This window comes from Saccharothrix sp. DSM 118769 (genome assembly GCF_052936295.1).
Map to the genome: position 1 here is coordinate 2,271,073 of NZ_CP193627.1, position 55,440 is coordinate 2,326,512.

Genomic DNA, 55,440 nt, shown 5'->3' on the forward strand with positions numbered 1-55,440 from the left:
CGTCATGAACTTCGCCGCGATGGCGTCCGGCAGCAGCCCCACCGCCTGGTGGGCGAGCTTCGCGACCGGCGCGCCGTGCGCCTCCATGCCCACCGCGTCGACCACGGCCTCCGGGCCGCGCCCGTCGGTCAGCTCGCGGATGTGGTCGACCAGGTTGCTGTCGCGCACGTTCAGCACGGTCACGCCGTGCTTGCGGGCCCGCTCCATCCGCTCGGGCACCAGGTCGACGCCGATGACGGTGCCGACGCCCCGGTGCTGGGCGATGCGGGTGGCCATGTCGCCGATCGGCCCGAGGCCGAGCACGACCAGGGAGTCGCGGGCGTCCGCGTACTCGACGGCCTGCCACGCGGTGGGCAGCACGTCGGACAGGAACACGAACCGGTCGTCCGGCGGGCCGTCCGGCACCTTGATCGGCAGCGTGTTGCCGAACGGCACCCGCAGGTACTCGGCCTGCCCGCCCGGCACCTGCCCGTACAGCTTGGTGTAGCCGAACAGCGCCGCGCCCGACCCCTGCTCGCGCACCTGCGTCGTCTCGCACTGCGACTGCAACCCCTGCGAGCACATGAAGCACGTGCCGCAGGAGACGTTGAACGGGATCACCACCCGGTCGCCGGGCTTGACCGCGGTGACCTCCGGGCCCACCTGCTCGACCACGCCCATCGGCTCGTGCCCCAGGATGTCGCCCACGTCCAGGAAGGGACCCATCACCTCGTACAGGTGCAGGTCTGACCCGCACAACCCGGTCGAGGTGATCCGCACGACCACGTCGGTGGGCTCCTTCAGCTCCGGGTCGGGCACGGTGTCCACGCGCACGTCCCGCTTGCCGTGCCAGGTGACGGCCTTCATCGGTGCTCCTCTCGGCCCGCTGCGGTCCCCCGAGGCGTTCCCCCGGCGGCGTGTGGCAAACACGGACGGGGGTACCCGCGCGGCCATGGAGGCACCTCTTCCCCAGGACCGCGCCGGCACGCCGCTGCGAGCGGTGGTGACCGGCGCCGACTCCGGCATCGGCAAGGCGATCGCGGTGGCCCTCGCGGGCGGCGGCGTGGACGTCGGCATCACGTTCCACCAGGACGCCGAGGGCGCCGAGGACACGGCGGCGCAGGTGCGCGACCGCGGCGCGCGGGCGGCCGTGCGACAGGTCGACCTGGCCGACCTGCCCGCCGCCGCCGACGTCGTGGACGAACTCGCCGACGAGCTGGGCGGCGTCGACGTGCTGGTGAACTGCGCGGGGACCGGCAGCGCGCAGAAGGCACTGGACATGGACCTCGCCACGTGGCGCTCGGTGCTGGCCGTCGACCTCGACGCCGCGTTCCTGTGCGCCCAGCGCGCCGCCCGGCGCATGATCGCCGCGGGCAACGGCGGCCGGATCATCAACATCACGTCGGTGCACGAGCACCAGCCGCGGGTGGGCGCGGCGCCGTACTGCGCGGCGAAGGCCGGCCTGGGCGCGCTGACGAAGGTGCTGGCGCTGGAGCTGTCCGAGCACGCCATCACGGTGAACTCGGTGGCGCCGGGCGAGATCTCCACGCCGATGACCGGCCAGGAGGACGTGGACCCGCGTGAGCAGTCGCGGCCCGGTGTGCCGCTGGGCCGCCCCGGCCACGCGGCCGAGGTCGCGGCGGTGGTGGCCTTCCTGGCCACCCCGGCGGCCGGCTACGTGACCGGGGCGTCGTTCGTGGTCGACGGCGGCATGACGCTGATGGGCCCGCAGGCCAGCCCGCTGCTCGGCGACCACGGGTGGCGCGAGCCCTAGGCGGGCGGGTGGCCCGTCCCCGGGACGGGCCACCCGACGCGCCGCCTAGGAGCGGGCCTTCGCCGTCTTGCGGTCGTTGGCCTTCCGGAGCGCCTCGACCAGCTCCTGCTTCGTCATGGTCGAGCGGCCCGGCACGCCCAGCTCCTTGGCCAGGTCGTAGAGGTGGGCCTTGCCGGCGTTGGCGTCCACGCCGCCCGCGGTCTTCCCCCGCTTCGGGGTGCTGCGGGCGGCCTGCTTGTCCGACGGGCCCTTCTCGTCCTTCGGTTCCCAGTGGTCGCCGACCTTCTCGAAGGAGTGCTTGAGCGCGGAGAACGCGGTGCGGTGGGAGCGCTCGCCCTCGCCGTAGGTCTCCACCGCCGAGTCGTGCGCCTTGATCCAGGTCCGCTGCGCCTTCTTCGACGAGCGGGCGACGGTGCTGGGCAGCTCCTGGCGTCCGGGCATGGCTCCTCCTCGCACGTGGTTTCCCCTGCGCCGCACGGGTACCCAGCCCGCATGACGGACATGCGCGTGCCGACCCTCGACGTCCACAGCCCGCTCGACGGCCGGTTGGTCGGCCGCCCGCTCACCGCCACGCAGGAGGACGCGGCCGGTGCCGTCCTGACCGCCCGCGCCGCGCAGCCCGGGTGGGCCGCCACGCCCGCCGCCGAGCGGGGCGCCGCGCTCCGGGCCGCAGCCCGCGCGGTCCGCGACGCCGCCGACGACCTGGCCGCCGCCGTGCGGGCCGAGACCGGCCGGCCGCTCGCCTCCGCGCGCGAGGGCGTGCTGGCCGGCGCGTCCACCCTGGAGCAGTACGCCGAGCTGGGCCCGGTCCACCGTGGACGGTCGCTGCTGGGCTCGGCCGACGCCACCGACCTGATGGTGCCCGAGCCGCGCGGCGTGGTGGTGGCGTTGACGCCGTGGAACGACCCGGTCGCGGTGGCGTGCGGCCTGCTCGGCGCGGCCCTGGTGACCGGCAACGCCGTCGTGCACAAGCCCAGCGAGCGCTGCCCGCACACCGGCGCGCTGCTCGCGGAGCTGATGGTGGAGCACTTCCCGCCGGGCGTGCTCCAGGGCCTCACCGGCGCGGGCGACGTGGGCGCCGCGCTGGCCGCCTCGCCGCACGTCGACGTCGTCGCGCACGTCGGCGGCACCGCGACCGGCCGGTCCATCGCCGCCGCGTGCGCCCGGACCGGTGCGAAGGCGCTGCTGGAGAACGGCGGCAACGACCCGCTGCTCGTGGACGCGGACGTGGACCCGGTGTGGGCGGCGGGGCAGGCGGCGCTCGGCGGGTTCACCAACGCGGGCCAGCTGTGCACGTCCGTGGAGCGCGTGTTCGTGCACCGGGACGTCGCGGACGAGTTCCTGGCGGCGCTGTGCGAGGAGGCGCGCCGGTGGAACGCCGACCCGCAGCCCTTGGTTGACCGCGTGCACCGCGAGCACGTGCACGCGCACGTCGTCGAGGCCCTCGCCGACGGCGCGGAGCCGCTGGTGGGCGGCGAGGTGCCCGACGGCGAGGGCGCGTTCTACCCGGCGACCGTGCTGGCCCGCTGCACGCCGGACATGCGGGTGATGCGGGAGGAGACGTTCGGGCCGGTGGTCCCGGTGCGCGTGGTGCCGTCGTTCGAGCAGGGCCTGGCCGAGGCGTGCGTGGACGAGCACGGCCTGGCCGCGACCGTGCTGACCGGGTCGATGGCCAACGCGCAGCGGGCGTGGCGGGCGCTGCCCGTGGGCACGGTGAAGGTCAACGCGGTGTTCGGCGGCGCGCCCGGCGGCGCCGCGCAGCCGCGCCGGGCCTCGGGCAGCGGTTTCGGCTACGGGCCCGAGCTGCTCGACGAGATGACCGCGGTGAAGGTCGTCCACGTCGAGCCGGCCCGGCCGAGGGGCTAACGCCCCTGGGGTCCCGTCAGCCTCCGGAGTCCCGTCAGCCCCCGGAGTCCCGTCAGCCCCCGGAGTCCCGTCAGCCCCGGGGTCCCGTCAGTCGCCGTGCCCGACGACGGCGGTGACGCGGATCTCGACGCGCATCCCCGGGAGGCCGAGGGCGGCCACGCCGAGCTGGGTCCAGATGGGCGCGCGGTCGCCCGTGCGCGCGCGGAACTGCTCCACCATGACGCGGTTGTGGTCCTCGCCGATGGAGTCGGGGGAGGCGGGGACGTGGTACGAGTCCACGGCCACGACGTCGCGCCAGGTGGCCCCCGCCTCGGCGAGGGTCCGCTCGACGTTGTCGAAGGCGAGGGCGATCTCGTCGGCCAGGGCCTCGGGGAAGACCAGGTCGTCGTCGCAGCCGGCCTGGCCGGAGGTCTCGACCCGGTCACCGATCCGGACGGCCTGGTGGTAGTGCATCCGCGCCAGCTGGGTGTCGCCGTAGCCGGGGGTGGCGAAGAACGTCGGCCCGCTCATGGGGGTCCTCTCGGTTGACTTCACGTGTGAAGTAAACGTAGCACGCTTTCGCTTCACGCGTGAAGTCATGGCCGCTCGGTATCGTGCCGCCATGGCCACCACCGCAACCCCGGAGCCCGGCGGGGACGCCCCGGACGAGCAGCTGTGGCTGGACGCGGCCGAGAAGGAGGCGTGGACCGGGCTGGTCTCGCTGGTCCTGCTGCTGCCGGGACGGCTGGAGGCGCCGCTGCACCGCGCGGCCGGGCTGACCCTCTTCGAGTACCTGACCCTCAGCCACATCTCCGAGGCCCCGCGGCGGCGGCTGCGCATGAGCGAACTGGCCTACCTGGCCAACGGCTCCCTGTCGCGGCTGTCCAACGTGGTCAAGCGGTTCGAGCAGCGGGGCTGGGTGGAGCGCTCGCCCGACCCCGACGACGGCCGGTACACCCTCGCCGCCCTCACCGACGCCGGCTACGAGGTGGTCGTGGCCGCCGCGCCCGAGCACGTGCGCTCGGTGCGGCGGTTCGTCCTCGACCCGCTCACCGCCGCCGACCAGCAGGCGCTGGCCCGCATCGCCGCCAAGCTGCGGGTGCGCCCGGTCGACCTGGCCTGAGACCGGGCCCGGGACCCGGCCCGAGACCGGGACCCGGCCCGGGACCGGGCCCGCGCGGTCAGATCCAGCCCTCGTCCCAGGCCAGCCGCGCCGCCTCGTAGCGGGTGCTCACGCCGAGCTTCGTCATCGCCGACGACAGGTAGTTGCGCACCGTCCCGGCCGCCAGGTGCGCCTCCGCGGCGATGGCCGCGACCGTGCCGCCGCCCAGGGCGTGCCGCAGCACGTCCAGCTCGCGCGCGGTCAGCGGGCACGTGCCCTCGGTCAGCGCGGCGGCGGCGATCTCCGAGTCCACGTACCGGCGGCCCGCGTGCACGTCCCGCAGGATCGACGCGAGCTGCGCGGCGGGCGTGGTCTTCGGCACGAACCCGCGCACGCCCGCGCTCAGCGCCCGCCGCAGCACGCCGGGCCGGGCGTGCCGGGTCACGATCACCACCGCCACCCCGTCCAGCGACCGCACCGCCTCGGCGGCGAGCACCCCGTCCCGGCGCGGCATCTCCAGGTCGAACACCGCGATGTCCGGCCGGTGCTCGCGCACCGCGGCCACCGCCGCCTCGCCGTCGCTGACCTGCGCCACGACCGAGATGTCGTCCTCCAGCTCCAGCAGCGCCACGAGCGCGCCCCGGATCAGGTCCTCGTCGTCGGCCAGCACCACCCGGATCACCGGCCCACCGCCGCCGTGCCGACCAGCTCGAACCCGTCGCCCGCGCGGTCGGTGCCGACCCGCCCGCCGACCGCGGCGAACCGCTCCCGCAGGCCCGCGAGCCCGGAGCCCTGCCCGCCCGGACCCGTGCCCCCGGACCCCGCCTCCTCCGGGCCGACCCCGTCGTTGCGCAGCCGCACGCACGCTCGGCCGTCCACCACGGTGATCACCACGTCGCAGCGCCGCGCCCGGCTGTGCCGCAGCACGTTCGTCGTGCCCTCCCGCACCAGCGCGCCGAACAGCGGCTGCAACGGCGGCGGCACGTCGACCGCGTCCCCGGTCACGGCCGTCTCGATGCCCGCCGCGCGCAGCACGCCCACCGCGTTCGCGATCTCCAGCCCGAGGCTGGCCCGCCGGTAGCCCTGCACCACGTCGCGCGTCTCGCGCAGCGCCGTGCGCGCCAGCTCGGCCACCTCGCCCGCGTGCTGCCGCGCCAACCCGTCGTCGCGGCCGATCAGCCGCTGCGCCAGCTCGCCCTTGAGCGCGATGGCCTGGAGGTGGTGGCCCTGGATGTCGTGCAGGTCGGCGGCGAACCGCAGCCGCTCCTCGGCCACCGCCAGCGCCTCGGCCGTGCTGCGGGCCCGCTCCAGCTGCTGCGCGAGGTCCCAGATCCACAGCTGCGCCAGGTCGGCGGCCACCAGCGTGACGATCATGATGACGGCCAGCACCACCGCCGCGCCGCGCTCGGCGCCGCCGAACACCGCGCCCGCGGCCACCGTCAGGGCGCCGGCGAGGACCACGACCGGCCACCGCGCCCGGGCCGGGAGCGTCGCCGCGACGTGCGCGATCACCAGGCCGGGCAGCATCGCCCAGCCCACCAGGAACCCGCCCTCGTTCGCCATCACCGACCACGCGGCCAGCGCCACCGCGAACGTCGCCGCGTGCTCCCACAGCCGCCCCTCGCCCCGGCCCAGACCGCCCATCGCCTGGTGCAGGTAGCGGGTGTGCTGCACCACCACGACCACCACGGCCAGCGCCAGCAGCGCGGACCTCACCGGCCCGTAGCCGTTGACCACGAGGTCGAGCCCGGTGCCGACGGCGACGACCACGCCGCCCGTCACCACCGTCCACCACGTGTAGTGCCGCAAGCGGCGCAGACCGGTCACGGGGCGAATGTACGAGCCGGGGCGCACGGCTGTCTGCTGACATCTGTCACGAGCACCGGTGCGCCGCGGCACTACCGGGCGCGCGGGGGGCCGCCGAGCATGGTCACCATGAGGGACACGGTGATCGAGGTGATCGGCCTGAGGTGCCGCTACGGCGCCTTCGAAGCCGTCCGGGGGGTCGACTTCGAGGTCGCCGGGGGCGAGCTGTTCGCGCTCCTGGGGACGAACGGCGCGGGCAAGACCACGACCATGGAGGTGCTGGAGGGGCTGCGGGCGCCCTCGGCAGGCACCGTGCGGGTGCTGGGCGGCGACCCGGTGCGCGACCGCGCGGCGCTGCGGCCCCGCACCGGGATCATGCTCCAGGACAGCGGCTTCCCGGCCGACCTGACCCCGGCGGAGCTGGTCGCCCTGTGGGGCGGCGTCAGCGGTCGCCGCGCGGTGCGCGACGTGCTGGAGCGGCTCGACCTGGGCCACCGGCGCGACGTGCGGGTCAAGCAGCTCTCCGGCGGCGAGCGCCGCAGGCTCGACCTGGCCCTCGCCGTCCTCGGCCGGCCCGAGCTGCTGTTCCTGGACGAGCCCACCACCGGCCTGGACCCCGAGTCGCGCAAGCGCACGTGGGACGTGGTGCGCGAACTGCTCGCCGACGGCACGACCGTCGTGCTGACCACGCACTACCTGGAGGAGGCCGAGACCCTCGCCCACCGGCTGGCGATCATGCACGAGGGCGTGGTCGCGGTGTCCGGCACGGTCGAGGAGGTGCTGGCCGCGCACCCCGCGCGCATCGCGTTCGACATGCCCGAGGGGCTCGACGTGAGCGCCCTGCCCATGCTGACCGGCGACGTGCTGCACCGGCCGCACGGCCGCGTCGAGGTGCGCACCGCCGAACTCCAGGACGACCTGGCCTCGCTGCTCGCGTGGGCCTCGTCGGCCGGCCTCCGCCTGGGCCGCGTCCGCGCCCACCACGCGTCCCTCGAAGACGTCTTCCACGCCGCCCGCACGACCGCAGGAGCCGCCGCGTGACCACCACGACCTCACCCCTGGGCATGGTCACCGCCCTGGGCACCGCGGAGCTGAAGCTCCTGCTGCGCAACCGCACCGCCGCCACCCTGGCGTTCCTGCTGCCCCTGGCCGGTGGCGCCTACTTCGCCCTGGTGAAGCCCGGTGACGGCGGCTGGGCGGCGGCCATCGCGTTCCAGCTCCTGTTCACCCTCGGGTTCACCGTCTACCTCACGGCGACCACGGCCCTGACCGCCCGCCGCCAGGACCTGTACCTCAAGCGGCTGCGCACCAGCGCCGCGTCGGACGCCGTCGTGCTCGCCGGCCTCCTGCTGCCGGTCGTCCTGCTGGCCGTGGCGCAGACCGCCCTGCTGCTGGGCGTCAGCTTCGCGGCGGGCGCGCCGTGGCCCGAGCGGCCCGGCCTGTTCCTGCTCGCGGTCGTCGGCGGCGCGGCGATGTCGTGCGCGGTCGCCGTGCTGACCAGCGGCGTGACGTCCACGGCGGAGATGGCCCAGATCACCACGGGCCCCTACTTCGTCGCCCTGGTGTTCGGCAGCGTGGTCGCCACGGCGGGCGAGGTGGACGACTGGGTCGCCTTCGTGCCGGGCGGGGCCGTCGGCCTCCTGGTCCGCGCCGCCTGGGGAGGCCCGACCGGCCAGGTCGTCCTCGCCCTCGTCTCCCTGGTCCTCTGGACCGCCGCCGCCCACGCGGCCTCGACCCGCCTCTTCCGCTGGGACCCCAGGACCTGACCCGGGACGCCCGGTGGCGCGGCGCCGCCCGGCACCGCGCCACCGGTCGCTCAGGCGGCCTGCCGCCCCAGGGTGACCAGGCGGAACCCGGCCTCCGCCACCTTGTCCGCCGGCAGCAGGTTGCGGGTGTCCACGATGACCCGGCCGGGCATCGCGGCGGCCAGGTCGGACCAGTCCAGCTCGGCGAACTCCGGCCACTCGGTCAGCACCACGACCCCGTCCGCGGCCTCGGCGGCGGCCTCGGCGGAACCGGTCACCCGCACCGGGCCGCAGTCCCGCGCCACGCACGGGTCGAAACCGGTCAGCACGGCGCCCTCGGCGGCCAGCAGCTCCGCCACGGCCAGGGCGGGGGAGTCCCGCAGGTCGTCGGTCCCGGCCTTGAACGTCAACCCCAGCAGCGCCAGCCGCGCACCGCGCAACGGCCCCACCGCGTCGCGGACCAGCCCGACGACGCGCTCCGCCTGCCGGCGGTTGGTGCCGATGGTGGCGCGCAGCAGGGAGAAGTCGACACCCACCGCGTCCGCCGTGGACAGCAGCGCGCTGGTGTCCTTGGGGAAGCACGACCCGCCCCACCCCGGACCGGGTTCGAGGAACGCCGACCCGATCCGGTCGTCGAGCGACATGCCCTCGGTGACGTCGGAGATGTCCGCGCCGACCCGCTCGCACAGCTCGGCCAGGCTGTTCACGTAGGACAAGCGCATCGCCAGGAAGCAGTTGCTGGCGTACTTCACCATCTCGGCGCTCGCGCTGTCGGTGACGATCGCGGGCGCGCCCGTCCCCTCGTACAGCTCGGCCACCCGCACCGCCGCGTCGCGCGCGCCGCCGTCGCGCGGTCCCGGCGCGCCGACCACGACCCGTTGCGGGCGCAGGAAGTCGTCGACGGCGTGCCCCTCGCGCAGGAACTCCGGGTTGGACACCACGGGCTGGTCGACGACCGCCGCCACCCGCTCGGTGGTCCCCGCCGGCACGGTCGACTTGATCACGATCACGCAGTCCGGCCCGACCTCCTCCCGCGCCTCCTCCAGCACCGCGTGCACGAACGACAGGTCCGCCTCGCCGTCCGGCCCGGTGGGCGTCGGCACGCACACGAACACGAAGTCCACACCGGACAGCGCGGGCCGGTTGCCGAGCACGAACCGCAGCCGCCCCGACGCCAGCCCGTCGGCGACCAGCTCGGCCAACCGGGGCTCGTGCGCGCCCACCTCCGCCCGCGACAGCGCGGACACCTTCGCCTCGTCGACGTCGGCGCACACCACGGTGTGCCCGAGCCGCGCGAAGCACGCCGCCGTGGTCAGCCCGACATAGCCGGCGCCGACGACTCCGATCCTGGCCACGGTCCACCTCCCAGCAGTGCGCGTGCCGCCGCCAGCACGTCTCCCACACCGATCTTCAGCAGCCCGGGGTCGGGCCGGTCGGCGAACGTGTCGCCGGTCGTGCCGTGCCACAGCACGTGGTGCGGACCCGACCGGGGCCCCCACAGGGCGGGCGGCACGGGCCCGAACAGCACGACCGACGGGGTGCGGTAGGCGGTGGCGACGTGCGCCACGCCCGTGTCGCCGCACACCACGAGCCGCGCGCCCGCCACGAGGTCCAGCAGGCCGCCGAGGTCGCCGACCCGGGTCCGGCCCCGCCCGACCGCCCGCACCAGGGCCGCCTCGGACGGGCTCCCGGTGACGACGACGTTCGGCCCCAGCTCCCGCACGACGGCCGCGTACCGGGCGGCGGGCCACCGGCGCGACCCGTGCGACGCGCCGGGGTGCACGACGATCGCGCCGGTGCGCGGGCGCGGCGGCAGGTGCAGGTCGGCGGGGTCGCACGCGATGCCGAACTGCGCGAGCAGCCGGCACCACCGCACCACCTCGTGCTGCCGCTCGGCCCACGGCACGTGCGCGCCGTGCGTGATGAGCCGCTGCGGCCGGGTGGCGCGCAGCAGCTCGGTGCTCTCCGGTCCGCGCCCGTGCAGGTTCACCGCCAGGTCGGGCGACTCGTACTCGATCGGCACGAGCCCCTCGGTGGGCAGCAGCACGTCGACCGCGTCGATCCGCGCCACCGCGTCGGCCAGCCAGCCCGGCGCGGCCAGCGTGATCTCCGCGTCCGGGTGCGCCCGCCGCAGCCCGCGCAGCGCCGGCACGGCCGTCAGCAGGTCGCCGAGGCCGAGGGCGCGCAGCACGAGGATCCTCATCGCGACACCGCCCGGGGTCGGGGCGCCGTCGCGAGCGCGTCCGGCCGCACGGGCTCGGCGCCGCGGTGGCGCAGCTCGCCGCGCAGCCGGTGCAGGCAGGCCGCGGGCGGGATGGCCGCGCTGGTCACCACCATCCGGGCCACCTCGTCGGCGGTGCGCGGTCCGGGCGCGATGCGCTCGACGGCGAACTTCGCGGTGAGCCCCGCCCACGCGCCGCCCAGCGCGAGGGCCGCCCCGCGCCACCCGAGCAGCCCGCACGCGACGGCCAGCACACCGGCCCCGGTGGTGACCGCGTGCCGGCGCAGCAACCCGGGGGCGCCGCCGATCGCCTCCCGCCAGCCGGGGCCGAGCAGCCGCCGCATCAGGGCGTCGTCGGCGTTGCCGCGCTGCTGGCGCAGGCTGGCGAGGAAGTCCGACCCGCGCACCGGGTGCACGGTCACCCGCTCGCCGGTGACGATGCGGTAGCCGTGCCGCTGCACGCGCAGCGCCAGTTCGGCGTCCTCCCGGTAGGCGCGCGGGAACCGCTCGTCGAAGCCGCCCGCGTGGGTGAGCGCCGCCCGCCGGTAGGCCATGTCCGCGGTGATCCAGCGGGCGTCGGCCAGCCCGGCGGTGCCGCGCTCCCAGTCGGTGGGCCTGCGGTCCTCCGGCAGCGGCACGGTGATCCGCGCCTGCGACGCGCCGACGTCGAGCCCCAGGTCCTCCAGGTCGGCGACCAGGCGCGCCTTCCAGTCGCGCGGCGGCAGCACGTCGTCGTCCAGGAACGCCACCCACTCGCAGCACGCCGCGCGCCACCCGGCGTTGCGCGCGGCGGCCGGGCCGCGCCCGCCGGTGCGCAGCAGCCGCGCGCCGTGCGTGGGCGGCAGCGGGCCGGGTTCGGGCCGGTCGTCCACCACGATCACCTCGCGCGGCGGCGGGCCGGAGCCGTGCTCCAGCGCGTCGAGCACCCGGGTCAGGCTCTCCCGGCCCATCGTCGGGATGACGACCGCGTAGTCGACGCTCATCGCCGCACCACGAACGGTCCGATGGCCAGCAGGTCGACCGGCGCGGAGCCGAAGCACTCCAGCGCGTCGCGCGGGTCGTCGACCATGGGCCGCCCCGCCGTGTTCAGGCTGGTGTTCACCACCACCGGCACGCCGGTGAGCCGGTCGAACTCGGTGAGCACGCGCGCCATCAGCGGCTCGGTCGCCGGGTCCACGGTCTGCACGCGCGCCGTGCCGTCCACGTGCACGACGGCCGGGATGCGGTCCTTCCACCCCTCCGCCACGTCGTGCACGAACAGCATGTACGGGCTGGGGAACGGCCCGCGCGAGAACAGCTCCCGCGCCCGGTCGGCGAGCACCATCGGCGCGATCGGCCGGAACTGCTCGCGCCCCTTGACCTCGTTGAGCCGGGCCAGGTTCTCCGCCCGCCCGGGGTGCGCGAGCAGCGAGCGGCGGCCCAGCGCGCGCGGCCCGTACTCGCTGCGGCCCTGGAACCAGGCGACCACCTGGTCGTCGGCCAGCGCCTCGGCGACGGCGACCGCCACGTCCTCCGGCTCCTCGTACCCGATCTTGGCGTTGTCGAGGTACTCGCGGATCTCGTCGTCGGTCCACGAGCGGCCCAGGTCCGCGCCCGGCATCGGGGCGGCCGGCTCGCCGGAGTCCGCCACGACCGACAGGGCGGCGCCCAGCGCCGTGCCCGAGTCGCCGGCGGCGGGCTGCACCCACACCTCGTCGAACGGCCCCTCGGCGAAGATCCGGGTGTTGGCCACGCAGTTCAGCGCCACGCCGCCCGCCATCGCCAGCCGCTTCTGCCCGGTGCGCTCGTGCAGCCAGCGCACCTGGTCCAGCAGCACCTCCTCGACCCGCACCTGCACGCTCGCCGCCAGCTCGGCGTGCTCGCGCGTCATCTCCTCGTGCGGCTCGCGCTTCTTGGCCAGCGTCGACCAGTTCAGCGGCATCACGGCGAACCCGCCGTCGTCGGTCGCGTACACGTGCTCGCGCAGCAGGTCCAGGTGCACCGGCTTCGCGTAGGAGGCCAGCGCCATCACCTTGTACTCGTCGCTGGAGCGCAGGAAGCCCAGGTGCTCGGTCAGGTCCTCGTAGAACAGGCCCAGCGAGTGCGGCAGGTGCTGCGCGGCCAGCGTCTCCAGCCGGTGCCCCCGGTAGCTGCCCGCCAGGTGCGAGCGGCACTCGCCGCGGCCGTCGTTGACCAGCACCGCGCAGTCGCCCGCGAACGGCGCGGCCAGCGCCGCCGACGCGGCGTGCGCCACGTGGTGCGGCACGAACCGCACGATCGCCGGGTCGAGGCCGGGCAGCGCGGTGGCCAGGAAGCGCGGCGCGCGCCGGGCGTACTCGGTGCGCAGGTCCTCCCAGGGCACGTCGCTGGGCTCCACCAGGTCCGGGTCGTAGGAGTAGGCGACCGCGTCCAGGTCGGCGGGGGTGAGCCCCGCGCGTTCCAGGCACCACCGGGCCGCTTGTTCGGGCTGCTCCCACGCGGAGAACGGCACCGGGCGCTTGCCGTGCTTGCGCCGCGAGAACCGCTCCTCCTCCGCTGCGGCGACCACCTCCCCGTCGACCACGAGGGCCGCGGCGGGGTCGTGGAAGACCGCGTTGATGCCGAGCACGCGCACGGCGTTCCCCTTTCGTTGCTGTCCGGAGTCGTGGTGGGGTGGGTCGCTACCCGACGAGGTGCCGGTCGAACGACCGCCGCAAACCCTCGTCCAGCGGGATCTCGGGCTGCCAGCCGAGCAGGTCGCGGGCCAGCGAGATGTCCGGGCGGCGGCGGCGCGGGTCGTCGACCATCGGCTCGACGTGCCGCACCCCGGAGTCGCTGCCGGTGATCTCGACGACCCGGCGCGCCACCTCCAGCACGGTGACCTCCTCCGGGTTGCCCAGGTTGACCGGTCCCGCGTGGTCGCTGTCGGCCATCGAGAGCAGGCCGCGCACCAGGTCGTCCACGTGGCACAGCGACCGGGTCTGGGTGCCGTCGCCGTGCACGGTCAGCGGCTCGCCCGCCAGGGCCTGCCGGAAGAACGTCGGCACCATCCGGCCGTCGTCCGGGCGCATCCGCGACCCGTAGGTGTTGAAGATCCGCACGATGCCCGCGTCGATGTCGTGCTGGCGGCGGAACGCGCTGGTCAGCGCCTCACCGAAGCGCTTGGCCTCGTCGTAGGTGCTGCGCGGGCCGATCGGGTTGACGTTGCCCCAGTACGTCTCGCGCTGCGGGTGCTCCAGCGGGTCGCCGTAGACCTCGCTGGTGGAGGCGATCACGATCCGCGCGTCCTTGCGCCGCGCCAGTTCGAGGGCGTGCAGCGTGCCGAAGCCGCCGGTCTTGAGCGTGCCGACGGGGTCGCGCAGGTAGTCCGCGGGCGACGCCGGGCACGCCAGGTGCAGGACCAGGTCGACGTCGCCGAGCAGGTCCAGCGGCCGGGTCACGTCCATCGCCACGACACCCAGCCGCGCGTCGTCGGGCAGGTTGTCCGGGGAACCGGTCGAGAAGTCGTCCACGCAGACGACACGCGTGCCGCGCTTGAGCAGCGCCTCGCACACGTGCGACCCGAGGAACCCGGCCCCGCCCGTCACCACCGCGCGTTCGAATGCCATGCGGTTGGCCTACCCGGCAGGAGCCGGTGTAACCACCGGGTTCGCGGGTGACACCCGCCGGTGTCGGCGACGGCGCAGGTGGACGCGGTGCGTGACCGCTCCGCGTCACCGCCCCGCACGGCCGCCCCGCATGGCCGCTCCGCATGGCCGCTCCGCGTGACCGGGGGCCGCGGCGGGGTCAGCCCGCCAGGGCGTCGCGCTCCACCACGACGTCGCCCACGTCGTCCACGCGGTAGCCGACGCCGCGCACGGTCGTGATCACCGAGGCGACGTCGCCGAGCTTGCGCCGGATGCGCCGCACGTGCACGTCCACCGTGCGGGTGTCCGCGAAGCTCGTCGTGCCCCACACGCGCGCCATGAGCGCCGTGCGCCGGTGCACCTGCCTCGGGTGCGCGCACAGGTGGTGCAGCAGGTCGAACTCCAGCCTGGTCAGCTCCACCTGCGCGCCGCGGACCAGCACGCGCCGCGAGTCGGCCAGGACGCGCAGCCGCGGCTCGACCCGCTTCACCGGCAGGTCCACCACCACCGTGGCGTCGGGTCGCGCCGGGCCGGTCGCGCCGTCGAACACGGCGTCGAACGCGGACCGGATCGCCTCCGCCAGCCGTCCCGCCGCGTCCGCCGCCCCGGTCGCGGGCGCGGACAGGCGCAGGACGACCGTCACCTCGACGTCCGTCACATCAGGGGATGCCCTCACGGGGTGATCGGACCAGTGCGGGGTGACGCGGGTCAACGCCGTCCGGTGCGTGGGAGCCGTTGACAACGGGCATCATGGTGGTCCATGAGGACCATCACCCTGAACAACGGCGTCGGTATGCCGCAGCTCGGCTTCGGCGTCTTCCAGGTGTCCACTCAGGACACCCACGACGCGGTCACCGAGGCGCTGCGGGTCGGCTACCGCAGCGTCGACACCGCGGCGGTCTACGGCAACGAGGAGCCCGTGGGCCGCGCGCTGGCCGACTCGGGGATCGCCCGCGACGAGCTGTTCGTCACCACCAAGCTGTGGAACTCCGAGCAGGGCTACGACGAGGCGCTGCGCGCGTTCGACGTGAGCATGGGCAAGCTGGGCCTGGAGCGGCTGGACCTGTACCTGGTCCACTGGCCCGCGCCCGCGCAGGACCGCTACGTCGACAGCTGGCGCGCGCTGGGCAAGCTGCTCGCCGACGGCCGCGTCCGCGCGATCGGCGTGTCCAACTTCCAGCCCGCGCACCTGGAGCGCGTGGTCGAGGCCACCGGCCAGGTGCCCTCGGTGAACCAGGTGGAGCTGCACCCCTACCTCCAGCAGGCCGAGCTGCGCGCCTTCCACGCGGAGCACGGCATCGTCACCGAGGCGTGGAGCCCGCTCGCCAAGGGCGGGCAGCTGCTGGACGAGCGGGTGGTCGCCGACATCGCCGGGAAGCACGGGAAGACGCCCGCGCAGGTGGTCCTGCGGTGGCACGTGCAGCTCGGCAACGTCGTCATCCCCAAGTCGGTCACGCCGAGCCGCATCGCGGAGAACTTCGCCGTGTTCGACTTCGAACTGGACGGTGACGACCTGGACCGGATCTCCACCCTGGACCGCGGCGAGCGCACCGGCCCGGACCCCGACACGTTCGGCTGACGCGTGGGGCGGGCCCCGGGGACCACCCCCGGGGCCCCGGGGATCACACCTCGACCGGGCCGCCGGAACGCCAGTACACGCCGTCGGCCCGGCTCAGCAGCCCTTCGTCCACCAGGTACCGGCGCACGGTCACGTGGTCGACCTCGCCGCCGTCGCACCAGCGCCTGAGCACCTCCACCACGTCGCGTTCGGGGTAACGTCTACCCGGCTCGAACGCGGCGCTCACCTGTTCGAGCACCGCCCGCCTGCGTCCGCGCTGCGCGGGGAGCCCCACCAGCCGCCCTCCTCGCACGAACGGGTCCTCCGGGACCCGGTTCGCCTGCTCGACCAGGGTGGCCTCCTTGAACAGCTCCTCGCGCAACCGCAGGCCGGAACCGTCGGTCACCACCAAACCGGCCGTCCGCAGCCTGCGCAGGCAGTTCTCCACGCGGCGGGCGTCCAGCCCGGTCGCCGCGACCACCTCGCCGCCCGTGCGCGCGCCCAGCACGAGGGCCGCCGCCACGCGCAACCGGCCGGTGTCCGCCAGCAGTCCCACCAGTGAATCAGGGGTCACGCGACGAGCTAACCGAAGAGGGCGGCCTGGTGCACGCCCATTTCGGGCGGACCTTAATAGCCGTGCGCACTGATCACCTCTTCCCCCTCGCCTCCGTGGAGCCGGTTTTCGGCATGCCCGTGGAGAACGCCCGCAAGTTCCAGCAGGTCGCCGCGGAGCAGGACCTGGTCATCGACGTGCGGGGCACCAACCCGCACGCGGTGGCGTGGTTGCGCCGCGGCGCGCTGCCCAAACCCGAGGCCGTCAAGGCCAAGACCATCGACGACCTGGACGTGCGCCTCGGCGCGTCGCCGCGCCACCGCGGCCTGGTCGGCTACTTCCGCCCCGCCTCACCGCCGCCGGACCCCACCGACCGGCTGCTGCGCCGCTTCGACCAGCGGCGCGTCGAGTTCGACGCCCTGCGCGAGAAGATGGCCGAGTTCGAGCGGCGCGGCGAGTACCTGGTGCGCGACGGCGTCGTGCACGGCTACGACCACCGGGGCGTGCTGCGCCCGCTGACCGGCGACCACGACGTGTTCGACATCCGCGCCTCCGGCGGCCTGCCGCTCAACCGCCGCCGCTACGACCGGGCCGTGATGACGATGATGTCGCTCGACATGGGCGTCACGCACGGCGCGCACATGTACTGGGAGCCCACGACCCGCTCCGACCGGGCGATGTTCGAGTCGATCGCGCGCAGCCCGGACGACAAGCTGCGGTTCCACCCCGACGGGACGATGACCGCGGGCGACTACCGGCGCCGCTTGAACGCCGGGATCAGCGCGATCACCAACCCCGCCAGGGCGGCGCGGCCGTACGCCAGGGTCTCCAGGGTGGGCAGCCCGAACGGCCCGGTCTCCGCGGCGTCGCTGATGAACAGCTGACCGTAGAGCAGCACCAGCCCCACGCCGTAGCAGCGGGCGTGGGCGTGCTGCCACGCCGCCAGGACGCCCACCACGCCCGTGCACACGTACAGGGCGTGGTTGGTGCCCTGGCTCATCGGCAGGAACGGCACGCAGGCGAGCACCACCTGGAGCGACCCGACGACGAACGCGAGTGCCTGGGCCCGGCTGAACGGCTTGGCCGCCGCCCTGCCCGTGCCCCTCTTGCCGCCCACCGGCGCCTCGTTCCGCATGACGGCGGGTTACCCCTCGCCCGTTCGGCCCATCCCCGGGGGTGGTCGGTTAACCCCGTGGTGCTGCGTGCGATTCCCCCTGGTGGCGCAACAGCCGGGTCGGTCAGCGCAGCAGCGGGCGGATCTTCGCGGCGGCGTCCGCGCTCGCGCCGGCGGGGTCGCGCTCCCGGGTCAGCACCTGGGCGGCCATGGCGCTGATGGCCGCCGAGATCTCCGGGTAGCCCGGGCCGTAGGCGGTGCGCGTGCGCACGGTCGCCAGCTGCTCGGCGAAGCCCGGCACGTTCGGGTCCCATTGCCAGGCCAGGTCGTCGCGGGTGTCGGTGCGGTTGGGCAGCGCGCCGAGGCCGCCGCCGAACTCGGTGGCGTTGTCCCGGTTCTCGGCGAGCCACGTCAGCAGCTCCCACGCCCGGTCGGCGTGCCTGCTGCCGCGCCCGACGACCCACACCTCGCCGCCCAGGGGCGCGGCCGTGCCCGCCTCGCCGCCGGGCAGCGGCGACACCGCCCAGTCCAGGCCCGCCTGGTTCAGCTCGGGGACCGCCTCCGGCCCGCCGATGAGCATCCCGCAGCGGCCCAGCGCGAACTGCCGCGCGGCTTCGGCCCGGTCCCAGGACAGCGCCTCGGCGGGCGCGCTGCGGTCGGCGTTGACGAGCTGGTCGACGTAGGTGAGGGCGCTGACGCCCGCCGGGTCGCCGACGGACGCGACGTCGCCGCCCGCCTGCCACAGGAACGGCAGGAACGTGGTGGTCAGGTCGTCGCCCTCGCCGGGGAAGCACAGGCCGGACCGCCCCTCGGCGGTGAGCGCCCGTGCGGCCACGCGCAGCTCCTCCCAGGTCACCGGCGGCACGGCCACGCCCGCGGCGGAGAACAGCGCCCGGTTGTGGATCAGCGCGGTGGTGGTGCTGCGCAGGGGGACGCCGTAGAGCCGGCCGTCGTGGGTGGCGCCCTCCTTCACCGGGTCGAGGAAGCGCTCCCCGAGCGCCCAGGCGTCGAAACGGGGCGTGAGGTCGGCCAGGGCGTCCTGCTCGGCCAGGCGCGGCACGTCGGCGGTGTCGACGGCGGCGACGTCCGGGAACGTGCCCGCCGTGGTGGCCTCGACCAGCTTGGCTTCGAACTCGTCGGGTGACAGCGAGGTGCGCCGGACCCGGACGTCGGGGTGTTCCTGCTGGTAGCGGGCGAGGAGGTGGTCGACGGCCTCGTCGGCCGTGGGGGAGTGGTTGAGGTAGTCCCACCAGGTGAGCGTCACCTGTTCGGGGGTCTGAGGGTCTTCCGCCGTGCATGCCGCCACGGCGAGCAACGCCGCTACCGCGAGCAGTGCTCGTCCACGCATCCGCTCCACCCTTCGGGGTAGGCGCCCTGGTCTACGGCCTGGAGCCGTCCTACTCCGCCGCGTGAGGCGGTGTCAAGATCGGTGGTCCAGACCTCGTGCCGGGCGTGCGGCCGGCCGGGCCGGCCGCGGGGCCGGCGGCGGCGGTGGTCGGGGTGGTCGCGGTGGCCTCTCTCGGCGCGGGTGTGAGGTCGGCGAGGTAGGTGGCCGCCAACTCGTCGTAGATCGGTGTTGAGCTCACGCCACGGAATCCTGACCGGCCGGCGGTCCCGGCGCTGCCCCTCTCACTCCTGTGGGTTACGTTCCTCCGTGCAGGACCCGCACTACTGCGGAGATCGCGCACGGCCTGCCGCACCACTCCGGCGACCGGCTCCGACGACCGCCCGGAGGCCGCACCACCACGGTTCCCGGCCGGTGTGGACGGTCCGGATCTTCACCCGCCCGCCCGCGCCCACCCGGAACGCCGCCCGCGCGTCCGCACCGGTGGTTTGCCGGCGCGTAACGGGGGTACCCCGGCACACGATGAGGGCGTAGGCGGCCACCGCCCCCCCAGGCCGCCTGACAAGTCCCGGCCGGGCTCCACCCCCCAGGAGTCCGGCCGGGCGCCTCATCCCCCTCGACGGGGCACCGCCCCGGTTCACCAGCGAGTACCGCCACGTGGCGCGCTCCGCGCCCGTCCCGGTCCGCCGCACGCCCCGTCCACCGCGCCCACCCGACGACCTCGCGCGGGCACCCGTGGTCATCGCCCGCCGGAACCACCCGGCCCGGCGCGGGACAGGCCCGCGCTGCGGCGTCCCGAAGCGCTTGATCGCCCCGCCGCCGCCCGGGGGACCACCGACCTGTGTGGACTCGTCGGTTTCCGCCACCCCTCCCGTTCCGCACCCGCGTCCCGTTCCGGGGGACCCCCGGAACGGGACGAAGGCTCAGCGGGGAAGAAGTCATGTGCGACACCGGGACGACCGGCTCAGCCCTGGCCGTTCTTCCGGCCCGGCGGCACCCGCCGCACGGGTTCGCGGTTGGCGGGCTGGCGGATCTCCGGCGGCTCCGGCGCGTCCGGTGTGGACCGGGTGACCGGGCCGTCCGGCTCGACCAGCACCGGCTCCCCGTGGTGCGTGATGCGCAGCGCGTCGCCGTCGACGACGCGGTAGGTCACCTCGCCCGGCCCCACCTCCACCGACAGCCGCGTGCCGCGGAACGCCAACCGGAACGACATCCGGTCCAGGCCCGGTGGCAGCCTCGGCGCGAACGACAGCCCGTCGTCGTGGTGCCGCATCCCGCCGAACCCGGCGACCAGGCCGATCCACGCGCCCGCCAGCGACGCCATGTGCAGTCCGTTGTGGACGTTGTGGTGCAGGTCGTGCAGGTCGGTGAACGCCGCCTCGGCCAGGTAGTCGTAGGCCAGCTGCAACGCGCCGATCTCCGCCGCCAGCACCGCCTGCGTGCTCGCCGACAACGACGAGTCGCGCACCGTCCTCGCCTCGTAGTAGGCGAAGTTGCGGGCCTTCTGCACCGGCGTGAACGCGTCGCCGCGCACGTGCATCGCCAGCACCAGGTCCGCCTGCTTCACCACCTGCTTGCGGTACAGGTCGAAGTACGGCCGGTTGAGCAGCAGCGGGTACTCGTCCGGGTCGGTGCCCTCGAAGTCCCACGCGGCGTGCGAGGTGAACCCCTCCGACTGCTCGTGCACCCCCAGCAGGTTGTCGAACGGCACCAGCATCCCGTCCGCCGCCTTGCGCCACGCCGCGACCTCCTGCGGCGTCACGCCCAGCCGGTCGGCCACCTCCGGGTTCCGCTCGACCGCCGCCGCGGCCTCCATCAGGTTCTCCTGCGCGATCAGGTTCGTGTAGACGTTGTTGTCCACCACCGCCGAGTACTCGTCCGGCCCCGTCACGCCGTCGATGCGGAACCCGCCGTGCTGGTCGTGGTGCCCCAGCGACACCCACAGCCGGGCCGTCTCCACCAGGATCTCCGCGCCCGCCTCCCGCTCGAACTCCCGGTCGCCCGTGGCGTGCGCGTACTGCGCCACCGCGTGCGCCACGTCCCCGGACACGTGGAACGCGGCCGTGCCCGCCGGCCAGTACGCCGAGCACTCCGCGCCGTTGATCGACCGCCACGGGAACGCCGCCCCCGCCTGCCCCAGCACCGCCGCCCGCTCCCGGGCCTTGTCCAGCGTCGAGTGCCGCCACCGCAGCGCGTCCCGCGCCGCCTCCGGCACCGTGTGCACCAGCACCGGCAGCACGAACATCTCGGTGTCCCAGAACGCGTGCCCGTCGTAGCCCGGCCCGGTCAGGCCCTTGCCCGGGATCGCCCGCGTCTCACCGCGCACCGCCGCCTGCATGATGTGGAACAGCGAGAACCGCAGCGCCTGCTGGAGCTCGTCGTCGCCCTCGACCTCGATGTCGGCCGCCGCCCAGAAGTCGTCCAGGAACCGCCGCTGCTCGGCCAGCAGGCCCTCCCACCCGGTCTGCCGCGCGCCCGCGATCGCCGCCTCCACCTGCGCGCGCAGCGCCGGCACCGAGCGCTGCGCCGACCAGCCGTACCCCAGGTACTTCACCAGCCGGAGCTTCCCGCCCGCCGGCAGGTCCACCGCGGCCGTGAACCGCGCCAGGTCGCCGTCGGCGCGGATCTCCGTGCGCACCCCGTCGTCGGTCTCCAGCTCGTGGTCCATCCCCGCCGCCATCCGCAGCTGCGAGTTGCGCGCGTGGTGGGCCAGCACCGCCCGGTAGCCGTCGGCGTGCGCGAACTCCGCCACCAGCGGGTCCTCCAGCGCCGCCGCCACCCGCGGGTCGTCGCTGTCGTGCTCCACCGGCTCGTTGGCCAGCAGGTCCGACTGCACGACCAGCTGCACCTTCTCGTTCGCCTCGACCTCGTACAGGATCGCCGCGACCGCGCGCTGCGTCAGCGACACCAGCCGCTCGGTGCGCACCGTGATCCGCTTGCCGGTCGGCGACTCCCACTCGGTGTGCCGGCGCATCGTGCCGGTGCGGAAGTCCAGCTCCCGCCGGTGCCGGTGCGCGCGGCCGTACCGCATGTCCAGCGGCTCGTCCTCCACCAGCAGCCGGATCACCTTGCCGTCGGTGACGTTCACGACCGTCTGCCCGGCCTCCGGGTAGCCGTAGCCCGACTCCCCGTACGGCAGGGCGTGCTCCTCGTAGAACCCGTTCAGGTAGGTGCCGGGCAGGCCGCGCGGCTCGCCCTCGTCCAGCGTGCCGCGCATCCCGATGTGCCCGTTGGACAGCGCGAAGATCGACTCGGTCCGCCGCAGCTGGTCCACCGCCAGCCCGTTCCAGCGCAACCGCCACGGGTGGACCTCCCAGCCGTTCACAGCAGCTCCGCCAGGTCGTCGACCACCACGTCCGCGCCGTGCCGCAGCAGCTCGTCCCGCTGCCCCGCCCGGTCCACGCCCACCACGTGCCCGAAGCCGCCCGCGCGACCCGCCTGCACGCCCGCCAGCGCGTCCTCGAACACCGCCGCGCGCGTCGGCTCCACGCCCAGCAGCCGCGCGCCCACCAGGAACGAGTCCGGCGCCGGCTTGCCCTTCAACCCGTCGCGGGCGATCACCACGCCGTCCACCCTGGCCTGCACGAACCCGTTCAGGTTCGCCGCGTCCAGGACCTTCTCGGCGTTCGCCGACGACGTCACCACCCCGATGTCGAGGCCCGCCGCCCGCACCGCCTCCAGGTAGCGCACCGTGCCCGGGTACGGCGTCACCCCCTCGTGCCGGATGATCGCCTCCAGCAGGTCGTTCTTGAGGTTGCCCACGCCGTGCACGGTGGCCGCGTCCGGCGGGTCGTCCGGCGCGCCCTCCGGCAGCGTGATGCCGCGCGAGGCGAGGAACTCGCGCACGCCGTCGTAGCGCGGTCGCCCGTCCACGTACCGGGCGTAGTCCTGCTCGGTGAACAGCGGTTCGCCGCGCAGGCGCAGCAGGTCGTCGAAGGTGCGCTTCCACGCGCGCCGGTGCAGCACGGCCGTGCTCGTGAGCACGCCGTCGAGGTCGAAGAGGCACGCGGTGATCGGTTCCGGCAGTCCGAGGGGCATGTTCCGTGTCTACCCCCTTCCGGTCCTGGGTACCCGTCCTCCTGATCGTTCACGACTGCGCCGGAGGGAACGGGCATGGGCAAGCCGCGGGTGCTGGTGGTCGGGACGGGCTTCGCGGGCTACCACTGCCTGCGCGCGCTGGAGCGCGCCCTGCCGGCCGACGCCGCCGACCTGGTCGCCGTCAACCCCACCGACTACATGCTCTACGTGCCGCTGCTGCCCGAGGTCGCGGGCGGCACCCTCGACCCGCGCCGCGTCGCCGTGCCGCTGCGGCCCAAGCTGCCGCGCACCCGCCTCGTGCAGGGGCGCGCCACCGGCGTCGACCTCGTCGAGCGCACCTGCACCGTCGTGGACGTCGAAGGTCGCACGCGGGTCGAGGAGTGGGACCGCGTCGTGCTCACCTCCGGGTCCGTCACCCGGCTGATGTCCGTCCCCGGCGTCGCCGAGCACGCGTTCGGGTTCAAGTCCGTCGCCGAGGCCGTGTTCCTGCGCGACCACGTGCTGCGCCAGGTCGAGCTGGCCGAGCAGGCCGACGACCCGGCCGAACGCGCCGCGCGCGCCACGTTCGTCGTCGTCGGCGCCGGCTACACCGGCACCGAGCTGGTCGCCCAGGGCGTGCAGCTCACGCGCGCCGCCCTGCGCGGCCGTCGAGGGCTCTCCGAGGCCGACGTCCGGTGGGTGCTCCTCGACCTGGCGCCGCGCGTGCTGCCCGGTCTCGACGAGCGGCTGTCCGGTCCCGCCGCCCGCGTGCTGCGCTCCCGGGGCGTCGACGTGCGGCTCAAGACCAGCGTCGAGGCCGTCACCGACACCTGCGCCCGGCTCACCGACGGCACCGAGATCCCCACGCGCACCGTCGTGTGGTGCGTCGGCGTGCGCCCCGACCCGCTGGTCGAGGCCGTGTCCGTCGCCACCGAGAAGGGGCGCGTCGTGGTCGACCCCACCCTCGCCGTGCCGGGCCACCCGCACGTGTTCGCCGCCGGCGACGTGGCGTCCGTGCCCGACGCGTTCAACGGCGGCGCGCCCACCCCGATGACCGCCCAGCACGCCCAGCGCCAGGGCAAGCTCGCCGGCCGCAACGTCGCCGCGTCCCTCGGGCACGGCGACGTCGGCCGGTACCGGCACCGGGACCTCGGCTTCGTCGTCGACCTGGGCGGCGGGCAGGCCGTCGCCGACCCGCTGCACGTGCCGCTCACCGGGCTGCCCGCCAAGGCCGTGGCCAAGGGCTACCACCTGCTGGCCATGCCCGGGAACCGGCTGCGCACGGCCGTCGACTGGCTCACCGACGTGCTCGCCCGCCGCCAGGTCGTCCAGTTCGGGCTGGTCCCGGAGGCGGGCGTGCGGCTGGGGGACGCGGAGGGGGTCCCGTCGCCGTGAGCGCGCCCGCGGCCGGGCGGGCCCGAGCTGGGCGGGCCCGAGCTGGGCGGGCCCGAGCTGGGCGGGCCCGAGCTGGGCGGGCCCGAGCTGGGCGGGCCCGAGCTGGGCGGGCTCGGGTCAGGCGGGCTTGAGCGGGTCGTGGCCGATCGACATGAGCCGGTGCCGCCAGTGCGCCTCGCCCGCCGTGGGCTCCAGGTCGTCGCGCCGCTGCTCGTGCACCCGGTCCACGACCCGGCGCATCACCTTCACGTCCTCGGTGGTCAGGTCGGTGCGGCGCTTGCGCAGCACCCGCAGCACGTCCTGGCCGGTGGGCGTGCCCGCCTGGTCCGGCAGCTCCTCGGACCGCTCGTCGGCGGACCGGGTGCGCAGCCAGTCCTCCAGCTCGTGCGAGGTCATGTTCACCACGCGGTGGAACTCTTCCCACAGGGTGTCGGTCATGGGGGAGTGGATTTCCGCCGGACCCGCGCCCGAAACCCGCCCGGCGGGGCGTCCCCCGGCGGTGCCACCGAACGGGCGTCGCGGCGTCAGTTCAGGTAGCGGCGCACGGTGTCCGGGTGGAGCACGAGCCGGACCCAGGTCTCGTCCAGCATCGCGTCCAGGGCGGCGGCGCGGTCCGGGTCGGCGAGGTCCCAGTAGCGCGCGCCCAGGCGGGCGCATAGGTCGCGCGCGCCGTCGTGCTCCACCGAGACGCGGCCGGCGACCGACAGCCAGCGCTCGCGCTCGCCCACCGGGGCGGCCACGACGAGCGAGGCGCGGGGGTCGCGGCGCAGGCGGCGCACCTTGAGCGAGTCCGGGAGCGTGAACAGCTGGACCTCGCCCTCGTCGGTGGCCTCGAACCACACCGGCCGGGGCTGCGGCGGCAGCGGTCCCGCGGCCACGGTCAGGAACCCGTGCAGCGGGCGTCGCAGGAACTCCAGGTCCTGAGCGGTCAGCGAACCGGTGTCGGCGCTCACCGGTCCCACACCCCCGCCGCCGTGTCGCACGGGTGGGTGAGGACCCGCCGGCGGGTCCCGCCGGTCGCGTCGAGGATGAGGACGGTGCTGTCGGTCATGGGACCAGTGAACACGACCGCGCCGGACGATCCCACGGGTGAAAAGCCGGATCACCTGTGTGATCGTCCAACCTGGGCGGGGTGGACGCGTTCAGCGACCTGATCCGCGAGGTGCGGGCCCACGGCTCCCTGTTCGGCAGCACGACCCTCACCCCGCCCGAGCCGCTGCGCGCCCGCGAGACCCTCCTCGTGCGCGGACCCGCGACGTTCGCCTTCGTCGACGAGGTCGGCACCCGCGCCGAACCGGTCGCGTGCGGCGAGCACTGCGCGACGCCCGAGCAGGGCGGGACCCGCCACCGGCTCGGCCGGCACGACCCCGGCGACGGCGCCCGCGACGCGACGACCCTGGTCGTCGGCGCCTACCCGGTGCGCGGCGGGATCGGCCGCCCGCTGCTGGACGCGCTGCCCGTCGTGCTGCGCGTGGGCGGCGGGGCCGACCCCGTCCTGGACCACCTCGCCGCCGAGGTCGCCGTCGACGCGCCGGGCCGGCAGGTGGTGCTCGACCGGCTGCCGGACTGGATGCCGGTCTGCGCGCTGCGCGAGTGGTTCGACCGGCCCGGCGGCGAACCCCCGGCCTGGTGGGCCGCCCAGCGCGACCCGGTGGTCGGCGACGCCCTGCGCCTGCTGCACGCCGAACCGGCCGCCCGTGGACGGCCGCCGCGCTCGCCGACCGCGGCCGACGTCGCCCGCGCCGTCGGCCACTCCGACCCGTTCGGCTTCAGCGCGGCGTTCAAGCGGGTCCGGGGCGTCAACCCGAGCGAGTTCCGGCGCACCGCCACCACCGTCCCCGGCTGACGGTCCCCTCGGCTGACGGTCCCCCCGGCTGACGGTCCCCGCCGCCGCCCCGATCAGCCGTTGGGGTTGCCGTCGAGGTTGCCGTCCGGGTCGATGTCCGGCGCGAACTGGGCCTTCGACACCCCCACCGCCGCCGCCAGGTCCTCGGCCGACGACGTCCCCGTCTCCTCCACGATCGCCGTCCACAGCTCGATCGACGACAGGTTGAACCACTGCGTCTCGGGCAGGTTCACCGCCGCGACCGGGTCGACCGCCCCCTCGGCCCCGCCCGCGAAGTGGAGCCCGAGGGCCAGCAGGCTGCCGTCCCAGCCCGGGCCGACGTACAGCGCCCCCGCGCCGCCGGCCGCCATCTCCGGCGGGACGGAGTGCTCCAGCTCCAGCGTCGTCCGCTCCCCGCCGCTCCCGGGCGTCAGGCGGACCTCGACGATCGACGTCTCGCCGCCGAACGTCACCCGCAGCCGCTTCGGCGGCTCGCAGGCGAGGATGTCGCCGCTCGCGTTGCCCTCCAACCGGAAGTCGCCGCCCTCCCGCAGGTCGCCGCTCACCGGCAGGAACCACCGCCGCAGGCGGGCCGGGTCGGTGATCGCGTCCCACACGTCGGCCGCCGTCGCGTCGTAGGTCCTGCTCAGGCGCACGCCGACGACCTGGCCGTCCTCCTTGCCCAGTTCGCGGTGGATCGCCTTGAGGTGCTCGGCGAATTCGATCACTGTTCGTCCTCCTGCTGCTGTAGTCGTCTTTCCCGCTTGCCGCGCGCGAGCTCGGTGGCCAGGGCGTCGAGGTGCCCGCTCCAGAACCGGCGGAACCCGTCCAGCCACTCGTCCACCTCGCGCAGGCCCTGGCCGTCCACCGCGTAGAGCCGCCGGGTGCCCTCCGCGCGGACGCTGGCGAAGCCGTTCTCGCGCAGCACCCGCAGGTGCTGGGAGACCGCCGGTTGCGAGATGCCGAACTCGCGGCGGACCACCTCCGTGACCGCACCCGACGTCCGCTCGCCGTCCGCGAGCAGTTCGAGGATGCGGCGGCGGACCGGGTCGCCCAGAACGTCGAACGCGTGCACGACCAGTAGTTTTCAGTCTGGGCTTATATAAGTCAAGTCTTAGTACTCGAAAATTGTCGGTGGTCAGTGGCACTATCTCGAACGGATGTTCGGTACGCGTTCGAAGGGAGCCATGCGATGCGTGTTCGACTCGATCCCCGTCAGTGGCCCGGCCGTGTCATCCCCGAAACCGACGCCGAGATCGACACGGCGGTCGAGGCGTTCTGCCTGCGTGCGGCCTGGCCCGACGCGAACCGCGCGGCACTGCGCGGCGTCGTCGAGCCGTGGTTCCACGAGGGGTGGAGCGTCGATGCCCTGCTCGCGGCGGTCGACCGCAGGCCGGACGGCACGAGGCAGGGCAGCCCGAGGAGCCGCGACCAGGTGGCGCACGACTTCCTCCGTGCGCGCCTGCGCTCGTGGTGGCAGGGGGGCGCGCGACGAGCGCGCCCCCCGGTGGCGGGCATGACCCTGGGCGCGTGGTGGCGCATCAACCGCCGCAACGCGCGCCTCACCCAGCCCAGGCCGGCCCGCCAGCTCAGCGCCGCGGGCACCCTGGCCCGCGAGCAGTCCCGAGAACGCGTCCGCGCCCGGCTGAAGGACCCGGTGGAGCGGTCGCGGGAGCTGGCGAGGCGCAGGCAGGAGGTGCTGGACAGCCTCCTGGTGCCGGGCCAGAAAGCCCCCACCTTCGAGGACTCGCGCAAGCTGCTGGCGGACATCCACATCCCCGCCCACCCGGTGTGCAGCAGGTGCGGGTGCCGGCAGGGTAGTCTGCCCAAAGCCGCCTGACCTGCGGTGATGGACGGTGGTTTGCCGGTGGCGGACACGATCGGGTGATCATCGGGCCGAACATGTACGAAATCGGCCCCTCGCCACTCGGTTGAGAGAAGCGGACCCCCGAGACCACGACCCCTGCCATCCACCACCCCGTCCCACCACCCCCCAAGTTCCACCCATCCCCAAGCCCCACCCGGCCACCACCCACCGCCCCGCCAGCCAGCGCCCACCCGCCCAGCCGGCACCTACACCCGCCCACGTCGCCGACCCGCCCGCCACCGCCCATCGCATCCGCCAGCCCCGCGCCGGCACATACCCGCGACGGCCCACGCCCGTCCCCGCTGCCATCGCCGCGCACTCGTCCCATGCCGCCGCGACTCCGTGCGCCATCGCCGCGACCCTGTGCCGCCTGCCGCCTGCCGCCTGCCGCCGCGATCCCGCGCTGCCTGCCGCCGCAAGCCCCGCTGCCGCCGCCTGCCTGCCGCGCCCGTTGCGGCAAGCCCTGCTGCCGCGGCCCGCGCCCTCCGCCCCTGCCGCCGCTCGCCTCCGCCCCCGCACTCCGCTGCTCGCCGTGGTGGTGGTTGCTTGGCGTGGCGGGTGGGCGGGGGCGCGGGTGGGTGATCTTGGTGGGGCTTGGGCGGTTGGAGTCACCTGGACAGGTGAATTGCTTCAGCAGGTCGTGCGGATACGGGTTTGGCTGGTGGAATCCTCGCCCGCACTTCCGGTAGTAACGCCCGGTGCTGACATCCCCACCTTGGCGAGTTTGGCTCGTCGGCGCCCTCGTGGTGCCCGCTCTCCTTGCCGCGTCAGGGGTTTACGCCCGCGCGCGGCAGGTCGGGAGCGGTGAGGGGGTCGCACCCGCCGCGGGGCGGCTCGTCGTCCTGCTGCGCGGCGACGAGGTCGTCCTGAGCGGCGGGGCCGCGGACGACGGTGAGCGGCTCGCCCTGGTGAACGCGATCCGTGCCAAGATCACCTCCGTCCGGGTGACGGACCTGGTCACCCCCAACGGTGACCAGGTGCCCGTCGAGCACGGTCCGGTGGTGGACGTGCTCTCGGCCGCGGCGGGGAGCGGGGACCTCACGGCGGTGTTCGAACGGGACCGCGCCGAGGTGACGGGGGTCGTGCACGACGAGGCCGCGGCCGGCCGGGTGCGGGAGTCCGCGGCGCGGTGGGGCACGTCGGACGTCGTGGTCGAGGCACCCGGGGGCGAGGCGCTGGACGTCACCGCGTTCCAGCGCTCGATCACCAGCATGGTGCAGGGCAACGGCGGGTTCCGGTTCGAACCGGGGACCGCCGCGTGGCAGGGGCACGGACCGGTGCTCGTCGACCGCGTCGGACGGCTGCTGCTCGTCGCGCCCCGCACCGCGGTCACGCTCGTCGGCCACGCCTCGGCCGAACACCCCGAGGCCGCCGGACTGGCCGCCACCCGCGCCGTGATGGTGCGCGACCTCTTCGTCGCCCAGGGCGTGCGGCCCGACCGGATCGTGCTGTCGCTGTCCGTCGACCCGGTGCCCGAGGGCGTGGAACCCGCGGCACGCCAGGTCGACGTCCTCGTGCGGCACGCCAACCCCCGTTAGGCGCGGGAAGGAGTACCACCGGGCGCGAGCGGGCGGCCGTCAGCAGGTCGGCATCAGCAGGCTTGGACAAGCAAGTAGGAGTGGTACGTGGTGTGGTTGTTCACCCAGACGTTCGTCCTGTGCACGTTCGCGTTCCTCGCGGGTGCCGCGCTCACCTGGCTGCCGTTGCGCGCCGTCATCCGGGGCCTGCGCGCGCAGGTCGGGGCGGTGGTCGACCGACCTGTCCGGCCCGTGCGGGCGGCGTTGCCGGCTGCGCGGACCGTGGACGTCGATGAGGTGGACGTCGGTGAAGTGGAAGCTGCTGAAGCGGAACCCGCCGAGGTGGTGGTCGCCGAAGCGGTCGCCGCTGAGGTGGTGACCGTGGAGGTGGAAGCCGAGGTGGCGGAGGCCGCCGAGGTGGCGGAGGAGTACCCGGTCAAGGGCAGTGCCAAGTCGATGATCTTCCACACCGCCGAGTCGCCGTACTTCAAGCGCATGAGGGGGGACGTGGTGTTCCGCTCCGCCGTGGAGGCCGAGCGGGCCGGGTACACGCGGTGGACCCCTCGCGTGGCCAAGGTGTCCGGAGCAGCGGCGGCCCGCAGGACCGGCGGTGCGGGCAAGACCGGTGCGAGCAAGACCGGCGCGGGCAAGACCGGTGCGGGCAGGAACGGCCGGGCGAAGGCGGTCGGGGCGGGCAAGGCGGGTACGACCACCGGTTGAGCGAGGAGGGCACCGCCCCCCGGCTCACAGCCGGTTCAGTTCGAGGACCGCGGCGACCGCCTCGCTCAACGACCCCACCCGCCGCGCGCCCGCCGGGACCTCGCCCCAGCCCGGTCCGCCGAGCAGCACCGCGTGCCCGCGGGAGAGCAGTTCGGCCACCGGGGCGGCGTCGGCGTACGCGCGGTCGTGGGCCCACAGGACCACGGAGCCGGGTGACAGCAGGGCCGCCGCGTCGAGCAGCGCCTCGGCGGGGACCCGCGCGCCCAGGTTGCGGGAGGCCACGTCGCGTTCGGCCAGCGCCGCGGCCAGCGCGTCCAGCGGCAGGCTGTGCTGCTCGTCCGGGGCACACGCCAGCAGGGCGGGCAGGCGACCGCGCACCGGCACCGCCCGCGCCGCGTGCAGCACGCCCGCGATCCCGGCGGTCGCCAGGTGCTCGACCTCGACGCCCCGCCCCTGGTGGACGACCCGCTCGCCGAGGGCGACGAGGAAGGGCACCAGCACCGTCTCCCACGCGGCCACCACCCCGTGCCGGTCCACGAGTTCCGCGGCCAGGGTGCTCATCAGCGGCGCGTCCAGGCGGGCCGCGGCCCTCGCGAACCCCCGCCCCTCCGCCGAGTCGACGGCGAGGGCCCGGGGCCCGCCCCCGGCGCGGGGGCGTTCGGGCGGCGCGGTGCCCAGCGCGGAGGCCGCGGCCGCGGCCGGGGCCATGCCCTGACCGGTGAGTTCGAGCATCCTGCGCAGCCGGGACACGTCCTCGCCGCTGTACCGGCGGTGCCTGCCCTCCTCGCGCGAAGAGGGGCCGAGGCCGTAGCGGCGGTCCCAGGTGCGGAGGGTCGTGGGGGAGACGCCCAGCATCCGGGCCACCGCGCCGGGGCTCCACTGCTCCACCGGGTCCACGGGGCCACCCATTCGATCATCGTACCCGCGTGCACCGCTTCTGAAACGAAAACAACAGCGAGTACGCTCGCGGATGGCGGGGTATCCACCGATCGAGGTGAGCAGATGCCAACGCGCGACCTGATCGTCGTCGGCGCTTCAGCGGGTGGGGTCGAAGCGCTGCGCTCTTTCACCGCGGGACTGCCCGCGGACCTGGACGCCGCCGTGGCCGTCGTGCTGCACCTGCCGGCGGGCGGCACGAGCGCCTTGGCGGGCATCCTGAACCGGAGCGGCCCGCTGTCCGCGGTCACGGCCTCCGACGGCATGCGCCTGCGCCGGGGCCGGGTGCACGTCGCCCCGCCCGACCACCACCTGATCGTGATCGACGGGGTGATCCACCTCTCGCACGGCCCCACCGAGAACGGCCACCGGCCCTCCGTGGACGCCCTGTTCCGCTCCGCCGCCGCCTCGCACGGCGCGGGCACGATCGGCGTCGTGCTGTCCGGCACCCTGGACGACGGCACCGGGGGCATGGTCAGCATCGCCAACCGCGGTGGCCTGGTGATCGTCCAGGACCCGGAGGAGGCGCTGTTCGGCGGGATGCCCAACAGCGTCCTCCGCCACGTCGCCGTCGACCACGTGCTGTCGACGGCGAAGATGGGCGAGCTGCTGCGGGGGTGCGTCGGGCACGAGGTCCGGCAGGGCGCGGAGACCGCAGACCTGGCGCAGCGCGAAACCGACATCGCCTCGGGTGTGGGCGCACACGCCGCGGAGGTGATCTCGATGGGACACCCCTCCAACTTCAGCTGCCCGGACTGCCAGGGCAACCTCGTGGAGCTGGACGCCGTGCCCAAGCGGTTCCGGTGCCAGGTGGGCCACGCCTGGACCGCCGAGGCGCTGCTGGACGCGCAGGGCGTCACCCTGGAGAAAGCTCTGTGGACGGCGCTGCGCACCCTGGAGGAGAAGGCCGGCCTCGCCGGGCGCATGCGCCAGGACGCCCTGAGGCGCGGCGCGGAGCTGATGGTCCGGCGCTACCAGCGCGCCGAGGAGGAGGCCGCGAGCGCCGCCGACGTGCTGCGCGGCCACCTGCTCTCCGGCGCGTACACGCGGGAGTCCACCGCGGAGTCCGGACCTTGAGCGCCGTGGCGCTGGAGGTCACGCGGATCGACGGTGCCACCGTGGTCCGCCCCTCCGGGCTGCTGGACCTGACGTCCTACCGGGCGTTCCGCGACGATCTGCTCAAGTGCGCGGCGGAGGGGCCGACCGGGGTCGTCGTGCGCCTCGACGACGGGTTCCGGTGCGCCACCCCCGCGTTCATGTCGATCTTCGCCACGGTCTGGCTGCGGCTGGCGGAGTGGCCGGGCGTGCCGGTGGTTCTGGTCGGGGAGTCGACGGGGTACCGGCAGTTCCTGGCGAGCTCCGCGGCGGGCCGCCTGGTGCCCGCGTTCACGCTCCTGGCCGCCGCGCTGGCCTCCCTGGACGAGCCGCCCGAGCGCCGGCGCGACGAGATCCAGCTGCCGGACACGATCGTCGGCGCGCTCGTCGCCAGGCAGTTCGTCCGCGAGGCGTGCGAGCGCTGGCGGCTCGGCGCCCTGGTCGACAGCGCCGTGGTCGTGGTCACCGAACTCGTGGAGAACGCGGTGCGGCACGCGGCCTCTGCCCCCGTGGTGCGGTTGGAGTACCGCGGTGGCCGGCTCTCCGTCGCGGTGCGCGACGACAGCGCCGAACCGGTGTCGAAGCCGGACCCCGGCGCGACCCCGCCGGGCGGTGTCGGCCTGGCGATCGTGGACAGCCTCAGCCGGGTGTGGGGGTGTGCCCCGTGGCCGTCGGGCGGGAAGGTGGTGTGGGCGGTGCTGGGCTGATGCCTGGCGGGGAGGGGCCCGCCCCGGCTAGTAGCGTTCCCGGGGTGAGCGAACTGACGGTGCCGGACGAGGACTTCGAAGCAGTGCTGCGGTACCTGAAGGAGTCGCGCGGTTTCGACTTCACGGGCTACAAGCGCACCAGCCTCATGCGCCGCGTCCACCACCGGATGACGCAGGTCGGCATCGAGAACCACAGCGACTACATCGACCACCTCCAGGTCAACGCCGACGAGTTCAACGCCCTGTTCAACACCATCCTGATCAACGTCACCAGCTTCTTCCGCGACCCCGAGGCGTGGGACTACCTGCGCGACGAGGTGCTGCCGGCGCTGCTCGCCGAACGCGGCCCGGACGACCCGGTCCGGGTGTGGAGCGCGGGCTGCGCGTCGGGCGAGGAGGCGTACACCCTCGCCATGCTGCTGTCCGAGGCGCTCGGCCCCGAGCAGTTCCGGCACCGGGTGAAGATCTACGCCACCGACGTGGACGACGAGGCGCTCGCCCAGGCCCGGCAGGCCGTCTACGGCGAGCGCGAGCTCCAGCGCGTGCCGCCGGAGCTGGTGGCCAGGTACTTCGAGGCGCACAACGGCCGTTACGCGTTCCGCAAGGACCTGCGCCGCGCGGTGATCTTCGGCCGCAACGACCTCGTGCAGGACGCCCCCATCTCGCGGATAGACCTGCTGGTGTGCCGCAACACCCTGATGTACTTCAACCAGGAGACCCAGGCGAAGATCCTCGGCCGGTTCCACTTCGCGCTGACGCCGCGCGGCGTGCTGTTCCTGGGCAAGGCCGAGATGCTGCTCAGCCACGGCCGGCTGTTCGACCCGGTCGAGCTGAAGCGGCGGATCTTCCGCAGGACCAACGGCGTGGCGTCGGGCGTGGCGCCCTTCCTCGCCCACGCGTTCGTCCAGGACCGCCGCATCGACGTGGGAGGGCTGGACCAGTTGCGCGAGCACGCCTTCCTGGAGAGCCCCGTCGCGCAGGTGGTGATCGCCGGCGAGGAGGTGCTGGCCCTGGCGAACCGGCAGGCCGAGACGTTGTTCGGGCTCTCCGCCAACGACATCGGCCGGCCGCTGCGCGACCTCGACCTGTCCTACCGGCCGGTGGAGCTGCGCGCCCACGTGGAGCAGACCCGCGCCGACCGGCGGCCACTGCGGGTCAAAGAGGTCTCCTGGCACCGCCCCGGCAGCGAACCGGTGTGGTTCGAGGTGCAGCTCACCCCGCTGCTCGGGCCCGAGAACGTGGTCATCGGCATCTCGATCGTGTTCCACGACGTGACCACGGCCCGCCGGCTGCTCGACGACCTGGAGTACGCCAACCAGCAGCTCGAATCGGCCTACGAGGAACTCCAGTCCACGAACGAGGAGCTGGAGACCACGAACGAGGAGCTCCAGTCCACGGTGGAGGAGCTGGAGACCACGAACGAGGAGCTCCAGTCCACGAACGAGGAGCTGGAGACGATGAACGAGGAGCTCCAGTCGACCAACGACGAGCTCCAGACGATCAACGACGTGCTCCGGGACCGCACGCAGGAGCTGGACCAGGTCAACGAGTTCCTGGAGTCGATCCTCACGTCGCTGCGGGCCGGCGTGATCGTGCTCGACCCCGAGATGCGGGTCATCGCCTGGAACCGGGGCGCCGAGGAGCTGTGGGGCGTGCGGCAGGACGAGGCGCGGGGCGAGCACCTGCTCAACCTCGACATCGGGCTGCCCGTGGCGGAGCTGCGGCCGGTCGTGCGGCAGGCGCTGACGGACGCGTCGTTCATCACCGAGCTGAAGGTCGACGCGGTGAACCGCAAGGGACGCGAGGTGGTCGTGCGCGTGGTGTGCAGCTCGTTGCGCTCCAACGCGGGCGAGCCGAACGGGGCGATCCTGGTGATGGAGCAGAGCGGCTGAGCCGCTGATCGGGTGGAGCGGCTGAGCCGCTGATCGGGTGGAGCGGCTGAGCCGCTGGTGGGCGGGTCAGCCCACCACGCGGCGGATGACGCTGATCGGCCCGATGGACTCGATGTCCTGGATCTTCACCGGCACGCCCTCGGTGGAGGCGTGCACGGCGCGCAGCCCGTCGATCGCCATGGCCACGTGCGTCTGGCCCGGGTAGTAGATGACCAGGTCGCCGGCCCGGACGTCGTTGCGCGCCACCGACCGGCCGATCGTGGCCTGGCCGTAGGTGGTGCGCGGGATCGCGACGCCCACCGAGCGGTAGGCCGCCTGCATCAGGCTGGAGCAGTCCCACGTGTTCGGGCCGTTCGAGCCGAAGACGTACGGCTTGCCGCGCTCGCCGAGCGCGAAGGCCAGCGCCTGGCCGGCGGTGCCCGAGGGCACGTCGATGCGGCTCATGTCGCCCGCGTCGTTCAGCGCGGCCCGCTGCGCCGGGCTGAGCGCCCGGTACGCCTCGCGGGCCTCGTCGATCTGGCCGTCGAGCGCCGCCTTGCGCTGGTCGATCTCGGCGATCGCCTGGTTGGCGGTGTCGGTGGCCTCGACCGCGCGGCGGGCCGCGTCGTTCGCCCCGTCCACCGCGGCGCCGAGGCCCTGGAGGGCCTCGGCGTTGTCGCCGGCCAGCACGCCGAGCGCGGACATGCGGTTGAGGAAGTCCTGCTGCGAGTCGCTGACCAGCAGCGCCGACAGCTGGGTGAACCGGGCGCCCTCGAACGACGCCTCGGTGAGCAGGTCCACCTGGCCGCGCAGCGACTCCTGGGCCTGCTGCGCGGCGGTGAGGTCGCGGTTGGCCTGGTCGAGCGCGCCCTGGGCGGTGGACAGCTCGTCCTGCGCCCGCAGGTGCTCCTCGTTCAGCGCCTCGGCCTCGTGGGCGAGGTCGTTGTACCTCTTCAGGGCGTCCGACGCGGGGTCGGCCACGGCCGGGGGGAGCGGCAGCGCGCCGACCAGCGCGGTGACGGCGGTGACCGCCAGTGCCGCGCGGACGGTGCGCTGAGCGGGGTTCGACGCCACGGTCGCGCATCCTCCTGAAGCCGGTCGTGCCCCGAACGGGTTACCCACGGGCAGGTCGCGGTCAGGTTACGGAACGCGACCCCATTCGTCCATCAGGGGTCCCGCCGCAGTGGTGTGGTCACACCGTCAGGTGAGGCCGGACAGGTCCGTCCGGCCGCCGGGGTGGGTGACGGCACGGCCGGAGGCGCGGGTGGCCAGGCGGCCGGCCTCCTCCGGGGTGTCGCCGCGCACCAGGGCGACGGTCAGCGCGGCCACGAAGGCGTCACCGCCGCCGGTGGTGTCGACGACCTCCTCGTCGGTGAGCGGGACCACGGCGTCGCCCTCGCGCCACACCAGCACGTTCGCCTCGCCCGGCACCTCCAGGGCGACCACCGAGGGGCCGCGGCCCAGGAGGGCGCGCCCGGCGGCGAGGGCGTCGTCCACCGAGGCGATCCCCCGGTCCGCCAGGAGGCCGGCCTCCCGGTGGTCGGCGCGCAGGACGTCGGCCTCCGCGAGCAGTTCGTCGACCAGCCCGCCGGGGGCGCCGTCGAGCACGACGAGCCCCCGGGCGGCGCGGGCGGCGGCGAGGCAGGCGCCCGGTGGTTGTTGCAGCTGCACGACCACGGCGTCGGCCCCGGCCAGCACGGCCGACGCGGCCTCGACGTCCGCCGGCGTGAGCAGGCACGCGTCGGGCACGTCCTCCAGGTACCGGTACTCGCCGTCGTGCACGACGTCGACCATGAGGGCCGTGCGGGTGGCGGACCGCCGCACGACCTGACCCGTCGCTACGCCGTCCGCCGCGAGCCGCTCCACCAGGAGGTCGCCCTCGCGATCGTCCCCCACGACGCCGACGAGCACGGCCGTCGAGCCCAACCCGACGGCGTTCCGGGCGATGTTGGCACCCTTGCCGCCGAGCACTTCGCGGCGTTCCGACACCGTCGCCGACCCTCCCGCCGGGGGCACCTCGGGCACGACGAGCACCAGGTCACGGGCTACCTGACCGACCACCGCGATCCGCATGGTCGAGCGTTACCCGATCAGCACCAAATGAAACGGGTCGTTGACGGGCGGTCACGGGGGGTGCGATCGTATTTCTGGGAGCGCTCCCAGTCCGCGCCCACCAGATCACCGTCGATCTGAAGGAGACACCTTGCGACTCAAGCGCTTTGGGGCGTTGGCCGTGGCCGCGCTCGGCGTGGTCGGGTTCACCAGCGTGTTCGTCCAGTCCGGCACCGCGTTGGCGCACGGCTCGATGACCTTCCCCGCAAGCCGGACCTACGCGTGCTACGAGGACGGCAGGCTCGGCGGTGGTGGCGACCTGAACCCCACCAACCCGGCCTGCGCCGCGGCCGTCCAGATCGGTGGCAAGCAGCCGCTGTGGGACTGGTACGGCAACCTGATCAGCCAGGCCGGCGGCCGGCACCGCGACATCATCGCCGACGGCGACCTGTGCGGCCCGACCACCAAGTACGACGCCTACAACCTCGCGCGCTCCGACTGGCCCACGACGACGCTGACGGCGGGCTCGCGGATCACGTTCAAGTACAACGCGTGGGCGCCGCACCCCGGTACGTGGGACCAGTACGTCACCAAGGACGGCTTCGACCCGACGCAGCCGCTGAAGTGGTCGGACCTGGAGCCCGCGCCGTTCGACAGCATCACGAACCCGCCGCTGGGCAGCGGCGAGTACGCGTGGAGCGGCACGCTGCCGAACAAGTCCGGCCGCCACGTCATCTACTCGATCTGGCAGCGCAGCGACAGCCCCGAGGCGTTCTACAGCTGCTCCGACGTGGTCTTCACCGGCGGCGGCAGCGGCGGTGACACCCAGGCGCCCGGCGCCCCCGGCACGCCCACCGCGTCCGCGTCGTCGAACGCGGTGCAGCTGAGCTGGAGCGCGTCGACCGACAACGTCGGCGTCAGCTCCTACCAGGTGTTCCGGGAGGCGGGCGCGACCGACGTGCAGGTCGCCACCTCGACCGGCACCAGCGCCTCGGTCACCGGCCTCACCCCGAGCACCGCCTACCAGTTCTACGTGGTGGCGCGGGACGCGGCGGGCAACACCTCCGCGCCCTCGGCGCTGGTCCCGGTCACCACGACCGGCGGTGGCAGCGGCGAGCCCGGCGCGTGCTCGGTGACCTACAGCGTGCCGAGCAGCTGGTCCGGCGGCTTCACCGCGAACGTGTCGGTGAAGAACACCGGCACGAGCGCGGTCAACGCCTGGCAGCTGGCGTGGGACCTCCCGGCGGGCCAGGCCATCGGCCAGGCGTGGTCGGCGGACGTGGCGGTGGCGGCCGGTCGGGCCACCGCCAAGGGGAGCAGCTGGAACCAGAACATCCAGCCGGGCCAGACGGTGAGCTTCGGGTTCAACGGGACGTCGCAGGGGACGCCCGCCAACCCGACCGCGTTCACCCTCAGCGGCGCCACGTGCGCCACGGCGTGATGTTCGCCCGGTGCGCGGCCCTGGTCGCGCTCCTGGTGGGGTCGGTCGCCTGCTCCTCGGCGGCCGGCCCCACCACCACCCTCGGGTCCAACGCCCTGGGCCCGCCCCTGGCCACGCCCTCGCAGGTGGCCGAGTGGGTGCGGGAGAAGACCGGGCAGTGCGGTGACCCGGTGGCGCGCACGGCGGAGGAGTTCGCCGAGTTCGTCGGCCCGCTGCGGGCGAAGCTCTACGCGCCGTACGTGGCGGAGTGGGCGACCTGCGCGGCGGGCCCGTACGAGCGGCTCGGCCTGGTGGTCTTCCAGCGCGAGAAGCTGGCGGACTTCCAGCGGGCCTGGCAGGGGGCGCTGGCGAGCGGCGAGGTCTCCGACGACCCGGACTTCGGGTTCGGCAACGGCTTCGCGCTCAGCGGCACGCTCGGCCTGGAGCTGCTGGGGCTGCACACCCTGCGCTGCACACCGGTGGGTCCCGACGACGAGGTGGGGCACACGGTGCCCGCCGAGGCGCCGGGGTGCGTGTACTCGCAGCCCGAGGGGCACCACCACTAGAGGCGGCTCGTCAGCGTGGCGGGGCGGTGCTCTGACGCACCACCAGCGTGGTGGCAAGCTCGATTCGGCGGTGTTCGGGCTCTTCACCACGTGCCAGCGTGATGGCGAGACGGGTGCCCGCCGCGGCCATGTCCTGCAGCGGCTGCCGGACAGTGGTCAGCGGCGGGCCCACCCACTGCGCCACCGGGAGGTCGTCGAACCCGACGACGCTCAGGTCCTCGGGCACGCGCAGCCCCGCGGCCCGCGCGGCCTCGTACACGCCGAGGGCCTGGAGGTCGGAGCCCGCGAACACCGCGGTGGGCGGGTTCGGCAGGTCCAGCAGCGGCGCGAACTGCGCGCGCCCGGACTCGACGTGGAAGTCGCCGTAGCGCACCAGTTCCGGGTCGACCGCGAGTCCCGCGGTCTCCAGCGCCGCCCGGTAGCCGTCGACCCGGGCCCGGCTGCACAGCACGCGCTCGGGGCCGCCGATCATGGCGATCCGGCGGTGCCCCAGCTCGATCAGGTGGCGGGTGGCGGTCAGGCCGCCGTTCCAGTTGGTGGCCCCTATGGACGGCGTTTCCAGCTGCGGCTCGCCGATCGGGTCGACCACCACCACGGGGATGTCGCGGGCGCGCAGCTTGGCGAGCTGCTGCGAGGTCAGGTCGGAGAACACCGAGATCACGGCGAGCGGCTTGCGGGCGATCACGCCCTCCAGCCAGCCGTGGCCGGGGGTGAGGCGCCCCTGCGACTCGGAGAGCACGAGCGCGAGACCCTGTTCGGCGGCGACCTGCTCGGCGCCGCGGATGATCTCCAGCGCCCAGGCGCTCTCCAGTTCGTGGAACATCAGCTCCACGAGGTTGGACCTGCGCGACCGCTCGTCCGAGCGGCGCTGGTAGCCGTGCCGGCGGATGATGGCCTCGACCCGTTCCCGGGTGTGCGGGGCGACGTCCGCCCGGCCGTTCATCACCTTCGAAACTGTCGGTACCGAAACCCCGGCCTCCGCCGCGATGTCCGCGATGGTGATCTTGCCCGAGGCGGTGCCATCCGGAGATGACGGGTCGGCTTTGGTCGGCATGCAGGCAGTCTACGACAGGGGTATACCGCCGGGACCACGCAACATGAGGGCTCCACGAGCGGTGTGGCTCACGTTGACGCGCCTGCGGGGTCGAAAATGTCGAATAGTGAATCGAAAGTGTCGGGATTGTTAACCCGCTGGTCACGCAAGGTGGGGCGTGGCCGCTGGGAGAGTAGCGGCCACGCCCCTGGATCGCGGCGTGCTACTTGCCGAAACCGGCCGTCAGACCGCTGAGCAGGAACCTCCGGCCCATCAGGTAGACCGCGAAGATCGGCAGCACCGACAGCGTCACCGCCGCCAGCAGCGCCGGCACGTTCGTGCCGAACTGCCCGCGGAAGTCCCACAGGCCCAGCGTCAGCACGCGCGTCGACTCGGACTGCGTGAGCACCAGCGGGAACAGGAACCCGTTCCACGCGTTGAGCGCCGTGTAGACCACCACGGTCATGATCGCGGGCCGCGCCAGCGGCAGGACCAGCGACACGAGCACCCGGAACGGCCCGGCACCGTCGATCGCCTGCGCCTCGTACAGCTCGCGCGGGACGTCCCGCAGGCTGTTGGTCAGCACGAGCGTCGCCACCGGCAGCGCGAACGCCGCCGTCGGCAGGATGATCGCCAGCAGCGTGTCGTACAGGTTCATCCTGGTGATCAGCAGGTAGATCGGGATGATCGTGGCCTGCGCCGGGATCGCCAGGCCGATCAGCAGCAGGGTGAAGCCCCGCTGCACGAAACCGCTCGCGCTGCGGGCCACCGCGTAGGCGCACGGCACCGCGATGCACACGACGATCGCCACCGTCGCCGCCGTCACGACCACGTTGTTCAGCAGGTACTGGCCGAACCCGCCGGTGAGCACGGTGACGTAGTTGTCGAGGGTCAGCGCGTCCGGCACCGACCACGCGCTCTTGCCGAGGTACTCGCTGCGCGTGCGCAGCGACACCGTGACCAGGTACAGCAGCGGACCGAGGACGATCGCCAACCACACCAGGGCGAACAACCCGGCGGGCCAGTTGGGGCGGGACTTCACGAACCCTCCTGCTGACTGCTCATCGAGCGGAAACCGCTCCAGCGCATGACCGCCACCGACAGCGCCGTGCCGAGCACGACCAGCACGACCGCGATGGCGCTCGCGTAGCCCATCTCGAACCCGGCGAACCCGGTGATGTACATGTGCAGCGGCAGGATGCGGGTCGCGGTGCCCGGCCCGCCGTTGGTCAGGATCAGCACGGTGTCGAACGTGGTCAGCGAGCCGACCATCATCAGCACCGACGACGTGACGATCGTGTACCGCAGCTGCGGCAGCGTGATGTGCAGGAACTGGCCGAACCGGCTCGCCCCGTCGATCGTCGCCGCCTCGTACAGCGTCGGCGGCACCGCCCGCGCCGCGCCCTGGTAGAGCAGGGTGTGGAACGGGATGTACTGCCAGGAGATCACGAACACCACCGTGTAGATCGCGATGTCCGTGTCGCCGAGGAACTGCGGCCCGCCGACGAACGCGCCGAAGTTCGGGTCGAGCAGCACCTGCCACAGCAGCGCGATGGCCGCGGTGGACAGCAGGAGGGGCAGGAAGAAGATCGAGCTCAGCACCGCGCGCGACCGCTGCTTCCCGGCCGCCCAGACCCCGACCAGCAGTGCGATCGGGGTCTGGACGAGCCAGGAGACGACCATCAGCAGCACGGTCCGCCCCACGGAGGCGTGGGCTTCACCGTCCTCGACCAACCGGGTCCAGTTGTCGACCCCGTTGAGCGCGGGCGTGCCCAGGCCGTCCCACGCGGTGAAGCTCAGGTACACCACGATGACCATGGGCAGCGCCGCGAACAAGGCGAAGAACGCGAACGCGGGAACGGCGTACCAGCCCGAAGGCCGCTGGGACGACATCAGCGCGCGGCCACCGCGTCGACGAACTGCTGCGGCGAGACCTTGCCGAGGAAGAACTCCTGGAGCTGGGTCAGCATGAACGTGGCGTCGTCCGCGGGCAGGTCCTGGTCCCAGGACAGCTGGAAGTTCTTCGAGTCCAGCACCAGCTCGTAGATGAACGTCGCGTAGTCCGGGTTCGGCGACTTCTTCAGCGCCTCCTCCGCGCCCACGACCGGCGGCACGTCACCGGCCTCGACGAGCGCCTGGATGTAGGAGTCCTCGGTCAGCGTGGTGGTGACGAACTTCTTGGCCGCGTCGAGGTTCTTCGAGTCCGACGTGGCGGAGTAGAAGTTGCTCACGTTGCCGACGAGGTTCGCCGCGTCGCCCTTGCCGCCCGTGACGGACGGGAAGGCCACCCAGCCCAGCTTGTTCTGCTTGACGAAGTCCGGGCTCTGGTCGAGCTGGTTGGTGTACTCCCACGAGCCCATGAGGTGCATCGCGGCCTTGCCCTGCGCCAGGATCGTCGAGGCGCCGCCCGCGTCGTAGCCGACGGACGCGAAGTTCGAGCCGAACGCGCCCCGGTCGATCAGGTCCTTGAGCTTGGTCAGGGACTCGACGACGGCCGGGTCCTTCCAGCCCGCGGGGCCGTTGTCCCGGATGTTCTTGAACACCTCGGGGCCGGCGACGCGGTCGAGCACGTACTCGGCCCACATCAGCTCGGTCCACGCCTGCGAACCGGCCAGCGCGATCGGGGTGATGCCCTGCGCCTTGAACGTGTCGACCAGGGTCAGCAGCTCGTCCCACGTGGTCGGCGGCTGCGCGCCGGCCGCGGTGAAGACGTCCTTGTTGTAGAACAGCATCACCGGCTGCATGCCGCGCATCGGCACGCCGTAGACCTTGCCGTCCAGCTTCGCGCCGTCGAGCACGCTCGGGATGAACTTGTCCCGGACCGCCGCGTTCTCGTCCAGCACCGCGGTCAGGTCGGCGACCTTGCCCGCGTCGACGTACTCCTTGAGGTTGCCGCCGCCCCAGTTGAAGAACAGGTCCGGGGCCTGCGGCGACCCGATCGCGACGCGCAGCCGCTGCTTGTACGGGTCGTTGCCGAACGTCTCCAGCGAGGCGTTGCCACCGCCGGCCTTGAACGAGTCGATCGACTTCTGCTCGATCTTGTTGAGCACCGGGTCCTCCAGCGCCCACACCTTGAGCCCGTTCGCGGGGTCGGCCGGACCGGACGACCCACACGCGGTGCTCACTGCTGCCACGGCGACGAGCCCCATCGAGATGAGGGGACGCATCCATGAACGGCGGGACATGCGACCGCCACCCTTCTGCCACGCTGCGGAATTGTTCGTGGCATCGAAACATTTCGAAACATCCACGACTTGCGGAGAACCTAGACGGGTGCAGGACCCGTGTCAAGCATCACGCGCTGGCCTGTTGAGACGACATTTCTGCACTTCAGAGGCTCGGTCTTGTGTTTCGATCGAGTTTCGATACTATCGGCCGCATGCGTCGAGCCACGTTGGCCACGATTGCCGCAGCAGCGGGGGTGTCGCTCCCGACGGTGTCCAAGGTCCTGAACGGGAAGGACGACGTCGGCGCCGAGACCAGGGCGCGCGTGCGGCAGTTGCTCGCCGAGTACGACTACGTGCCGGTCGGGTCCCGGCGCGCCTCCGGGCACATGCTGGTCGACCTCGTGTTCACCGCCCTGGACAGCCCCTGGGCGGTGGAGATCATCCGCGGTGTCGTCGACACCGGGCTGCACGTCGTGGTGTCCTCCACGGACAAACCGCGCCGGCACACCTCGTGGGCCGCGTCGCTGGTGGAGGCCCGCCGCGCCGGCGCGCTGCTGGTCACCTCGCAGCTGACCGCCGCCGACCGCCGCGTGCTCGCCAACTCGCGCATCCCGGTCGTCGTGATCGACCCCGTCGACCTCCCCCAGCCGAACGTGCCCAGCGTCGGCGCCACCAACTGGGCGGGCGGCCTGTCCGCCACCGAACACCTGCTGCGCCTCGGCCACCGCCGGGTCGGCGTCATCGGCGGACCCGCCGGGATGCTGTGCAGCCGCGCGCGCGTCGACGGCTACCGCGCCGCGCTCGACCGGGCGGGCATCGCCTTCGACCCGGAGCTCGTCCGGCACGGCGACTTCAAGCACGAGGGCGGTTTCCGGCGCGCGGCTGAGCTGCTCGCGATGCCCGACCGGCCCACCGCGATCTTCGCGGGCAACGACGAACAGGCGCTCGGCGTGATCGAGGCGGCCCGCGTCGCGGGGCTCTCCGTCCCGCACGACCTGAGCGTGGTCGGCTTCGACGACTTACCGGTGGCGGTGTGGTCCTCGCCCGCTCTCACGACCGTGCGCCAGCCGCTCACGGAGATGGGTCGCCACGCGGGGCGCATGCTCGCCGACCTCATCGCGGGGCGCCCGGTGGAGACCGAGCGCGTCGAGCTGGCCACCGAACTCGTCGTCCGATCGTCAACGAAGGAGCCGCCGTGCTGAACCCCTGGGCCGATCCCGGAAGGCCGACCGCGGAGCGCGTCGCCGCACTGCTGGCCGAGCTGACCCTGGAGGAGAAGCTGGCCCAGCTGGTCGGTGTGTGGGTCGGGATCTCGGAGGGGGAGGAGGTCGCGCCCGCGCAGCACGAGTTCGCCGAGCCGCTGCCGCCGTGGGACGAGCTGACCAAGCCCGGCCTCGGCCAGCTGACCCGCGTGTTCGGCACCGGCCCGGTCGACCCCCTGGTGGGAGCCCGGGTGCTCGCCGAGACCCAGCGCAAGCTCGTCGCCAACACCAGGTTCGGCATCCCCGCCGTGGCGCACGAGGAGTGCCTGGCCGGGTTCACCGCCTGGCAGGCGACGGTGTTCCCCGTCCCCCTGTCGTGGGGCGCCTCGTTCGACCCCGAGTCGGTCGAGCGGATGGCCCGCGAGGTCGGCCTCGTGATGCGCGACGTCGGCGTCCACCAGGGCCTGGCCCCGGTGCTCGACGTGACCCGCGACCCGCGGTGGGGGCGCACCGAGGAGACCATCGGCGAGGACCCCTACCTCGTCGGCCTCGTCGGCGCGGCCTACACCCGCGGCCTGGAGTCCAGCGGGATCGTGGCCACCCTCAAGCACTTCGCGGGCTACTCGGCCTCCGTCGGCGGGCGCAACCACGCCCCCGTGCGCATGGGGCCGCGCGAGTTCGCCGACGTCGTGCTGCCGCCGTTCGAGATGGCCCTGCGGCTGGGCGGCGCCCGGTCCGTCATGCACTCCTACGCCGAGGTCGACGGCGTGCCGCCGGCCGCGGACCCGACCCTGCTGACCGACCTGCTGCGCGGGCGCTGGGGCTTCGACGGCGTCGTCGTCGCCGACTACTTCGGCGTGTCCTTCCTGGAGACCGCGCACGGCGTCGCGGGGTCGCCGGGCGAGGCCGCCGCGCTCGCGCTCACCGCGGGCGTGGACGTGGAGCTGCCCAGCGTGCGCTGCTACGGCGAGCCGCTGGCCGAGCTGGTGCGCTCCGGCGTCGTGGACGAGGCGCACGTGGACCTCGCGGTGACCCGCGTGCTCACCCAGAAGTGCGAGCTGGGCCTGCTGGACGAGGGCTGGGACCCCGAGTCGCCCGCCGTGAAGCGCGGCGAACCGGTCGACCTGGACCCGCCCGCGCTGCGCGACCTGGCCCGCACGATGGCCGAGCGGTCCGTGGTGCTGCTGGACAACGCGGCCGGCGTGCTGCCGCTGCGCGCGTCCGAAATCGCTGTCGTGGGGCCGTGCGCGGACGACCTGCTCGCGCTCATGGGCTGCTACGCGTTCCCCAACCACGTGGGCGTGCAGCACCCGGACGTGCCGCTGGGCGTGGAGATGCGCACCATGCTGGAGGCCGTGCGGGCGGAGTTCCCGGACGCCACCGTGACCACCGCGCGCGGCTGCGAGGTGTCCGGCGACGACCGGTCCGGCATCGCGGAGGCGGTCGAGGTCGCGCGCGGCGCGGACGTGGTGCTGGCCGTGCTCGGCGACCGCGCGGGCCTGTTCGGGCGCGGCACGTCCGGCGAGGGCTGCGACGCGGACGACCTGTCCCTGCCCGGCGTGCAGGGCGAGCTGCTGGACGCGCTGCTGGCCGCCGGCAAGCCCGTCGTGCTGGTCATGCTCGCCGGCCGCCCCTACGCGCTGGGCGGCTACGAACCGGCCGCCGTCGTGCAGGCGTTCTTCCCCGGCGAGGAGGGCGCGGGCGCCGTCGCGGGCGTGCTGAGCGGGCGGGTCAACCCGTCGGGCAAGCTGCCCGTCCAGGTCCCGCGCGGCTCCGGCGCGCAGCCGACCACCTACCTGCACCCGAAGCTGGGCGCGGCGGGCGGGGTCAGCTCGGTCGACCCCACGCCGCTCTACCCGTTCGGGCACGGGCTGTCCTACACCTCGTTCGAGCTGACCGGCTTCGAGTCGGCCGACGAGCTGCCCAGCGACGGCGAGGTCGAGGTGTCGTGCCTGGTGCGCAACACCGGTGACCGGCCCGGCGCGGAGGTCGTGCAGCTGTACCTGCACGACCCGGTCGCCTCGGTGACGCGGCCCGTGCGCGAGCTGGTCGGGTTCGCCCGGGTCGAGCTGGACGCGGGGGAGGAGCGGCGGGTGTCGTTCCGGCTGCACGCCGACCGCACCTCGTTCACCGGCCGCGACGGTCGCCGCGTCGTGGAGACCGGCGACCTGACCCTGCTCGTCGGCTGCTCCAGCACCGACGTCCGCTGGGAGGGCACCGTGCGGGTGACGGGCGGGAACCGGTACGTCGGCCACGACCGGGTGCTCGTCACGCCGGTCGCGGTGTCGGCGCCGTGAGCTGGTCGTGGACGTTCGAGGCCCCGGGCCGAGCAACCCGGGGTCCCCGGTGATCAACCGGGTCCACTGACCGGGCTGGGTCGTGGGAGGGCTATGGCGGTGGCCCTCCCACGACTCGCCCACCGAACCTCAGAGGTGCGCGCGCAGGTGCCGCAGCTTGCGCTCGTCGTGCACCCTCGGGGTGGTGTGACCGCTGAACGGGAACACCGCCATCTCCTTCGGCGCGGTGATCTCGTTGTAGGCCGCGTACACGGTGGACGGTGGGCACGTCTCGTCCATCAGGCCCACGCTCAGCAGGCAGGTCGCCGTGATGCGGCGGGACAGCAGCGCGCCGTCCACGTAGCGCAGGGTGTCGAGCGCCTGCGGGATCAGGTCCACGTGCTGGGCCAGGAACTTCGAGATCTCCGCGTACGGCTCGGCGCCGGTGATCGTGATGGCCCGCTGGAAGTCGCACAGGAACGGCACGTCCGCCTGGCACACCTTGACCGCCTCGCCGCCCAGCGCCGCCGCGGCCAGCGCCAGGCCGCCGCCCTGGCTGCCGCCGGACACCGCGAGCCGCGCCGGGTCCACGCCGTCCAGCCCCGCCGCCACCTCGACCGCCCGCGCCGCGTCGACCATCAGGCGCGTCACGTAGTACGTCTCGGGCGAGGCGATGCCGCGGGTCATCACGCCGGGGTGCTCGGGGCCCGCGAACCCGGAGTCGGCGGTCGCGCCGAGCGTCCACCGCCCGCCCTGGCCGCGGGTGTCCATCACGAACACCGCGTACCCGGCGGCGGGCAGCAGCGCGTGCTCCGAGGGCAGGCCGCGCCCGCCGCCGTAGCCGATGAAGCACACCACCGTCGGCAGCGGCTCGTCGCCCGTCCCGGCGGGGCGGATGTACCAGCCGCGCACCCGGTCGCCGCCGTAGCCCGAGAACTCCACGTCCCACACGGGCAGCGGGCCGTAGGCGTCCGCCGCGTACGGGGAGAGCACCGGCGGCCGGGCGGCGGCGCGCGCCTCCTCCAGCCGGGACTTCCACCACAGGTCCAGGTTGTCGGGTTCCGCGGTGGAGGTCCGGTACTGCGCCAGTTCCCGCTCGGAGAGGTCGAACCAGGGCACGGTGGTCCCCTTTCCAGATGATCCGTTAAGCGCTTAATCACCCTACCGGGCAAGGCGTGCCGCGCCGCGGCTAGACTTGATGATCACGTGCAGTGAGGAGGCGCGGGTGCGAGCCAAGCGTCCGACCATCTCGGACATCGCCAAGGCCGCGGGCGTGTCCACCGGCGCGGTGTCCTACGCGCTCAACAACCGGCCGGGCGTCTCCGAGCCCACGCGGCGCCGGATCATGGACATCGCCGACCGCCTCGGCTGGGTGCCCAGCAGCGCCGCGCGCTCGCTGTCCGACGGCCGCGCCAACGCCATCGGCCTGGTCGTGGACCGGCCCGCCCGGGTGATCGGCGTCGAGCCGTACTTCATGCAGCTCATCTCCGGCATCCAGGGCGCGCTCGCGGGCGGGCCGACGTCGCTGCTGCTCCAGGTCACCGACAACTCCGCCGCCGAGCTGGCCGCCTACCGGCGCTGGTGGGGCGAGCGGCGGGTGGACGGCGTGCTGCTGGTCGACCTGGTGGAGGACGACCCGCGGGTGGAGCTGGTGCGCGAGCTGCACCTGCCCGCCGTCGTGCTGGGCGAACCGGTCGTGCCGGACCTGCCGTGCGTGTGGACCGACGACGAGGTCGCCGTGGTCGAGGTGCTGGAGTACCTCGTGGCGCTCGGGCACCGGCGGATCACGCGGGTGGCGGGGCCGACGAGGTTCGTGCACACCCAGACCCGGTCGCGGGCGTTCACCGAGGCCGCGGCGCGGCTCGGCCTCGACGAGGCCCGGGTCGTGCACGCGGACTACTCCGACGAGGCCGCCGCCCGCGTGACGCGGCGCGTGCTGACCGGTGGCGCGCCGCCGACCGCGCTGGTGTTCGACAACGACGTGATGGCGGTGTCCGCGCTCGGCGTCGCCCACGAGCTGGACCTCACCGTGCCCGACCAGCTGTCCCTGGTGGCGTGGGACGACTCGGCCCTGTGCCGGCTGGTGCGGCCCGCGCTGTCCGCCGTCCGCCGGCCGATCGCCGAACGCGGGGCCGCCGCCGTGCGCCTGCTGCTCGACGTCGTCGGCGGCGCCCCGACCGAGCAGGTCAAGACCTCCGACCCCGAACTGGTCCCGCGCTCCAGCACCGGCCGCGCGCCCGGCGCCTGACCGGGGGGGCCGACCCGTCGAGACGGGGGTCTCGACGGGACGGGGTTCTTCGTAGGACACTGGCGGTCCGCGTCTGGGAGCGTTCCCAGACGTGACGGTGGGTCGTGCGCTGAAGTGCCTCTGACCAGCGAAGACTTGCGAAACCCATGGTTGACTCTTAAGCGGTTAATTGCTTTGGTGTGGGAGTCCGCCCGCGGGCGGGTGCGCTGCCCCCGCGCTCGCTTCTGTCAGTGTCGACAACCACGCGAGGTACATCCCATGCGCAAGCGATTCGCCCTGGTCGGCGCAGCCGTCGCCGCCCTGGTCCTCTCCCTGTTGACGGTGGGGCCGCCCGCACAGGCGGCCACCGGCTTCACCGTGAGCAACGGGCGTCTCCTCGACGCCAACGGCAACGACTTCGTCATGCGCGGCGTCAACCACGCGCACACCTGGTACACGAGCACGACCACGCAGGCGTTGAAGGACATCAAGGCCCTCGGGTCCAACACCGTCCGCGTCGTGCTCAGCTCCGGCGACCGGTGGACGAAGAACGACACCGCCGACGTCGCCAACGTCATCTCCCAGTGCAAGGCCAACAAGCTGATCTGCGTGCTGGAGGTGCACGACACCACCGGCTACGGCGAGCAGAGCGGCGCCGTCACGCTCGCCCGCGCCGCCGAGTACTGGCTGAGCGTCAAGAGCGCCCTGGTCGGCCAGGAGAAGTACGTCATCGTCAACATCGGCAACGAGCCGCACGGCAACACCGGCTACCAGAACTGGACCAACGACACCAAGGGCGCGATCCAGGCCCTGCGCAACGGCGGCCTGACCCACACGATCATGGTGGACGCGCCGAACTGGGGCCAGGACTGGGCGTTCACCATGCGCGACAACGCCGCGTCCGTCTTCGCCGCCGACACGCTGAAGAACACCGTGTTCTCCATCCACATGTACGGCGTGTTCGACACGGCCGCGGAGGTCAACGACTACCTCAACCGCTTCGTGACCGCGAAGCTGCCGATCGTCGTGGGCGAGTTCGGCCACGACCACTCCGACGGCAACCCCGACGAGGACACCATCTTCGCCACCACCCAGTCGCTCAAGCTGGGCTACCTGGGCTGGTCGTGGAGCGGCAACGGCGGCGGCGTCGAGTACCTCGACATGGTCACCGACTTCAACGCCGCGCAGCTGACGTCGTGGGGCCAGCGGATCTTCAACGGCGCCAACGGCATCAAGGCCACCTCGAAGGAGGCCAGCGTCTACGGCGGCGGCGGCGACCCGACCGACACCACCCCGCCGAGCGCGCCCGGCACCCCCGCCGCCTCCGGCGTCACGTCCACCTCGGCGACCCTGACCTGGTCGGCCGCCACCGACGACGTCGGCGTCACCGGCTACGACGTGGTCCGCGTCAGCGGCTCCACCGAGACCGCCGCGGGCAGCTCCGCGACCACCTCCACCACCGTCGGCGGCCTGTCGGCGGGCACCGCGTACACCTTCGCCGTGTACGCGCGGGACGCGGCGGGCAACCGCTCGACCCGCTCCGGCACCGTCACCGTCACCACGCGGACCGGCGGCGGCGACCCGGTCGGGACCTGCGCGGTCACCTACAAGGTCACCGGCCAGTGGCAGGGCGGCTTCCAGGGCGACGTGAAGGTCGCCAACACCGGCACCGCCGCGGTCAACGGCTGGACGCTGCGCTGGACGTGGGCCAACGGCCAGACCGTCACCCAGTCCTGGGGCGCCACCACGACCCAGTCCGGCAGCGCGGTCAGCGCCGCGAACGCGGCGTACAACCCGGCGATCCCCGCGGGCGGCTCGGTGAGCTTCGGCTTCATCGGCTCGTGGACCGGGACCAACTCCGCGCCCACGTCGTTCGCGCTCAACGGCGCGACCTGCGCCACCGCCTAGGGGGCGGCGATGTCATCGAGGAACACCGCCCTGGCGGCGCTGTTCGCGGCGCTCGCCGCGCTCGTCGGCGTCCTGGTGGCCGCACCCGGGCAGGCGGCCGTGCAGGCCGCCGCCCCGACGCGGATCATGGCGCTCGGCGACTCCATCACCGGGTCGCCGGGCTGCTGGCGGGCCCTGCTCGACCGCGACCTGCGGGCCGCCGGGCACACCGACGTCGACTTCGTGGGCACGCTCAACCCGGACGGCTGCGGGTTCGCCTACGACGGCCAGCACGAGGGCCACGGCGGGGCGCTCGTCACCGCGGTCGCCGAGCAGAACCAGCTGGTCGGCTGGCTGGCCGCGTCGAACCCGGACGTGGTGCTCATGCACTTCGGCACCAACGACGTGTGGAGCGCCCGGCCCGCGGCGACGATCCTGGCCGCCTACGGCAAGCTCGTGGACCAGATGCGGGCGGACAACCCGTCGATGAAGGTCCTCGTCGCCAAGATCATCCCGATGGCGGCGAGCGCCTGCGCCGAGTGCCCGCAGCGGGTGGCCGACCTGAACGCGGCCATCCCGGCCTGGGCGGCGGCCAAGTCCACCGCGGTCTCGCCGGTCACCGTCGTCGACCAGTGGACCGGCTTCTCCACCGGCACCGACACCTACGACGGCGTGCACCCGAACGCCTCGGGCGACCGGAAGATCGCCGACCGGTGGCTGCCGGCCGTGGTGGCCGCGTTGAACGGCACCACGCCCACGTCCACCACGACGTCCACCACCACGACCACGACGACCACCACCACGACGACGACGACCACCCCGCCGGTGGGCGGGTGCGCCGCCGAGGTCCGGGTCGCCAACCAGTGGCCGGGCGGCTTCTCGGCGGAGGTCACCGTGCGCAACGCCGGCACGACCGCGACCCGCGGCTGGTCGGTGCGGTTCGAGGTCAGGCCCGGCATGACCGTCACGCAGGGCTGGAACGGCGCGTTCGGCCAGAGCGGCACCACCGTGACGGTGGGCAACGCGTCCTGGAACGGCGCGCTCCAGCCCGCGGGCACGGCCAAGGTCGGGTTCAACGGCAGCGGCGACGCGACGGGCTGGGCCCCCACCCCGGTCTGCTCCGCGTCCTGACGAGGACGGGTGCCCGCGGTCGCGCGACCGCGGGCACCCGCCCCCGACGTGCCCCGCCCGACGTGGTGGTCCGCGTCGCGCCCGCTCCCGCAGGGCGGTGCCGGCGTTGGAGTACGGTTCCGTGCGCAGGCCCGGCGGTGTTCCCCGGGATCGTCCTCGGGTGTCTCGGTGGGTGTGGATGCGCTTGCTCAGGTCGTGCTACCGCTGGTTCCTCGCCCACGTGCCCGGCGGTCCGGTGCGCGGCCCCGTGGTCGGGCTGGTGGCGCTGCTCGTGCTCAACGCGGCCCTGGCGCTCGCACCCTGGTCCACCGCCACCCGCGTGTCGGTCGCCGTCGTCCCGCTGGTGGCCGCCGGCCTGGCCCTGGTGGCGTACCGGGTGAACTCCGGCGTCCTGGAGCGGCACCGCACGCTGCTGGCCCACTACGCCGACGTCATCCACGACGAGCTGCAACCGCACGTGCACATCGTGGCCTGGGAGGAGCGGGCGACGCTCGCCGCCAACGGCGACGCCGAGGTGGCGGTGACCGTGACCGCCACGCCGTCCGCGGACGGGGTGCGCGTGCTGCGCCTGCGGTTCCAGGCGGGCTGGGACCAACCCGAGGCGCAGCGGTCGCTGGTGAAGGCCGTCGTGCGCGGCGTGCTGGTCGACGAGCGGCCCGGCGCCCGGTTCGCGGTGTCCACCTCGTGGCGGGAGGACGGCCGGTTCGACCTCGCCGTGCACTTCCAGGAGCCGATCCCGGCGGGCAGCGAGCTGCGGGTCGTGGTGGCCCTGTTCTGGCCGGGCAAGTGCGCCCCGCTGATGAGGTTCGGCGAGCCGGACGCGTTCGCCTACCGCTTCGCCGGCAGCGTGCCCCACGTCTCGCTCGCCCTGCGCCTCCCACGCGGGGTCGACGTGTTCTACGACGCCCTGGGCTTCGACCGGGGCGAGTCGGGTTTCGTCCTGGAGTCCACGCGGTCGCCCGCCGACCGGACCGAGGTGGTGTTCACCGCGACGGACCTCCAGGCCGACCGGCGGGTGGGCGTGCGCCTCGACGTCGTGTGACGGCGAGAACGGCGAGCTGGTCGACGCCCAGGGGCTGTCCGGGCCCGAGCCGGCCAAGACCGTCGTGTCCACCGGCTCCGGCGCGCCCGTCGTCACCGACGGCCCGTTCCCGGAGTCCGAGGAGCTGCCGGCGGGCTACCGGCTCGTCGACACCACGCCCGAGCGCGCGCTGGAGACCGCGGCCAAGGCGTCGGCCGCGCCCGGCCCGAACCACGAGCCCGCCGGAGCAGCGCTACCCGCCGGCCGAGGCGGCCGAACCGGCGCCGTGACCGCCCGTGCCCCGCGTAACCTGGAAGGGGGTGATCGTGGTGACGGAGCGCAAACCCGCCGGGGTCGGGTTCGAGACGTGGGTCGAGCGGCAGATCCGCGAGGCGCAGGAGCGGGGCGAGTTCGACGCCCTGCCGGGCGCGGGCAAGCCGTTGAGCGGGTTGGACCGGCCGCACGACGAGCTGTGGTGGGTCAAGGAGAAGCTGCGGCGCGAGGAGGGCACGGCGCTGCCGCCGACCCTGCTGCTGCGCAGGGAGGCGGAGGCCGCGCGGGAGGCCGCCCGGCGGGCGTCGTCGGAGGCCGAGGTGCGCCGGGTCGTGGCCGCGATCAACGCGAGGATCGAGGACGCGATCCGCAAGCCGATGTCCGGGCCGCCGCTCAACCTCGTGCCGTTCGACGTGGAGGTCGTCGTGGCGCGCTGGCGGGCCGAGCGCCCGGCCTGAGACCGGTGGGGGCTCCCGGTCGGGGGCCCGCGGTCACGCGCCGGCCGCGTCCAGGAGCGCCTCGGCGGTCCGGGTGCCCAGGCCGGCCAGGGGCGCGGCGCGGAGCACGGCGTGCGCGGACGCGCCGTCGAAGACCAGCGTCAGCTGCGCGGCCAGGGCCTCGGGGTCGGCGACGCCGGCGGCGCGCAGCTCGGCGGCGAAGAAGTCCGTCAGGGCGCGCTTGTGGCGGCGGGCCACGGTGTTCGCCGGGTGGGCGGCGTCCTTCAGCTCCGCGGCCGTCGCGACCATCGGGCAGCCGTGGTAGGTCGGTTGGCCGCTCAGCTCGTCCTGCCGGCGGAACACGTGCAGGACGCGGTCGCGCGGGGTGCCGCCGGGGGGCGGGAGCAGCAGCGCCTCGTAGCCGGGCGCGCGGCGGTCGAGGCTGGCCGCGATCAGCTCGTCCTTGTTCGCGAACAGCTGGTACATCGAGCGCTTGGAGACGCCCGCCGCCCTGCACAGCGCGTCGACGCCCACGCCGACGCCCTCCCGGTAGAACAGCTCGCCCGCCGCGTCGAGCAGGCGGTCGCGTGGAGAGGTCACGACCCCAGGCTACCTGGCGGTTTGCCAGGAGGAAACCGATCGGTCTACAGTCGGTGGAAACCGATCGGTTTCCATCACGCGGAGGATGTCATGACCACCATCAGCGGAGCGATCGCCCTCGTCACCGGCGGCAGCCGGGGCATCGGCAAGGCCCTGGTCGAGGGCCTGTACGAGCGGGGCGCGGCGAAGGTCTACGCCACCGCCCGCGACCCGCGCTCGGTCACCCACCCCGACGCCGTGCCGCTCGCCCTGGAGGTGACCGACCCCGACTCGGTGGCCGCCGCCGCCGCGCTCGCGGGCGACGTCACGATCCTGGTCAACAACGCGGGCGTGGCGCTCGGCGCGTCCTTCCTGGACTCGCCGCTGGAGGACGTCCGCCGCGAGTTCGAGACCAACTTCTACGGCCCGCTGAACACGGCCCGCGCCTTCGTGCCGATCATCGAGCGCAACGGCGGCGGCCACCTGCTCAACGTCGCCTCCGCCCTGTCCTGGGCCGCGCTCAGCGGCGCGTACAGCGCCTCCAAGGCCGCGCTGTGGTCCCAGACCAACTCGCTGCGCCTCGACCTGCTGCCGCGCGGCATCCGGGTCACCGGCCTGCACGTGGGCTACGTCGACACCGACATGACCGCCTCCGTCGACGCGCCCAAGAGCGACCCGCGCGACGTCGCCGCGGCGGCCCTCGAAGGCATCGAGGCCGACGCCTTCGAGGTGCTGGCGGACGACGTGTCGCGGCACGTGAAGGCCGCCCTGTCGCAGGACGTCTCGGTCCAGTACCCGGCCCTCGTGGGCTGAGCCGCCGGCCCCGGCCCGGCCTACCCCGCCCGGTCGACGGACGGCACGGGGGAGGGGGCGGCCGACGGGGTGGCCAGCCGGGCCAGCCGGTGCCGCCACAGCGCGCCGGGCCGGCCGGCCCGCCCGGTGGCGACCGCGGCGAGCGCCTGCGTGCCGATCACCGCGGAGGTGATGCCGTCCGCCTCGTCGCGCAGGTCCAGCCCCGGCACCAGCTCGCCCGCCCGCTCCGCCCGGCCCAGCAGGTCGCGCACGACGGCCGCGAGGCACGCCACGTGCACGCCCGCCAGCAGGTCGAACAGCTCGCCGGTGAACAGCAGCCGCACGCCGACGCGCACCACCCGGTCGGTCCGCGCGAGCCCGTTCATCCCGTCGGTCAGCTCCACCAGCGTGGCCAGCGGTCCCGTGCCGCGCCGCTCGATCGCCTCGCGCACCTCGTGCCACCGGCGGAAGTACTCCTCGACCACGGCCACCGCGAGCGCCTGCTTCGACGGGTAGTGCCGGTACAGCGCGCCCTTGGTGACCGACACCCGGCGGCACACGGCGTCCAGCGACGTCGCGTCGTACCCGTCGCGGTCGAACAGCTCGATGCCCGCGGCGACCAGCGCGGCCCTGGTGCGGCTTCCCTGCGCGCGGTCGCTCACGTGGGTCCTCGCCTTCTCCGAAGGTCGGTTACCCACCGTAAACAATTGCTACGTTCCGGTCAACGAGGCGGGGTCATCCGCAGCACGGCGCACACCTCGGGCCGCGCCAGGGCCGGCAGCCACGAGCGCCACAGCCGGA

General features: G+C 74.0%; 55 protein-coding genes (2 of these 55 cut by a window edge). 25 read left to right on the forward strand and 30 right to left on the reverse strand.

Annotated features, from left to right (window positions below; genetic code table 11):
* Positions 1-846, reverse strand: partial view of an alcohol dehydrogenase catalytic domain-containing protein gene (locus tag ACRAKJ_RS10715; protein WP_438923186.1) — the 5' portion only. It extends 327 nt beyond the left edge of the window; the window shows 846 of its 1,173 coding nt (coding positions 1-846); it begins with the start codon at positions 844-846; the stop codon falls past the left edge of the window.
* Between the two features lie 85 nt (positions 847-931).
* On the opposite strand from ACRAKJ_RS10715, the gene ACRAKJ_RS10720 reads away from it, so the two are divergent.
* Positions 932-1,753: an SDR family oxidoreductase gene (locus tag ACRAKJ_RS10720; RefSeq protein ID WP_447008923.1), complete on the forward strand. Its 822-nt coding sequence runs from the start codon at positions 932-934 to the stop codon at positions 1,751-1,753.
* Between the two features lie 45 nt (positions 1,754-1,798).
* On the opposite strand, the gene ACRAKJ_RS10725 is transcribed toward ACRAKJ_RS10720, so the two are convergent.
* Positions 1,799-2,194, reverse strand: coding sequence for a ChaB family protein (locus ACRAKJ_RS10725; RefSeq protein ID WP_447008924.1), 396 nt, complete (start codon positions 2,192-2,194; stop codon positions 1,799-1,801).
* Between the two features lie 60 nt (positions 2,195-2,254).
* Between ACRAKJ_RS10725 and ACRAKJ_RS10730 the strand changes: the two genes are divergently transcribed.
* On the forward strand, positions 2,255-3,619 hold the full coding sequence (locus ACRAKJ_RS10730) for an aldehyde dehydrogenase family protein (protein ID WP_447009097.1): 1,365 nt from the start codon (positions 2,255-2,257) through the stop codon (positions 3,617-3,619).
* An 87-nt stretch (positions 3,620-3,706) separates the two neighbouring features.
* Here the strand turns inward: ACRAKJ_RS10730 and ACRAKJ_RS10735 are convergent, their stop codons facing one another.
* Entirely contained in the window at positions 3,707-4,129 is a 423-nt protein-coding gene (locus ACRAKJ_RS10735; protein WP_438926913.1) for a Rid family hydrolase, read from the reverse strand.
* A gap of 91 nt (positions 4,130-4,220) precedes the next feature.
* Here ACRAKJ_RS10735 and ACRAKJ_RS10740 point away from each other — a divergent pair, with 91 nt between their 5' ends.
* On the forward strand, positions 4,221-4,721 hold the full coding sequence (locus tag ACRAKJ_RS10740) for a MarR family transcriptional regulator (protein WP_438926914.1): 501 nt from the start codon (positions 4,221-4,223) through the stop codon (positions 4,719-4,721).
* 58 nt (positions 4,722-4,779) lie between these two features.
* Here ACRAKJ_RS10740 and ACRAKJ_RS10745 read toward each other — a convergent pair whose 3' ends face one another.
* Positions 4,780-5,382: a response regulator gene (locus ACRAKJ_RS10745; protein ID WP_438926915.1), complete on the reverse strand. Its 603-nt coding sequence runs from the start codon at positions 5,380-5,382 to the stop codon at positions 4,780-4,782.
* Complete coding sequence (locus tag ACRAKJ_RS10750) at positions 5,379-6,527, reverse strand: histidine kinase (RefSeq protein WP_438926916.1); 1,149 nt, start codon at positions 6,525-6,527, stop codon at positions 5,379-5,381. The genes ACRAKJ_RS10745 and ACRAKJ_RS10750 overlap by 4 nt, the downstream gene beginning before the upstream one ends.
* A 108-nt stretch (positions 6,528-6,635) precedes the next feature.
* Here ACRAKJ_RS10750 and ACRAKJ_RS10755 point away from each other — a divergent pair, with 108 nt between their 5' ends.
* Both ACRAKJ_RS10755 and ACRAKJ_RS10760 read left to right on the forward strand, forming a co-directional pair.
* Entirely contained in the window at positions 6,636-7,547 is a 912-nt protein-coding gene (locus ACRAKJ_RS10755; RefSeq protein WP_438926917.1) for an ATP-binding cassette domain-containing protein, read from the forward strand.
* Positions 7,544-8,272, forward strand: coding sequence for an ABC transporter permease (locus ACRAKJ_RS10760; RefSeq protein WP_447008925.1), 729 nt, complete (start codon positions 7,544-7,546; stop codon positions 8,270-8,272). Before ACRAKJ_RS10755 ends, ACRAKJ_RS10760 begins: the two co-directional genes overlap by 4 nt.
* A 50-nt stretch (positions 8,273-8,322) precedes the next feature.
* Here the strand turns inward: ACRAKJ_RS10760 and ACRAKJ_RS10765 are convergent, their stop codons facing one another.
* The 6 genes from ACRAKJ_RS10765 to ACRAKJ_RS10790 all read right to left on the reverse strand — a co-directional run bounded on the left by ACRAKJ_RS10765 (position 8,323) and on the right by ACRAKJ_RS10790 (position 14,732).
* Entirely contained in the window at positions 8,323-9,606 is a 1,284-nt protein-coding gene (locus ACRAKJ_RS10765; protein WP_447008926.1) for a UDP-glucose dehydrogenase family protein, read from the reverse strand.
* Positions 9,564-10,454: a glycosyltransferase family 9 protein gene (locus ACRAKJ_RS10770; protein WP_438920776.1), complete on the reverse strand. Its 891-nt coding sequence runs from the start codon at positions 10,452-10,454 to the stop codon at positions 9,564-9,566. The genes ACRAKJ_RS10765 and ACRAKJ_RS10770 overlap by 43 nt, the downstream gene beginning before the upstream one ends.
* Entirely contained in the window at positions 10,451-11,455 is a 1,005-nt protein-coding gene (locus ACRAKJ_RS10775; protein WP_438920775.1) for a glycosyltransferase, read from the reverse strand. The genes ACRAKJ_RS10770 and ACRAKJ_RS10775 overlap by 4 nt, the downstream gene beginning before the upstream one ends.
* Complete coding sequence (locus ACRAKJ_RS10780; RefSeq protein ID WP_438920774.1) at positions 11,452-13,065, reverse strand: carbamoyltransferase C-terminal domain-containing protein; 1,614 nt, start codon at positions 13,063-13,065, stop codon at positions 11,452-11,454. Before ACRAKJ_RS10780 ends, ACRAKJ_RS10775 begins: the two co-directional genes overlap by 4 nt.
* 46 nt (positions 13,066-13,111) lie before the next feature.
* Positions 13,112-14,038: an NAD-dependent epimerase/dehydratase family protein gene (locus tag ACRAKJ_RS10785; protein ID WP_438920773.1), complete on the reverse strand. Its 927-nt coding sequence runs from the start codon at positions 14,036-14,038 to the stop codon at positions 13,112-13,114.
* 178 nt (positions 14,039-14,216) lie between these two features.
* A complete protein-coding gene (locus ACRAKJ_RS10790) occupies positions 14,217-14,732 on the reverse strand; it encodes a winged helix-turn-helix domain-containing protein (protein ID WP_438920772.1) in 516 nt (171 codons plus the stop codon).
* Between the two features lie 84 nt (positions 14,733-14,816).
* Here ACRAKJ_RS10790 and ACRAKJ_RS10795 point away from each other — a divergent pair, with 84 nt between their 5' ends.
* On the forward strand, positions 14,817-15,635 hold the full coding sequence (locus tag ACRAKJ_RS10795) for an aldo/keto reductase (protein ID WP_438920771.1): 819 nt from the start codon (positions 14,817-14,819) through the stop codon (positions 15,633-15,635).
* A 43-nt stretch (positions 15,636-15,678) separates the two neighbouring features.
* Here the strand turns inward: ACRAKJ_RS10795 and ACRAKJ_RS10800 are convergent, their stop codons facing one another.
* Positions 15,679-16,188, reverse strand: a complete 510-nt coding sequence (locus ACRAKJ_RS10800; protein WP_438920770.1) for a DUF2087 domain-containing protein — start codon at positions 16,186-16,188, stop codon at positions 15,679-15,681.
* A 62-nt stretch (positions 16,189-16,250) separates the two neighbouring features.
* Here ACRAKJ_RS10800 and ACRAKJ_RS10805 point away from each other — a divergent pair, with 62 nt between their 5' ends.
* Entirely contained in the window at positions 16,251-17,051 is an 801-nt protein-coding gene (locus tag ACRAKJ_RS10805; protein WP_438920769.1) for a hypothetical protein, read from the forward strand.
* Positions 17,052-17,405: 354 nt separating this feature from the next.
* Here the strand turns inward: ACRAKJ_RS10805 and ACRAKJ_RS10810 are convergent, their stop codons facing one another.
* From ACRAKJ_RS10810 to ACRAKJ_RS10820, 3 genes are all read right to left on the reverse strand, one after another.
* Complete coding sequence (locus tag ACRAKJ_RS10810) at positions 17,406-18,545, reverse strand: extracellular solute-binding protein (RefSeq protein ID WP_438920768.1); 1,140 nt, start codon at positions 18,543-18,545, stop codon at positions 17,406-17,408.
* A gap of 1,045 nt (positions 18,546-19,590) precedes the next feature.
* Positions 19,591-21,951 carry a glycosyl hydrolase family 65 protein gene (locus tag ACRAKJ_RS10815; protein ID WP_438920767.1) on the reverse strand — a complete coding sequence of 787 codons (2,361 nt, stop codon included), beginning with the start codon at positions 21,949-21,951 and terminating at the stop codon, positions 19,591-19,593.
* Positions 21,948-22,664: a beta-phosphoglucomutase family hydrolase gene (locus ACRAKJ_RS10820; protein WP_438920766.1), complete on the reverse strand. Its 717-nt coding sequence runs from the start codon at positions 22,662-22,664 to the stop codon at positions 21,948-21,950. Before ACRAKJ_RS10820 ends, ACRAKJ_RS10815 begins: the two co-directional genes overlap by 4 nt.
* Positions 22,665-22,739: 75 nt before the next feature.
* Here ACRAKJ_RS10820 and ACRAKJ_RS10825 point away from each other — a divergent pair, with 75 nt between their 5' ends.
* Positions 22,740-24,038 (forward strand): FAD-dependent oxidoreductase, encoded by a 1,299-nt coding sequence (locus ACRAKJ_RS10825; RefSeq protein WP_438920765.1) that lies wholly within the window; start codon positions 22,740-22,742, stop codon positions 24,036-24,038.
* A gap of 117 nt (positions 24,039-24,155) precedes the next feature.
* Here ACRAKJ_RS10825 and ACRAKJ_RS10830 read toward each other — a convergent pair whose 3' ends face one another.
* Positions 24,156-24,476, reverse strand: a complete 321-nt coding sequence (locus ACRAKJ_RS10830) for a DUF3140 domain-containing protein (protein ID WP_438920764.1) — start codon at positions 24,474-24,476, stop codon at positions 24,156-24,158.
* A gap of 86 nt (positions 24,477-24,562) precedes the next feature.
* Positions 24,563-24,991: a pyridoxamine 5'-phosphate oxidase family protein gene (locus ACRAKJ_RS10835; RefSeq protein WP_438920763.1), complete on the reverse strand. Its 429-nt coding sequence runs from the start codon at positions 24,989-24,991 to the stop codon at positions 24,563-24,565.
* A 179-nt stretch (positions 24,992-25,170) separates the two neighbouring features.
* On the opposite strand from ACRAKJ_RS10835, the gene ACRAKJ_RS10840 reads away from it, so the two are divergent.
* Positions 25,171-25,884, forward strand: a complete 714-nt coding sequence (locus ACRAKJ_RS10840) for a cupin domain-containing protein (protein WP_438920762.1) — start codon at positions 25,171-25,173, stop codon at positions 25,882-25,884.
* A gap of 53 nt (positions 25,885-25,937) precedes the next feature.
* Here ACRAKJ_RS10840 and ACRAKJ_RS10845 read toward each other — a convergent pair whose 3' ends face one another.
* Positions 25,938-26,591, reverse strand: a complete 654-nt coding sequence (locus ACRAKJ_RS10845) for an SRPBCC domain-containing protein (protein WP_438920761.1) — start codon at positions 26,589-26,591, stop codon at positions 25,938-25,940.
* A complete protein-coding gene (locus ACRAKJ_RS10850; protein WP_438920760.1) occupies positions 26,588-26,938 on the reverse strand; it encodes a metalloregulator ArsR/SmtB family transcription factor in 351 nt (116 codons plus the stop codon). The genes ACRAKJ_RS10845 and ACRAKJ_RS10850 overlap by 4 nt, the downstream gene beginning before the upstream one ends.
* A gap of 117 nt (positions 26,939-27,055) precedes the next feature.
* Here ACRAKJ_RS10850 and ACRAKJ_RS10855 point away from each other — a divergent pair, with 117 nt between their 5' ends.
* The 3 genes from ACRAKJ_RS10855 (at position 27,056) to ACRAKJ_RS10865 (ending at position 29,967) form a co-directional block, all read left to right on the forward strand.
* Positions 27,056-27,703, forward strand: a complete 648-nt coding sequence (locus ACRAKJ_RS10855) for a hypothetical protein (RefSeq protein ID WP_438920759.1) — start codon at positions 27,056-27,058, stop codon at positions 27,701-27,703.
* 773 nt (positions 27,704-28,476) lie between these two features.
* On the forward strand, positions 28,477-29,268 hold the full coding sequence (locus ACRAKJ_RS10860; protein WP_438920758.1) for an OmpA family protein: 792 nt from the start codon (positions 28,477-28,479) through the stop codon (positions 29,266-29,268).
* Positions 29,269-29,355: 87 nt separating this feature from the next.
* Positions 29,356-29,967: a sunset domain-containing protein gene (locus ACRAKJ_RS10865; RefSeq protein ID WP_438920757.1), complete on the forward strand. Its 612-nt coding sequence runs from the start codon at positions 29,356-29,358 to the stop codon at positions 29,965-29,967.
* Between the two features lie 24 nt (positions 29,968-29,991).
* On the opposite strand, the gene ACRAKJ_RS10870 is transcribed toward ACRAKJ_RS10865, so the two are convergent.
* Complete coding sequence (locus ACRAKJ_RS10870) at positions 29,992-30,876, reverse strand: MerR family transcriptional regulator (protein ID WP_438920756.1); 885 nt, start codon at positions 30,874-30,876, stop codon at positions 29,992-29,994.
* A gap of 93 nt (positions 30,877-30,969) precedes the next feature.
* Here ACRAKJ_RS10870 and ACRAKJ_RS10875 point away from each other — a divergent pair, with 93 nt between their 5' ends.
* From ACRAKJ_RS10875 to ACRAKJ_RS10885, 3 genes are read left to right on the forward strand one after another with little or no spacing between them, the layout of a single operon-like run.
* Positions 30,970-31,980: a chemotaxis protein CheB gene (locus ACRAKJ_RS10875; protein WP_438920755.1), complete on the forward strand. Its 1,011-nt coding sequence runs from the start codon at positions 30,970-30,972 to the stop codon at positions 31,978-31,980.
* 5 nt (positions 31,981-31,985) lie between these two features.
* Positions 31,986-32,705: an ATP-binding protein gene (locus ACRAKJ_RS10880; RefSeq protein ID WP_438920779.1), complete on the forward strand. Its 720-nt coding sequence runs from the start codon at positions 31,986-31,988 to the stop codon at positions 32,703-32,705.
* 44 nt (positions 32,706-32,749) lie between these two features.
* Positions 32,750-34,597, forward strand: coding sequence for a CheR family methyltransferase (locus tag ACRAKJ_RS10885; RefSeq protein ID WP_438920754.1), 1,848 nt, complete (start codon positions 32,750-32,752; stop codon positions 34,595-34,597).
* A gap of 66 nt (positions 34,598-34,663) precedes the next feature.
* Here the strand turns inward: ACRAKJ_RS10885 and ACRAKJ_RS10890 are convergent, their stop codons facing one another.
* Both ACRAKJ_RS10890 and ACRAKJ_RS10895 read right to left on the reverse strand, forming a co-directional pair.
* Positions 34,664-35,650 carry an NlpC/P60 family protein gene (locus ACRAKJ_RS10890; protein WP_438920753.1) on the reverse strand — a complete coding sequence of 329 codons (987 nt, stop codon included), beginning with the start codon at positions 35,648-35,650 and terminating at the stop codon, positions 34,664-34,666.
* A gap of 126 nt (positions 35,651-35,776) precedes the next feature.
* Positions 35,777-36,649 (reverse strand): PfkB family carbohydrate kinase, encoded by an 873-nt coding sequence (locus ACRAKJ_RS10895; RefSeq protein ID WP_438920752.1) that lies wholly within the window; start codon positions 36,647-36,649, stop codon positions 35,777-35,779.
* A gap of 130 nt (positions 36,650-36,779) precedes the next feature.
* Here ACRAKJ_RS10895 and ACRAKJ_RS10900 point away from each other — a divergent pair, with 130 nt between their 5' ends.
* Positions 36,780-38,069 carry a lytic polysaccharide monooxygenase gene (locus ACRAKJ_RS10900; RefSeq protein WP_438920751.1) on the forward strand — a complete coding sequence of 430 codons (1,290 nt, stop codon included), beginning with the start codon at positions 36,780-36,782 and terminating at the stop codon, positions 38,067-38,069.
* Positions 38,054-38,614 carry a hypothetical protein gene (locus tag ACRAKJ_RS10905; protein WP_438920750.1) on the forward strand — a complete coding sequence of 187 codons (561 nt, stop codon included), beginning with the start codon at positions 38,054-38,056 and terminating at the stop codon, positions 38,612-38,614. The genes ACRAKJ_RS10900 and ACRAKJ_RS10905 overlap by 16 nt, the downstream gene beginning before the upstream one ends.
* 10 nt (positions 38,615-38,624) lie before the next feature.
* Here ACRAKJ_RS10905 and ACRAKJ_RS10910 read toward each other — a convergent pair whose 3' ends face one another.
* The 4 genes from ACRAKJ_RS10910 to ACRAKJ_RS10925 form a co-directional block, all read right to left on the reverse strand.
* A complete protein-coding gene (locus ACRAKJ_RS10910) occupies positions 38,625-39,668 on the reverse strand; it encodes a substrate-binding domain-containing protein (RefSeq protein ID WP_438920749.1) in 1,044 nt (347 codons plus the stop codon).
* A 202-nt stretch (positions 39,669-39,870) separates the two neighbouring features.
* Entirely contained in the window at positions 39,871-40,689 is an 819-nt protein-coding gene (locus ACRAKJ_RS10915) for an ABC transporter permease subunit (RefSeq protein ID WP_438920748.1), read from the reverse strand.
* On the reverse strand, positions 40,686-41,540 hold the full coding sequence (locus ACRAKJ_RS10920) for an ABC transporter permease subunit (RefSeq protein ID WP_438920747.1): 855 nt from the start codon (positions 41,538-41,540) through the stop codon (positions 40,686-40,688). The genes ACRAKJ_RS10915 and ACRAKJ_RS10920 overlap by 4 nt, the downstream gene beginning before the upstream one ends.
* On the reverse strand, positions 41,540-42,772 hold the full coding sequence (locus ACRAKJ_RS10925; RefSeq protein ID WP_438920746.1) for an extracellular solute-binding protein: 1,233 nt from the start codon (positions 42,770-42,772) through the stop codon (positions 41,540-41,542). The genes ACRAKJ_RS10920 and ACRAKJ_RS10925 overlap by 1 nt, the downstream gene beginning before the upstream one ends.
* Positions 42,773-43,026: 254 nt before the next feature.
* On the opposite strand from ACRAKJ_RS10925, the gene ACRAKJ_RS10930 reads away from it, so the two are divergent.
* Together ACRAKJ_RS10930 and ACRAKJ_RS10935 are read left to right on the forward strand one after the other, a co-directional pair.
* Positions 43,027-44,016, forward strand: coding sequence for a LacI family DNA-binding transcriptional regulator (locus tag ACRAKJ_RS10930; RefSeq protein WP_306745279.1), 990 nt, complete (start codon positions 43,027-43,029; stop codon positions 44,014-44,016).
* Positions 44,010-46,313, forward strand: coding sequence for a beta-xylosidase/alpha-l-arabinosidase (locus ACRAKJ_RS10935; RefSeq protein ID WP_438920745.1), 2,304 nt, complete (start codon positions 44,010-44,012; stop codon positions 46,311-46,313). Before ACRAKJ_RS10930 ends, ACRAKJ_RS10935 begins: the two co-directional genes overlap by 7 nt.
* A 129-nt stretch (positions 46,314-46,442) precedes the next feature.
* On the opposite strand, the gene ACRAKJ_RS10940 is transcribed toward ACRAKJ_RS10935, so the two are convergent.
* Positions 46,443-47,411: an acetylxylan esterase gene (locus tag ACRAKJ_RS10940; protein WP_438920744.1), complete on the reverse strand. Its 969-nt coding sequence runs from the start codon at positions 47,409-47,411 to the stop codon at positions 46,443-46,445.
* Positions 47,412-47,517: 106 nt separating this feature from the next.
* Here ACRAKJ_RS10940 and ACRAKJ_RS10945 point away from each other — a divergent pair, with 106 nt between their 5' ends.
* The 5 genes from ACRAKJ_RS10945 to ACRAKJ_RS10965 all read left to right on the forward strand — a co-directional run bounded on the left by ACRAKJ_RS10945 (position 47,518) and on the right by ACRAKJ_RS10965 (position 53,289).
* Positions 47,518-48,540, forward strand: coding sequence for a substrate-binding domain-containing protein (locus tag ACRAKJ_RS10945; protein WP_438920743.1), 1,023 nt, complete (start codon positions 47,518-47,520; stop codon positions 48,538-48,540).
* A 258-nt stretch (positions 48,541-48,798) separates the two neighbouring features.
* Positions 48,799-50,427: a cellulase family glycosylhydrolase gene (locus tag ACRAKJ_RS10950; RefSeq protein ID WP_438920742.1), complete on the forward strand. Its 1,629-nt coding sequence runs from the start codon at positions 48,799-48,801 to the stop codon at positions 50,425-50,427.
* 9 nt (positions 50,428-50,436) lie between these two features.
* Complete coding sequence (locus ACRAKJ_RS10955; protein WP_438920741.1) at positions 50,437-51,537, forward strand: cellulose binding domain-containing protein; 1,101 nt, start codon at positions 50,437-50,439, stop codon at positions 51,535-51,537.
* A gap of 178 nt (positions 51,538-51,715) precedes the next feature.
* Positions 51,716-52,579 carry a hypothetical protein gene (locus ACRAKJ_RS10960; protein WP_438920740.1) on the forward strand — a complete coding sequence of 288 codons (864 nt, stop codon included), beginning with the start codon at positions 51,716-51,718 and terminating at the stop codon, positions 52,577-52,579.
* Between the two features lie 299 nt (positions 52,580-52,878).
* Positions 52,879-53,289, forward strand: a complete 411-nt coding sequence (locus tag ACRAKJ_RS10965; RefSeq protein WP_438920739.1) for a DnaJ family domain-containing protein — start codon at positions 52,879-52,881, stop codon at positions 53,287-53,289.
* Positions 53,290-53,322: 33 nt separating this feature from the next.
* Here the strand turns inward: ACRAKJ_RS10965 and ACRAKJ_RS10970 are convergent, their stop codons facing one another.
* A complete protein-coding gene (locus ACRAKJ_RS10970) occupies positions 53,323-53,868 on the reverse strand; it encodes a TetR family transcriptional regulator (RefSeq protein WP_438920738.1) in 546 nt (181 codons plus the stop codon).
* 90 nt (positions 53,869-53,958) lie between these two features.
* Here ACRAKJ_RS10970 and ACRAKJ_RS10975 point away from each other — a divergent pair, with 90 nt between their 5' ends.
* The gene (locus ACRAKJ_RS10975) at positions 53,959-54,660 is read left to right on the forward strand and encodes an SDR family oxidoreductase (protein ID WP_438920737.1); all 702 of its coding nucleotides are present in this window, start codon (positions 53,959-53,961) and stop codon (positions 54,658-54,660) included.
* Positions 54,661-54,680: 20 nt separating this feature from the next.
* Here the strand turns inward: ACRAKJ_RS10975 and ACRAKJ_RS10980 are convergent, their stop codons facing one another.
* Positions 54,681-55,301 (reverse strand): TetR family transcriptional regulator, encoded by a 621-nt coding sequence (locus tag ACRAKJ_RS10980; RefSeq protein ID WP_438920736.1) that lies wholly within the window; start codon positions 55,299-55,301, stop codon positions 54,681-54,683.
* 59 nt (positions 55,302-55,360) lie between these two features.
* Positions 55,361-55,440: the 3' portion of a TetR family transcriptional regulator gene (locus tag ACRAKJ_RS10985; RefSeq protein WP_438920735.1), read on the reverse strand. It continues 523 nt past the right edge of the window; only the last 80 of its 603 coding nucleotides appear in the window; its start codon lies beyond the right edge, outside the window; its stop codon occupies positions 55,361-55,363.

What these genes read in the sequence shown, in the direction of transcription:
- ACRAKJ_RS10725 (WP_447008924.1), bottom strand. Translation starts at nt 2,194, where the DNA reads ATGCCCGGACGCCAGGAGCTGCCCAGCACCGTCGCCCGCTCGTCGAAG.
- ACRAKJ_RS10955 (WP_438920741.1), top strand. Translation starts at nt 50,437, where the DNA reads ATGTCATCGAGGAACACCGCCCTGGCGGCGCTGTTCGCGGCGCTCGCC.
- ACRAKJ_RS10820 (WP_438920766.1), bottom strand. Translation starts at nt 22,664, where the DNA reads ATGCCCCTCGGACTGCCGGAACCGATCACCGCGTGCCTCTTCGACCTC.
- ACRAKJ_RS10950 (WP_438920742.1), top strand. Translation starts at nt 48,799, where the DNA reads ATGCGCAAGCGATTCGCCCTGGTCGGCGCAGCCGTCGCCGCCCTGGTC.
- ACRAKJ_RS10775 (WP_438920775.1), bottom strand. Translation starts at nt 11,455, where the DNA reads ATGAGCGTCGACTACGCGGTCGTCATCCCGACGATGGGCCGGGAGAGC.
- ACRAKJ_RS10920 (WP_438920747.1), bottom strand. Translation starts at nt 41,540, where the DNA reads ATGTCGTCCCAGCGGCCTTCGGGCTGGTACGCCGTTCCCGCGTTCGCG.
- ACRAKJ_RS10830 (WP_438920764.1), bottom strand. Translation starts at nt 24,476, where the DNA reads ATGACCGACACCCTGTGGGAAGAGTTCCACCGCGTGGTGAACATGACC.
- ACRAKJ_RS10720 (WP_447008923.1), top strand. Translation starts at nt 932, where the DNA reads ATGGAGGCACCTCTTCCCCAGGACCGCGCCGGCACGCCGCTGCGAGCG.
- ACRAKJ_RS10870 (WP_438920756.1), bottom strand. Translation starts at nt 30,876, where the DNA reads ATGGGTGGCCCCGTGGACCCGGTGGAGCAGTGGAGCCCCGGCGCGGTG.
- ACRAKJ_RS10795 (WP_438920771.1), top strand. Translation starts at nt 14,817, where the DNA reads ATGAGGACCATCACCCTGAACAACGGCGTCGGTATGCCGCAGCTCGGC.
- ACRAKJ_RS10755 (WP_438926917.1), top strand. Translation starts at nt 6,636, where the DNA reads ATGAGGGACACGGTGATCGAGGTGATCGGCCTGAGGTGCCGCTACGGC.
- ACRAKJ_RS10735 (WP_438926913.1), bottom strand. Translation starts at nt 4,129, where the DNA reads ATGAGCGGGCCGACGTTCTTCGCCACCCCCGGCTACGGCGACACCCAG.
- ACRAKJ_RS10975 (WP_438920737.1), top strand. Translation starts at nt 53,959, where the DNA reads ATGACCACCATCAGCGGAGCGATCGCCCTCGTCACCGGCGGCAGCCGG.
- ACRAKJ_RS10875 (WP_438920755.1), top strand. Translation starts at nt 30,970, where the DNA reads ATGCCAACGCGCGACCTGATCGTCGTCGGCGCTTCAGCGGGTGGGGTC.
- ACRAKJ_RS10730 (WP_447009097.1), top strand. Translation starts at nt 2,255, where the DNA reads ATGCGCGTGCCGACCCTCGACGTCCACAGCCCGCTCGACGGCCGGTTG.
- ACRAKJ_RS10825 (WP_438920765.1), top strand. Translation starts at nt 22,740, where the DNA reads ATGGGCAAGCCGCGGGTGCTGGTGGTCGGGACGGGCTTCGCGGGCTAC.
- ACRAKJ_RS10785 (WP_438920773.1), bottom strand. Translation starts at nt 14,038, where the DNA reads ATGGCATTCGAACGCGCGGTGGTGACGGGCGGGGCCGGGTTCCTCGGG.
- ACRAKJ_RS10770 (WP_438920776.1), bottom strand. Translation starts at nt 10,454, where the DNA reads ATGAGGATCCTCGTGCTGCGCGCCCTCGGCCTCGGCGACCTGCTGACG.
- ACRAKJ_RS10740 (WP_438926914.1), top strand. Translation starts at nt 4,221, where the DNA reads ATGGCCACCACCGCAACCCCGGAGCCCGGCGGGGACGCCCCGGACGAG.
- ACRAKJ_RS10910 (WP_438920749.1), bottom strand. Translation starts at nt 39,668, where the DNA reads ATGCCGACCAAAGCCGACCCGTCATCTCCGGATGGCACCGCCTCGGGC.
- ACRAKJ_RS10895 (WP_438920752.1), bottom strand. Translation starts at nt 36,649, where the DNA reads ATGCGGATCGCGGTGGTCGGTCAGGTAGCCCGTGACCTGGTGCTCGTC.
- ACRAKJ_RS10855 (WP_438920759.1), top strand. Translation starts at nt 27,056, where the DNA reads ATGCGTGTTCGACTCGATCCCCGTCAGTGGCCCGGCCGTGTCATCCCC.
- ACRAKJ_RS10930 (WP_306745279.1), top strand. Translation starts at nt 43,027, where the DNA reads ATGCGTCGAGCCACGTTGGCCACGATTGCCGCAGCAGCGGGGGTGTCG.
- ACRAKJ_RS10960 (WP_438920740.1), top strand. Translation starts at nt 51,716, where the DNA reads ATGCGCTTGCTCAGGTCGTGCTACCGCTGGTTCCTCGCCCACGTGCCC.